Source organism: Gilliamella sp. ESL0441, assembly GCF_019469185.1.
Lineage (GTDB): Bacteria > Pseudomonadota > Gammaproteobacteria > Enterobacterales > Orbaceae > Gilliamella.
Window position 1 is genome coordinate 1,728,664 of record NZ_CP048264.1, and the last position, 57,671, is coordinate 1,786,334.

General features: G+C 35.2%; 43 protein-coding genes and 1 tRNA gene (2 of these 44 only partly in view). 8 read left to right on the top strand and 36 right to left on the bottom strand.

Annotated elements, in window-relative coordinates; genetic code table 11:
- Positions 1-2,069, bottom strand: partial view of a hypothetical protein gene (locus tag GYM75_RS07755; protein ID WP_220215406.1) — the 5' portion only. The gene continues 1,372 nt to the left of window position 1, outside the view; only the first 2,069 of its 3,441 coding nucleotides appear in the window; it begins with the start codon at positions 2,067-2,069; its stop codon lies beyond the left edge, outside the window.
- Between the two features lie 472 nt (positions 2,070-2,541).
- Between GYM75_RS07755 and GYM75_RS07760 the strand changes: the two genes are divergently transcribed.
- Positions 2,542-5,181, top strand: coding sequence for an autotransporter outer membrane beta-barrel domain-containing protein (locus GYM75_RS07760; protein WP_220215407.1), 2,640 nt, complete (start codon positions 2,542-2,544; stop codon positions 5,179-5,181).
- 445 nt (positions 5,182-5,626) lie between these two features.
- Here GYM75_RS07760 and tssE read toward each other — a convergent pair whose 3' ends face one another.
- The 15 genes from tssE to tssB form a co-directional block, all read right to left on the bottom strand.
- Positions 5,627-6,055, bottom strand: coding sequence for a type VI secretion system baseplate subunit TssE (gene tssE, locus GYM75_RS07765; RefSeq protein ID WP_220215408.1), 429 nt, complete (start codon positions 6,053-6,055; stop codon positions 5,627-5,629).
- 2 nt (positions 6,056-6,057) lie between these two features.
- Positions 6,058-6,573 carry a type VI secretion system lipoprotein TssJ gene (tssJ, locus tag GYM75_RS07770; protein WP_220215409.1) on the bottom strand — a complete coding sequence of 172 codons (516 nt, stop codon included), beginning with the start codon at positions 6,571-6,573 and terminating at the stop codon, positions 6,058-6,060.
- 8 nt (positions 6,574-6,581) lie between these two features.
- Positions 6,582-7,637 carry a type VI secretion system baseplate subunit TssG gene (gene tssG, locus GYM75_RS07775; RefSeq protein ID WP_220215410.1) on the bottom strand — a complete coding sequence of 352 codons (1,056 nt, stop codon included), beginning with the start codon at positions 7,635-7,637 and terminating at the stop codon, positions 6,582-6,584.
- A complete protein-coding gene (gene tssF / locus GYM75_RS07780) occupies positions 7,601-9,364 on the bottom strand; it encodes a type VI secretion system baseplate subunit TssF (protein ID WP_220215411.1) in 1,764 nt (587 codons plus the stop codon). The genes tssG and tssF overlap by 37 nt, the downstream gene beginning before the upstream one ends.
- 49 nt (positions 9,365-9,413) lie before the next feature.
- Positions 9,414-11,030 (bottom strand): type VI secretion system protein TssA, encoded by a 1,617-nt coding sequence (gene tssA / locus GYM75_RS07785; protein ID WP_220215412.1) that lies wholly within the window; start codon positions 11,028-11,030, stop codon positions 9,414-9,416.
- Between the two features lie 36 nt (positions 11,031-11,066).
- A complete protein-coding gene (locus GYM75_RS07790; protein WP_220215413.1) occupies positions 11,067-14,402 on the bottom strand; it encodes an ImcF-related family protein in 3,336 nt (1,111 codons plus the stop codon).
- Positions 14,403-14,417: 15 nt separating this feature from the next.
- Positions 14,418-15,539 carry a hypothetical protein gene (locus GYM75_RS07795; RefSeq protein WP_220215414.1) on the bottom strand — a complete coding sequence of 374 codons (1,122 nt, stop codon included), beginning with the start codon at positions 15,537-15,539 and terminating at the stop codon, positions 14,418-14,420.
- Between the two features lie 4 nt (positions 15,540-15,543).
- Positions 15,544-15,810, bottom strand: coding sequence for a PAAR domain-containing protein (locus tag GYM75_RS07800; RefSeq protein ID WP_220215415.1), 267 nt, complete (start codon positions 15,808-15,810; stop codon positions 15,544-15,546).
- Between the two features lie 77 nt (positions 15,811-15,887).
- Positions 15,888-18,674 carry a type VI secretion system ATPase TssH gene (gene tssH / locus GYM75_RS07805; protein WP_220215416.1) on the bottom strand — a complete coding sequence of 929 codons (2,787 nt, stop codon included), beginning with the start codon at positions 18,672-18,674 and terminating at the stop codon, positions 15,888-15,890.
- A gap of 72 nt (positions 18,675-18,746) precedes the next feature.
- On the bottom strand, positions 18,747-19,235 hold the full coding sequence (gene tssD, locus GYM75_RS07810; protein WP_220215417.1) for a type VI secretion system tube protein TssD: 489 nt from the start codon (positions 19,233-19,235) through the stop codon (positions 18,747-18,749).
- 48 nt (positions 19,236-19,283) lie between these two features.
- The gene (locus GYM75_RS07815; protein WP_220215418.1) at positions 19,284-21,029 is read right to left on the bottom strand and encodes an OmpA family protein; all 1,746 of its coding nucleotides are present in this window, start codon (positions 21,027-21,029) and stop codon (positions 19,284-19,286) included.
- 12 nt (positions 21,030-21,041) lie between these two features.
- Positions 21,042-21,707 (bottom strand): type VI secretion system protein TssL, short form, encoded by a 666-nt coding sequence (gene tssL / locus GYM75_RS07820; RefSeq protein ID WP_220215419.1) that lies wholly within the window; start codon positions 21,705-21,707, stop codon positions 21,042-21,044.
- 8 nt (positions 21,708-21,715) lie between these two features.
- A complete protein-coding gene (gene tssK, locus GYM75_RS07825) occupies positions 21,716-23,068 on the bottom strand; it encodes a type VI secretion system baseplate subunit TssK (protein ID WP_220215420.1) in 1,353 nt (450 codons plus the stop codon).
- A gap of 48 nt (positions 23,069-23,116) precedes the next feature.
- Entirely contained in the window at positions 23,117-24,646 is a 1,530-nt protein-coding gene (gene tssC / locus GYM75_RS07830) for a type VI secretion system contractile sheath large subunit (RefSeq protein WP_220215421.1), read from the bottom strand.
- Positions 24,647-24,710: 64 nt separating this feature from the next.
- Complete coding sequence (gene tssB / locus GYM75_RS07835) at positions 24,711-25,211, bottom strand: type VI secretion system contractile sheath small subunit (RefSeq protein ID WP_220215422.1); 501 nt, start codon at positions 25,209-25,211, stop codon at positions 24,711-24,713.
- Positions 25,212-25,793: 582 nt separating this feature from the next.
- Between tssB and GYM75_RS07840 the strand changes: the two genes are divergently transcribed.
- From GYM75_RS07840 to GYM75_RS07855, 4 genes are read left to right on the top strand one after another with little or no spacing between them, the layout of a single operon-like run.
- Positions 25,794-26,717 carry a metal ABC transporter substrate-binding protein gene (locus GYM75_RS07840; RefSeq protein WP_220215423.1) on the top strand — a complete coding sequence of 308 codons (924 nt, stop codon included), beginning with the start codon at positions 25,794-25,796 and terminating at the stop codon, positions 26,715-26,717.
- Positions 26,714-27,625, top strand: coding sequence for a manganese/iron ABC transporter ATP-binding protein (locus tag GYM75_RS07845; RefSeq protein WP_220215424.1), 912 nt, complete (start codon positions 26,714-26,716; stop codon positions 27,623-27,625). The genes GYM75_RS07840 and GYM75_RS07845 overlap by 4 nt, the downstream gene beginning before the upstream one ends.
- On the top strand, positions 27,606-28,475 hold the full coding sequence (locus GYM75_RS07850) for a metal ABC transporter permease (RefSeq protein ID WP_370632170.1): 870 nt from the start codon (positions 27,606-27,608) through the stop codon (positions 28,473-28,475). Before GYM75_RS07845 ends, GYM75_RS07850 begins: the two co-directional genes overlap by 20 nt.
- Positions 28,472-29,323, top strand: coding sequence for a metal ABC transporter permease (locus tag GYM75_RS07855; RefSeq protein WP_220215426.1), 852 nt, complete (start codon positions 28,472-28,474; stop codon positions 29,321-29,323). Before GYM75_RS07850 ends, GYM75_RS07855 begins: the two co-directional genes overlap by 4 nt.
- Positions 29,324-29,378: 55 nt before the next feature.
- Here GYM75_RS07855 and dnaB read toward each other — a convergent pair whose 3' ends face one another.
- Genes dnaB through GYM75_RS07870 form a run of 3 tightly spaced genes read right to left on the bottom strand, consistent with a single transcriptional unit; the run spans position 29,379 to position 32,630 of the window.
- Positions 29,379-30,788, bottom strand: coding sequence for a replicative DNA helicase (dnaB, locus tag GYM75_RS07860; protein ID WP_370632171.1), 1,410 nt, complete (start codon positions 30,786-30,788; stop codon positions 29,379-29,381).
- Positions 30,789-30,847: 59 nt separating this feature from the next.
- Positions 30,848-31,639, bottom strand: a complete 792-nt coding sequence (gene truA / locus GYM75_RS07865) for a tRNA pseudouridine(38-40) synthase TruA (RefSeq protein ID WP_220215428.1) — start codon at positions 31,637-31,639, stop codon at positions 30,848-30,850.
- Positions 31,626-32,630: an aspartate-semialdehyde dehydrogenase gene (locus tag GYM75_RS07870; protein ID WP_220215429.1), complete on the bottom strand. Its 1,005-nt coding sequence runs from the start codon at positions 32,628-32,630 to the stop codon at positions 31,626-31,628. Before GYM75_RS07870 ends, truA begins: the two co-directional genes overlap by 14 nt.
- A 176-nt stretch (positions 32,631-32,806) precedes the next feature.
- Here GYM75_RS07870 and GYM75_RS07875 point away from each other — a divergent pair, with 176 nt between their 5' ends.
- On the top strand, positions 32,807-33,856 hold the full coding sequence (locus tag GYM75_RS07875) for a LacI family DNA-binding transcriptional regulator (protein WP_220215430.1): 1,050 nt from the start codon (positions 32,807-32,809) through the stop codon (positions 33,854-33,856).
- 69 nt (positions 33,857-33,925) lie between these two features.
- On the opposite strand, the gene truB is transcribed toward GYM75_RS07875, so the two are convergent.
- From truB to GYM75_RS07930, 11 genes are all read right to left on the bottom strand, one after another.
- Entirely contained in the window at positions 33,926-34,843 is a 918-nt protein-coding gene (gene truB, locus GYM75_RS07880) for a tRNA pseudouridine(55) synthase TruB (protein WP_370632172.1), read from the bottom strand.
- Between the two features lie 71 nt (positions 34,844-34,914).
- A complete protein-coding gene (gene rbfA / locus GYM75_RS07885) occupies positions 34,915-35,292 on the bottom strand; it encodes a 30S ribosome-binding factor RbfA (protein WP_220215432.1) in 378 nt (125 codons plus the stop codon).
- Between the two features lie 69 nt (positions 35,293-35,361).
- Positions 35,362-38,067: a translation initiation factor IF-2 gene (gene infB, locus GYM75_RS07890; protein ID WP_220215433.1), complete on the bottom strand. Its 2,706-nt coding sequence runs from the start codon at positions 38,065-38,067 to the stop codon at positions 35,362-35,364.
- A 17-nt stretch (positions 38,068-38,084) separates the two neighbouring features.
- Entirely contained in the window at positions 38,085-39,560 is a 1,476-nt protein-coding gene (nusA, locus tag GYM75_RS07895; RefSeq protein WP_220215434.1) for a transcription termination factor NusA, read from the bottom strand.
- 16 nt (positions 39,561-39,576) lie between these two features.
- Complete coding sequence (gene rimP / locus GYM75_RS07900; RefSeq protein ID WP_220215435.1) at positions 39,577-40,038, bottom strand: ribosome maturation factor RimP; 462 nt, start codon at positions 40,036-40,038, stop codon at positions 39,577-39,579.
- A 192-nt stretch (positions 40,039-40,230) separates the two neighbouring features.
- Positions 40,231-40,307 (bottom strand) — tRNA-Met (locus GYM75_RS07905).
- 242 nt (positions 40,308-40,549) lie between these two features.
- Positions 40,550-41,359 (bottom strand): tryptophan synthase subunit alpha, encoded by an 810-nt coding sequence (trpA, locus tag GYM75_RS07910; RefSeq protein ID WP_220215436.1) that lies wholly within the window; start codon positions 41,357-41,359, stop codon positions 40,550-40,552.
- A complete protein-coding gene (gene trpB / locus GYM75_RS07915) occupies positions 41,356-42,549 on the bottom strand; it encodes a tryptophan synthase subunit beta (protein ID WP_255556761.1) in 1,194 nt (397 codons plus the stop codon). The genes trpA and trpB overlap by 4 nt, the downstream gene beginning before the upstream one ends.
- Positions 42,550-42,571: 22 nt before the next feature.
- Positions 42,572-43,954 (bottom strand): bifunctional indole-3-glycerol-phosphate synthase TrpC/phosphoribosylanthranilate isomerase TrpF, encoded by a 1,383-nt coding sequence (trpCF, locus tag GYM75_RS07920; protein ID WP_220215438.1) that lies wholly within the window; start codon positions 43,952-43,954, stop codon positions 42,572-42,574.
- Positions 43,955-43,968: 14 nt separating this feature from the next.
- Positions 43,969-45,600 carry a bifunctional anthranilate synthase glutamate amidotransferase component TrpG/anthranilate phosphoribosyltransferase TrpD gene (gene trpD, locus GYM75_RS07925; RefSeq protein WP_220215439.1) on the bottom strand — a complete coding sequence of 544 codons (1,632 nt, stop codon included), beginning with the start codon at positions 45,598-45,600 and terminating at the stop codon, positions 43,969-43,971.
- Positions 45,600-47,162: an anthranilate synthase component 1 gene (locus GYM75_RS07930; protein WP_220215440.1), complete on the bottom strand. Its 1,563-nt coding sequence runs from the start codon at positions 47,160-47,162 to the stop codon at positions 45,600-45,602. Before GYM75_RS07930 ends, trpD begins: the two co-directional genes overlap by 1 nt.
- Before the next feature lie 379 nt (positions 47,163-47,541).
- Here GYM75_RS07930 and GYM75_RS07935 point away from each other — a divergent pair, with 379 nt between their 5' ends.
- On the top strand, positions 47,542-48,462 hold the full coding sequence (locus tag GYM75_RS07935) for an SPFH domain-containing protein (RefSeq protein WP_220215441.1): 921 nt from the start codon (positions 47,542-47,544) through the stop codon (positions 48,460-48,462).
- Positions 48,463-48,555: 93 nt separating this feature from the next.
- Positions 48,556-49,020 (top strand): NfeD family protein, encoded by a 465-nt coding sequence (locus GYM75_RS07940; protein ID WP_220215442.1) that lies wholly within the window; start codon positions 48,556-48,558, stop codon positions 49,018-49,020.
- A gap of 449 nt (positions 49,021-49,469) precedes the next feature.
- Here the strand turns inward: GYM75_RS07940 and GYM75_RS07945 are convergent, their stop codons facing one another.
- The 6 genes from GYM75_RS07945 to dapD form a co-directional block, all read right to left on the bottom strand.
- Entirely contained in the window at positions 49,470-51,620 is a 2,151-nt protein-coding gene (locus GYM75_RS07945) for a carbon starvation CstA family protein (RefSeq protein WP_370632101.1), read from the bottom strand.
- Between the two features lie 337 nt (positions 51,621-51,957).
- Positions 51,958-52,668, bottom strand: coding sequence for a two-component system response regulator BtsR (btsR, locus tag GYM75_RS07950; RefSeq protein WP_220215443.1), 711 nt, complete (start codon positions 52,666-52,668; stop codon positions 51,958-51,960).
- On the bottom strand, positions 52,662-54,362 hold the full coding sequence (locus GYM75_RS07955) for a sensor histidine kinase (RefSeq protein WP_220215444.1): 1,701 nt from the start codon (positions 54,360-54,362) through the stop codon (positions 52,662-52,664). Before GYM75_RS07955 ends, btsR begins: the two co-directional genes overlap by 7 nt.
- A gap of 58 nt (positions 54,363-54,420) precedes the next feature.
- Entirely contained in the window at positions 54,421-56,691 is a 2,271-nt protein-coding gene (bglX, locus tag GYM75_RS07960) for a beta-glucosidase BglX (protein ID WP_220215445.1), read from the bottom strand.
- 221 nt (positions 56,692-56,912) lie between these two features.
- Positions 56,913-57,404 (bottom strand): YajQ family cyclic di-GMP-binding protein, encoded by a 492-nt coding sequence (locus GYM75_RS07965; protein ID WP_220215446.1) that lies wholly within the window; start codon positions 57,402-57,404, stop codon positions 56,913-56,915.
- Between the two features lie 90 nt (positions 57,405-57,494).
- Positions 57,495-57,671: the final stretch of a 2,3,4,5-tetrahydropyridine-2,6-dicarboxylate N-succinyltransferase gene (gene dapD / locus GYM75_RS07970; protein WP_220215447.1), read on the bottom strand. 648 nt of this gene lie beyond the right edge of the window; the window shows 177 of its 825 coding nt (coding positions 649-825); the start codon falls outside the window, past its right edge; the stop codon is at positions 57,495-57,497.

The following is a 57,671-nucleotide window of genomic DNA, read 5'->3' on the forward strand; positions in this document are numbered from 1 at the left end:
TTTTCTTCTACGGTGTTGAATCCTGACCAATGCCATGGGGTAACAAGTTTTATATGTTCTTGTACACCATTTTTCGTATTCACCCATCCTTGTATCGGTATGCCTTCTTTGTTCCCTGCCTGAATATATCGCCAAATTGTATCCGGGTCGTCATCATTTACCGCAATAAAACTTTCATCCGATTGGGAGTTAAGCGAGATTGTTCGCTCAAAATAAACCGTGTTATATTGTTTTGGTTCGGGTAACCCATCCAAGGATAATGGAAAATCATTCCAATAATTTATTGTGCTATTTAATTGCCCATCTAGACCTTTAAGGTGAAAAACATCTTTTGATGCTATCCAGTAATACACGTTTTCAGGACTAAAACGTATTGTAATAGATGTCTTCATATCTTTATTAAGGACTGTACTCGATGCAATAATATCGTTGACAATTTCCACTTCATCAGGAATATCGCTTTTGATTAATTGGGGATATTTTTGTTTGTAACTTTCTAACAGATTCTTTTTATCTTCCTGCGTTAAATAGTACTTTTTACCATCACCTTTTATAATCTCTCCAGTTTTAGTGTCCAGAGAGGGGGTAATTGATAAATTTAACGTATATACTGGTTTGATTTTTACGTAATAACTATTGGTAAGACTAATAAATTCTACTCCCAATCCTTTATGTAAAAAACCGGTGGGTTGGGTAGCTTGAATTAATTGGGCATCTTTTTCGACTAAAATAATCGTTTTTTCATATTCTGGTAAATTGTTCGCTAACGCTTTAGTTTTTTCGATAAAAGCCGGCAAATCATCACAGGTGAATAATTCAATATGCGCTAATTTTAGTAATTTTTCATCTGACGGGCGTTTCATTGTTGCTAATGCGGCAACTTTAGGTTCATCAAAACTCTGGCTTTGGCTTACATTATGTCCAAGATAACCAATAAAATCGCCTTTTTTTATTGCAATGGGCTGTTTTAATACAATAACTTCATTAAACTTTTCAGGTTTTAGCACTGTTGAAGTCAGTGATTCTATCTTAACATAGCCTTTATGAGGTGCGTCCGCACCTCCATTTTCAGCGACTAAGGCAGGTGGAATCGGACACCCCTCAATTTTCCGAATTTTAGCATAGCCATTTTCTTGACCGTCAAATTCGAATGTCGCTGTAATTGGCAAATAAGTCAATTTTTGTGTATCATTGGCAGCTTCATAAACGGCAATCCCTTTCACTTCTTTTTCAGGAGCATCGACCTTGTAATTATCTTCCAGACAAATTTCATAATCTTTATCAGCTTCCGCTTTATTGCCAGTTGGCCGGTCTGTATCGCTCGTTCCTATATCCCCTTTCCATACATACCCTGAAGTCGATCCTAATTCATTTTTATATTCATTTTTCGTAACCAATATACCCTGTGTTATTGACGTGATTTTATACCATCCAGACTTCCCTTTTTTTTGTTCACCTAAACGCACTTTACTACCTTTCAGTAATAATCCAACGACCTTCGAATCCTTACCGTTTTCTCGGATCACACTACCATAAATAGCTCCTGCTTTTTCTTCATTGACTTTGCCTGACTGAACTTGCCAGTAATGCGGATACTTAATTTTATCATCGACAGTTTTCTTTTTCTTTTGCTCATAACCATACCAATCAAGCTGATGCATGTATAAACTGTAAATGGTTATCGCTGGTGGGGTTTCGGTTGAAGCACTAATCTCTGGCATTTTTAAATAGTGGCGAACTAAGGTAAATCCTGTTGAAAAATAGGCAACTTTTTGAAATTCTTCAACTGGTGCTTCTACCTCGTTATTGTCCTCATAGATAATTTTGGGATAAACATCATTTACACGATATGCAATAACTTCACCATTTGCCATACACCGCAGTAAATCATCATTACCGATTTTATTTAATACGTTTTTATCGATATGAATACCACCATGCCATAAACTATTTTCACCAAATGGATAAAAGCCACTGCCTGCTTCGGATAAAGCTTTATAGTAAGCATCTTGACTAAGTGTTTTGCTACCTGTGGGAAAAACAAAATTGGATATTTTCTTTATTGTCATTTTTATTTCCTTAACTAATTAATCCGAAAAACTTTTTGAATTAAAAGTCATGTGTTTTCGAAGTAATAGTTCGAGTTCTTTGTTACTATTAGTCAATTTAGCCGATAAGCAGCCATCTCTAATAAATCCTGAGCATGCCCATAAACCCGATCTTTATTTACATCAACCATTAAAACTTCTTCACAAATACCACGATTAACTCAGGTATAAGCCACAGTGGAACCCACATTCCCTACTCCAATAATCATGAATTCACGTCGTTTCTCAATAAACGCCAGTTTTTTGAAAAATAAATTTAGGAGAATTATTAGATAACTCATTAATTATATTTCTATATTTTAAGAAACAGTTCAAATATAAAACAGAAATTTTACATTGTAAAGATAAATTGTTTAATGTTATTGATTGTATTTTTTGTGATCAAACGATCTATTTGATAAAATATTTACGATTTTTTTACAAGGAGATAACAATGAAAACTAAAATAATATTAGGATTAAGTTTGATTGTACCGTTACCTGGTACAGCATTAAATTTAGAAGGAAATAAAACATATGATAATGAGGTAAACATTAATTTTGATGAAAATGGAATAAATATAGAAAGAAATAGTGAAACCACATTTAATAAAGATGTGACGATTAATTCAAAAAAAGAAAAAAATCCCTCATTAATTCAAAATATTGGATTATTATCAAATATTGGTAATCAAGGAAATTCTGCAACCACGCAATTCAATGGTAATCTCACGATCAATATGGATTTTGATGATACCCGCAATCAGGCAATTGGCATTTTTGGTGGCGATACTGTAACCGTTAACGGAACAACAACATTATCAACCACAGAAAATATATTTGGCCCCTCTATAGCAATTCAGGTCAGTCAAGAAGGTAAGCTACTTCTAAATGGTTCATCCACTATAAAAGGCGTGATAGGTAGTCACTCAAAAGGCCTTTTCGAGACAAAAAAACATACGGACATCATAGGTAGTATTCTGGCATTCGATTCTGGAGCGATAAAATTACATGAATCTTCAGATATTACCGGTGAGGTTTACGCATCTGAATCTGGAGTCATCGAATTACATGGTTCATCAAAAATAAAAGGAGAACTCATCTCAGATGATTTTGGCATTATAAAAACGTTTGATTATTTCAGCATTAATGGGGATATTACTGCGTCTAATTCAGGTCAAATTGATTTAAATAGCAATTCAAACATAAACGGGAATATTATGATTAGTGAATTAGGCAAGATAAATATTCAAAAGGAAACGAACTTTAAAGGTAACATCCTTATTAATGATTCTGGTGAATTAAATATTCGAGATAAAATCAGCATCGAGGGTGATATTTCCGTCGCTAAACACGCTAACTTAACTATGGAAAAAGATTCAACAATTAGAGGCAATATTATTAATTCTGAATCTGGAATTATTAACATTAGAGGGGATTCTAACGTTACAGGTAATATTTTTAATTCTTATTCTGGAACTATTGATATTAAAGGTAATTCTAACATTACAGGTAATATTTTAAATTCCAATTCTGGAACTATTGATATTAAAGGTGATTCTAACATTACAGGTAATATCAATGTTGATCAAAAAGCAAAATTAAACATCAGTGGAAAGTCTTTAATCAATGGAGACATTTTTGCACAAGGTAATGGTCAAGTTAACTTAGATTTAAGTTCTGGTTCAAAACTCCTAGGTACAGTTAAATCATCTAGACAAGATGACAGTCATATAGCAATCAATTTGGCTGACAATGCGTCTTGGGAAATTACACAAGCACAATCTTATGTAAACACTTTATCTGGTTCTGGAAATATAAAGTTTACCAATGATCTTAGCAACAATTCCTATGGTAACCTAATGATTGATAATTTATCCGGTAATCATAATTTTGTACTACGTATGAATAATTTGGTTCGGTTAGATAGATTGAGCTCAATAACAGCAGCGCAACAAAACGATAAAATCATCATTTTAAAATCTGCTGAAGGAAATCATAAGTTAAATATCAATAATGATGGTTCAACCCAAACCGCAGGAAATGAGAAAATAACTTTAATTGAAATGAAAGACAATGCCAAGAATACAGCAAAATTCACTCTCGAAAAACCGATTGAATTAGGAGGTTATATTTTTAAAGATTTAAATCAGCAGGGAAATAATTGGGTATTAACAAGTTCACCTAAATCTAACATTAGTACGACGGCTAATGCAAGTGTAGGCTTTTTTAATAGTAATTATCTAATGAGCTACATTGAAAATCAGACTTTATTGAAACGTTTAGGTGATATGCGTAATAGTGGTAATGTTGGTGATGTTTGGTTACGTGGTTTTACAGGTAAACTAGACTCATTTTCAGGTAAAAAACTCAGTAAATTTGATATGAACTATCATGGCTTTCAATTTGGTATTGATAAACAATTATCAGAAAGTTCACCTTTTGTTATTGGTGCGTTTGTAGGACAAACTTATGGAAATCCGGATTATAACAAGGGTGACGGTTCTTTAAAATCGTTCAATACTGGTTTATATGCTACTTATTTAAACAATAGTGGCTGGTATATTGACAGTGTTGCTAAATATGCACGAGTCAAAAATCAATTTAAAGTAAAAGATACTGCTAATGACCGTGTTCACGGAAATAGTCATACTAATGGGTTAAGTTTATCTCTTGAAACGGGTAAAAAATTAAATTTCAATAATTATTACTTTGAACCTCAATTACAACTATCTTATAGTCGTCAAAATGGTACCACTTTTAATGCCACAAATGGACTCAAAGTCAATCTAGGTGATTATAATTCATTACTAGGTCGCACCTCTGCATTAGTTGGTTATCAAATCAATTCTGAAAATAGCGCAATAAATATCTATGCTAAAACGGGATTTGTACGAGAGTTTAGTGGTGATACTTTCTACAAACTTAATAATAATAAAGAAAGTCATTCATTCAAAGGTAATTGGTGGAACAATGGCCTAGGTATAAATACACAAATCAATAAAACACATAATTTTTATCTTGATTTAGAAAGTTCAACCGGTAATCGTTTTGACTTAATACAAGCAAATGGTGGGTATCGTTACTCATTCTAATGTCTAAAAAGATGAATATAATTTAAACGGCATTATAAAATCACATTTCCTAAGGTAATGTGATTTTTACCTTTTAAGTCAATAATATTAGCAGATTATTACTGGAAGAGCTTCGAAAATAAATCCTTTCACTGACAAGTTTTTTATATCATTATCCTAGTTTAATTTTTCGCAAAATTTCAAAAAAACGACTCAAATGTGTACTTAATCAGTTTTTCGTTATACATTGAAGCTCTCATTTACTTGTTTGGACAAGCTGAGACTTTATTTTAAGAATAATAAATAATCTAAACTTAAATTCACTCTCAATGCTTATCTAATTTCGGTGAGAATCTCCTGATTTTGCTTTTTTTTAATTTCATTTTTATCTTTATACACTTCTTAATAACAAGTATAGAATTGCAGATAATTAATCCATTAATTATTTAATATAACATTAAATAGATTAGTAACGATTAGAAGATTTTCTTGCATATTTTAAGCGAGCTTTCCCATTAGGCATAAAATAGGTACCATATTTAACTAATCCGCCTTCTTTTAAATAACAAGTTAATTCATAACCAAATACCATTGAATCATTAATTTTCTCATCAATTTTGATGTTAATCGATGAAAGTCTAGGTTCATAAGTAAGTAATGTTTTCTCAATTGCTCTCATTAGAATATACGCTGAAGAGGGTAAAGTTCGAAATACGGTTGACATATCAGGTAAACCGAAATCAGACAAATGATTAACCGCTCCAGCTCGACTATTCAAAATTCGCTCAATATTGTCCATTACACTAATGATCGTTTGCTCATTTTCAGCAACTTCCTCAATTGGTATACCCGATTCAAAATAGCCGTATATTGTCTCATATAAAGATGCACTCATTTTTATTTTTCGTCCTGCATTTTTAAAGAGTATTTACTTGCTACAACTTCTCGAGGTTTCGAAATATTAAGATCTTTTCGTGCTAAAGTTATTTTCCAACTACCATTTTTCAGATTAGGCTCTTTAAACAGTCCAATAACACCAACCGCAGTCGCTTTTTTATCTAAAGGTGCATCTATAGAAATTGATGTGTCTGGTCTTAATATGATTTCTTTAGTCTCAATCAAGGTATCTTTTAAAACATCACTATCTTGATCAACCAATTCTGTATAGCTAGCAGAGTTAAATTTCTCGGCATTAGTTAACTGATAAACTCTTAGAACAACTGGTGATGAACGACCTTCATCATCTAAATTTAATTCAGATCTTGCTTTAATATCTAAATAAAGTGTTTTTATCGACCAATTGAATACAGATTGTCCTAATCCTGTCGCGGTATCAGATACACTTTGAGCGATACCACATCCTGTTAACCAGGAAATTGATAAAATAACAATTAGTTTTTTGATTATTCTCATTTTCATCCTCACTTTTTATGGTTTTGATAATCTATTCCTGAATAATGTCCTAAATTTATGGCAACGGTTTCTTGGAGAGTATTATTGTCACTATTATTTTTAGCAAACGACGCTGTTAATCCCAATCGACAATTGCCAGATTTAAGCTGACAACTAGGTAAAAAACTTCGTTTAATATTCAGCATAATTTTAGCATCAACCTTGAAACCTAAATAAACCCGTAATAAGGCCATAATATCTTGAAATAACTGACCGTCGGGCAATAACTCATTAATTTGCGATTCATATTGTGGTGTGATTGCAATAAGAATAGTTTGATTACATTCTTTAAAACGCGATCCTAAAGGCCCATCGCCATTTAAGCCTATTCGTTGTTGACCACTACCACCAAGTTGTGCTCGATTATCAATATTTTGCCATACAGGATAAAATTCTTGAACATTTACTTTGGCATCATTGACCATTATACGAATTAATCCTACAATTCCTTCTACAGTTCTTGTTTTTTGAGACATTAATCCTAATAAAGCAAAAAATCGTGATAACGGCGTATCAATTTGTTCACTTGCCCCTTTGATTCCTAAGCCAATCAGACCAAATAAACATTGAGATACTTCATCGCGTCCACCGCTCAAGAAACTCGCTGGATAATGATATTTTAACCATATTCTATAAAACAGCGTAATAATTCGATGATTAAACATGTCTAAAAAATCGGTCATCGCATGATAGTTTTCTTCACGCCGCATAATTTTATCTGTCAAAGCTGGCGGTAACGCTCCATCAACACCATATAATCCTAAAAATCGTGTTCTTACCGTAGCTGGACGATTAAGGTAAGGCAGTTTTTCAATGTATTTTAATTCGCTTGCAGGAAACGACATATCGACTGACGGAGCAAATCGTATCGGGTCATCAGCAGGTGACTCATTCCGACCTAAAATTGGCTCTTGTGCATAAAGTTGTTCAAGTAACTGGCAAAAACGGAAAAAATTGATTTTTGGCAGTTCTTTTTCCAACTTCTGCATTAAAGGACTGCTTTCGATGCTTTGCTCGGATTCCATACAACTCTTTTTCCTGTTGGTAAAATAACAATAACTAGTTGAGTAAATAAGTTTATATCAGCATACAATGCGAAAAATTGATGTAATAACTCACCAAATAAAATTACATCACCTTCACCTGTAAACTGATAACTATCTAAGGTTACTTCAATTTCCACGCCTCGTTGTAACATTCCCTGTTCTATACGTTTAATCATTCGATGAGAAACGTCAATAATGCCATCTAAACGTCTACGATTAAGTTCGTTTTCAGTCCAATCGTATAAAGCAAGCGTACCACGTAAAACCTCAGCATTCATTAAAGACAAATAATTTGGCGATAAATGCGATAACAATCGCCAAAAAAACCGATCTTCTGTTGGTGGATAACATGGCATAGTCGGGGAACAAAGATTTTGTACTTTGGAAATATTTCCATTTGAATTACTCAGTTCTCGAATACGTGCATTACGTAATGCTTTACGTGGCAACATACCATTAGTACCCGTTACTCTTAAAGACAACGTTTCAGCTTCAAGTTGCTCATTTTTGTTCCATATTTTTCCACCTAAAATTAACCAGGTATCATGCAATCCTGAAGCATTTTTACGTACACGAGTGTGAAAATACCGTTCAGGTGCATCGTGTCGTAACATTCCACCACGGTGTTTGAAGCTGGTAAATGGAACATAGGTATAGCGCCCTTCACGGGTTATGCCTTCTACATGTTCAACTGAGTAAACTTCGATATGACCATCCTGTTTTAATAAAGGACGAAGAAGATATTCACTTTCTAACTGATTGACAACAATCGGATCCGCTTCCATGTCAAATAAATTGATAACAGGAACACAATGCAAACGAATATTATCATGGTTAAATGGCATATCATTAGGCCAAGTTTGATTAAGTGTTAATTCAACATCAATATATGAACAATCCGCAGGCACTTGTTTAATATCAAGTCCTTGTAAATCAACAAACATAAATTTTTCGCGAAATGCAAAATATTCAAGTAGTAATTGATATCCGGCAAATGCATTATCAGGTTTTAACCATAAACGATCTTCATCAGAAAAACCAACTGGGGTTATTTTACCGTTGAAATTAACTCTTTTCTCAGGATCAGTAGAGTAACGTAAATGCATGGTAGCCACTTGTTTTATTAACATATAATAGAGTGTAGATGCTATTGGACCATCAGCATTTAAGTAAAGTCGTAAACAAGACAAATCAATTTGCCCAAAATCAGCCAGTTCTGTGAATTTAAGACGTATAGAAATCATACTACGTCCATCGTGACTAAATTCCAGTCTTGCTCGATTGATTTCTATCGGCTGTAATGTAACTTTTTGTGTCGTTCTGAATAAACATTTTGTTCCAGCAGGCCCTAACGGTTCTGTTTTAATTTGCACCCCTTTTTGAAGAACTTCTTGCCGAGATAAAATAGAATAGTCAGGCGTTAGTTCAACAATAGATAATGAAGGAATTAAACGTAAATAGTGTGGCCAAAGCAGTGAAACTAAACTTTCAGTTAATTCAGGTAAATCGTCATCAATTTTTTGACGTAAGCGTCCGGTTAAAAAAGCAAACCCTTCAAATAATCGTTCTACGTAAGGATCACGGTCACCTACCCGATCGAGATTTAATAAGCTTGCTCTATCCGGATGTATTTTGGCAAACTCTTTTCCGGCTTCTCGCAAATAACGCATTTCGGATTCATAATAGCGAAGAATTAGATCATCCATTGTTATTCTCTATATAGTAATATTATTTAAATAGTTTTTATTAAGATAGTTAGAGCAAATTTATCGCTTTTGCAGGATCGAGTTGCATCAATTCATGTTGTAATTGCTCTATCTGCTCAGGTAAATTTACTTTTATACCATCTTTTGATTGATTTTTTTGTTTCATCAAACGCAAAAGACACCGTTTTACATCAAATATTAATTCTGGTTCCCAGTGGATGAGAGTTAAAGAATCTTGTTGATTATTTAAACCAATTAACAATTTTAGTGCAACATTTTGTTTTCCAAGCTGTTCAGCAACTTTAGCTTGAGTGTATTGGAGCAAGTATCGTTGTTTTGGTGAATGCACTGAGGGCAAACTTTGTAACCATTGAAATGCCTTTTCTATATTTTCACTACGTGCTAAAGCAACTGCTTGCGTTTCAATTTCACCCCAATCATTTTCTTCAGACACAGAAACCGATGGTATACTCTCACCTTCATCCAGATTATGTATACGTGCATTGGCAGCAATCCACATTAAAGTTTCTTCATCAGCAAATGGCGTACCATCCGAGAAACATAGCCCTTCTAATCCATTTAATCGTTCTAAAAACAGACCTAAATCAGCAAGAAAAATATCTGCCCAAGAATCATAAGGATGCCCCATTTTTTGAAGCGACATGATAGTTGCCCGCTGTAGATCTAACCAGAAATGGTTTGCTACTTCAATAAAAGCTGATTCAGCTTGTTCCAGAAGCTCTGACCATTGTTTTTTAGCAATCAATCGGTTGATATTATTTTTTAGTTCACTCCGTGGTGCTGGTAATCGCGTATACCCTTTTTGATCAGCTGGAGGTAACTCAGATATGGTATCCCACTTTATAACTCTTAATAAACGACCAGCAGCTAAAAATCCCTCTTCAGGATTTTCACGTAAAAACTCGGCCATTATACGTGCTTGTTCGAGCACTTCTCGTGTTGAAGAAATAGTATTATTTACAACAATAGTCGAAGATGCTTGAGGCGTTATGGTAGCTTCAGATACAGTAGGTTCTTCTTTTTCAGACGTCTGACTTTGCGGCTGTTGTTTTAGACAATTATTGAAGAAATGATATAGAGCAGATAAATCAGGAGGATCATTAGATTGATTTTGATTTTCACCATTAAATAGCGTCTTACAGGAAAGATCGATTTGATCTAAAGCAACAATAATACGAGACAAACTATTTTCATCTATAGGTTGCAATTGTGTAAGTTGATCGATAAATCTTTGATTAGCTAGCCATTCAATCGAGTTTTTTCGAATATTTTGACGAGATGGATAAAGCATTTCGCCAAATTTATTAAGTAAAACAGCTAAAAGTTCAAGCCCATCAGCATAGCCTTCAGCTCCATCTTGGAATAAACGTGCAAGACAATAGTAAGTAACGACTCGAACATCTTTACTATTTTGTTTTAAAATAATATCACTTTCATTAACAATAAGTTGATAATCAATTCCAGAGAGTTTAGTAATCTCTTCTTTTATATCCTGAAAAGAATCATAATAAGTTAAATCTTCACCGGCAGGTGAATCTGAACTGATTGGCAATAACCAATCAGCCCATTTTTGATTTAACTCTTCTATCTTGGACTCACTTGATTCTTGCGAGCCTAATATACGATTTAACAATTGGCTAAACATTAAATTTTTCCATTATCCGATTTTATTTTTCATTATTTATAATTCAAATACCGTCTGTGGTAAGCTAAAATTGCGTAATTTCAACAATGTTAACGGTCCACCACCTAATTGCGTCCGTAATATAAATCTTAGTTTGCTCCCATCGGTAGTACTCCAAATTACTTCATAGCGAGATGAATCTAATGGTTTAACCGACGCTGATTCAAAAAGTCTTACCATAGCCCAATCTCCATTAAAATATTTGTAGAGCTTCAAGCCTGTTTCATCACTGCTCCAACTAAGCTGAGAATAGGGAGAATAGCCGTCACCAGGCCAAATAAATCGTTTCCACGTTGGCGCTTGATTATAATATTCTAGTTTTTGCCTGTTAATGACCAATTCTGTACGAACAATTTTATTACCACTTCTAGGCATAATATCAAAAGATAAAGACATATCACCTGAAGCAATCACTTCAGAACTTACATCACTAAACAAATTTAATGCTTCAAGAAAATTTGGCGAAAATTTCAAGCCTTGGGCATTGACAGTATTGACGACCCATCTTCCCCCTTTTTTCTCTAAAACACCATTTAACTCACTCAATATAAATTTATCTATAATGCCTGTATCACTTCGTAAAAAACGAGCTAACTCAGCTAAAGATGCTTCATTATCACTATTTTTAAAAGGATAACGACCAGCAAAAGATTTTTCCCATTGATTGACAATATAATTTTGCCAAACTTCATTAAAGCTATCTGTCGCAGGTGCTAAAACAACTTGCCAAGACTGTTCCAACGGTTTTTTAAATAAACTTCGACCAAACCCAGCTAATTCATTACCTAAATTAGCGGCTATTAAATTCCCATAATCTCGTGTTTCAGTTAAATCTACAGAAGTCCCTTTAAATACACTTTTAGCTAAAACTTGCATCATAGATTGTGGATTTGCACTATTTGTGATGTTTTGTAATTTTAAACGAACTTGAGTAACTTTCGCTAAATAAGCCTGTAATGAAAGCCCATTAATATTGTCGTTTTTAAGCAAGCTCACAATTGGTGAAAATGTGGCACTCAATGGCCCTGTAGCTTCACCTTTCTTAGTAGTAGGCACATTAGGCTTTTTATTACCCATCAATTCTTGGGCAGTACGGAATAAATTATCAGAAATACCATCTTTACTATATTCAATTTCAGTTTCATACTTAATAACATTAATCAAGGAAACCAGCGGTGAAAATCGATTATCAGCAAGTAGTGTTAATTGCTCAACCACATCTGAAATGTTATCGGACTGCTGCCATTGAATATTATTTAAAAAATAAACCCATGCAGCACTATACTCATTGAAATACCGGTCTGTAAGTTGTTTAGCCAATATTTCAGGTGATATTGAAGCTGTAAGATTATTTTTGCTACCGTTACCCAATACCCAGTCAATTTGATCTTTACGCGATTTAGCCGCAGCGACAATCTCGTCTCGGATACTGCCTTCCCAAGCTTTACGTGTAAAAATCCCTGGCACTTCAACGTCATTATAGAAAAGAAAATGATTATCGGCACCATCAAGTAATTGGCTTAAACTTTGATTTGTATATTGTTGACTCGCTCGCTGTATTATTTCTTGATATAGCGTGTTTAAAGCATTTTGGATACCTATCTTGTTGATTAAAACTTTTCGAGCACTTTTAACTAAAAGCTTATCCTCATTCAAAGCCCAATCATGATGTGTATTAAGCATTTGCCCCCAAAAACGCACTAAATCAGGCATTAATCTTTGCCAATCACCTTCACTAATACCTTCTGGTGTCCGCCATTTTTTTGCTGCGAACTCACTCAGATATAATCCATCACTTTTATCTGGTTCACTAATCATCAAATATGCTTTTAGTACATCATAAGCAGAATCAACTAATTTAACTCGTTCTGGTGAATCATTTGGTAATTCAGTTAATAAAGTTAAATAATCTGTCATAAGATTATGAAATGGTGTGGCAATATTACGCGAATTAGTCGTTCTATAACTTAGCAATAATTTATTTAATAATGACTCATTATGATTTAAGCCAAATCGATAAAGTATCGGTGTTCCATGTTCTGTTCGATATAAAAGTTGCGCTATACGTTGTTGTAGCTCAGATTGAATTTCTAATCTTTCCGTATAACTTAATCTAATTGAATTATCTGCCTTTTTTGCCAACTCAATACTTTCGTTTATCAGTGATGCGTTATTGAAATAGGAGGTTACTAATCCAACACCCATCATAGCTATTAAACCTATACTGGCTATACCTGATATTAATCCCCATTGAACGCCTATACTTCGACCAGATTGTTGGTTAGCATCGTCACTAATCGAAATCCATGTTGGCGTCATTACAAGGTAGTTATTAAAAAACTCTTGTTCATCACTTGATGACTGCTGTGGAATAAAAAAAAGCCCTCGTACTTGAGGTGAATAAGGAAGTGCAATCAATGTGCTGATATAACGAACAATATCATCAATATTTCCATTGATTAAGTTTTGACTTAACTGAAGCAAAAAGTTATATAGGGAATTATTTTTTACTTGCTGAACACCACGTATACAGCACTCCTGAGAAAGTTGTTTGAGTGATAAAGCAACGGAATCCATTGATTGATTTTTCAATTCAGAAAAAAACACTCCCACACTTTGCTCTGTACGCCCTGTTTGAGACCATTCACTTTGTTGCGGAGCAACTAAATAAAGTGGTGCTGACCACTTTAATAATCTATCTCGTGATTTAAATTGTATTACAGCTTTATCAATAATCAATTGTTGTTGACGTGTGTTAGCCAAGTAATTTTCATTTACAACCCAGATAACAGCATCGAGCGGTTTTTGGGAAAAAGGGATAAACCGTGAAAATTGTTTTTTCAACATCAATAACCAGGAAGTATCGAGCTCTTCTTCAACATCTCCACCATAAATCATTAATGTTTTATCGTTTAATTGCCATTTTTCTTCTTGCAAACGTGGAAAAACTGATTCCACATCAGAGCGCGAACCTAAAACCAGACATTTTCGAATTTTATAACGCCAAAAAGTATTGAAACGATTTTTACAATGTCTCTCAATATCAGAAAACTCACTAAAAACTTGTGGTGTTTTAGGTTTGTCTGATTCTTTAGGATTAAATGACTCTCGTTTAATGACATCTCTTATGGAACCTATCCGACTACTTCGAATAAGAGCAGGTGCTAATATTATACCGACAAGAATTAGCATTCCATAAAGCCATATTTCAAATTTTCTACCAGGGGTTTTGTAACCTAATCCTTCTCCAAAAAGGAATAAACCGATACCTAAGAATATGGCTCCAAATAATATAATGAAAATTAATCCTATCCGTTTCCATTTATTTGTCATTAAAACACCTTTTGCTTAAACTGCCGTTACTACAGAAAATAACCACTGATTTTGTTTTTTGGTAGCAATTAAGTTATTTTGGTTAGTTGTTTTAATCATTTCACAACCTATCGCCAATGCAAGCCAATATGAGAGATCAGCTTGATTCCCTGCAAATTTCTCTAATTTATATTGTTTTTCTGACGTGACATGTTGATTCACCAATTGCTTTGTTATCTCTGCTTCTTGTTCTACTTCTAAATTAACAAACCAAAGTTGATTAACCTGCTTTATCGCCGTTTGCATTTCGCTCATCTGTTTAATACCTACTGACAAATCCTCATCAATCATAGGCCTTAAAATTTTTGCTTCAGCATTTTTCATATCAATATTTTCAGATTCTGGGTGATTTAATAATAAAAATCCAGCTAAAAATGCTGTAGCTTTCGATTGAGTATTATTAATGATGATTAATTCTACCACAGATTCAGAATTATCTATCAAATCAGATATTAACTCTATATTAGACTTGTTTTCAGTAAAATGTGTTAATTTATAAGCATGAGAAATCCCAGAGTTTCGATAAGCTTTATCTAATACTTCATCGATATATTCATAGGATTCAAATGACGAATAAATAGTTATATTGATAGTAGTTTTACTTGATAATTTTGAAATTATCTCGCTCATGGATTTGAATATATCTTCGAGGTTATGGATTAATTCAAAATCACCATCAAATACTAAAGACTTATTTATTTGAGCCTCAAGATTTGATTCATTATTTAAAATCTCATGCGTTGTTATTTTATTGGGTAAAATATAAAAACTATTCATAACAACAGCGGATCGCATTGCCCAATTCTGCCAATTTTGCTCTACATTTTTATGTTCATGTTGCCAAATATCATATTTTTCTTGAGCTAGTCCATATAAATACAATCGAACACTTAATGCCCCACCACCTATTAAGGTAGGAAAAAATCCTACACCTAACCAATAGGTCCATTGAGTTGCATAATTATCATTTGGCCAAATTTTAGCAAGAAAAAAAGCAGTCACAATTGTGAATACTCCAAAAAAAATACTCCATCTTCCACGATTTAATTTTACTGGTGGATTTACAATATTGGTAATATTAGGTTTAGGCCAAGACATGATTTTATTCTATCTCCGCAGTTGTAATTGTCGCTATGACTTTACAGCCGCAAGCGCATAAACATTGATCCATAGCCATTAATCTTCCATCAGAAATACATTTTGATGCCGAGCCAATTATAGGATTTATGCCATGATACGGTACTGGACAACTAACCAAATCACCGACTAAAGCTACCGGTTTACCTTCTATAATTGTTGTAGATGACGCGGTTATAACCATACCACCATGTGTTGTTGGATCGCCTAGCCTTACCACATTTTTACCCATGATCTATTCCCCATTCCCTACTTATTATTATCGATTATTAAATGTAGGGTTAATTCATGATTAACCCTATTTTCGATTTACTCTTTGGATTTTTTAGATTCTTTTTTCTTGCTATTTTTTTCACTACCTTCCGGCTTACTTTTGGCTGTTTTCGCCTTTGATAATTTATTTTTGTTTTCTTCTGTTGCCCATTCCAACACAATACCCTCTGATTCGTCGAAATCAAGAATTAATGTTGGTATTTCACCATTGCTGACAGGATTTCTTTGCAATAACAGATTTGATACCACAGGTAAAATTTGTTGATTTAAAATACTGTCAATATTGCGGGCCCCGGTATCAGGTAATAAACAAGCTGAAACCAACGTATCATAAAGTTTTTCGCCCACATTAAACACAATTTTATAATGTTTTTGTAACCGTTTTGCAACTTTATTAAGCTTAATTTCAACAATTTTGCGTAATGCCTCACCACCAAGTGGTGTGTAAATGATAGTTTGAAAACGCGCAAGTAATGCAGGTTGAAAATGCTCACGAATAATAGGACGCAATAACTCTTGTTGAGTTGCTACATCAGCATCTGGCATTTCTTCAAAAAGCGCCATCAATTCATCACTACCTAAATTAGAGGTCATTAAAATCAAGGTGTTACGGAAATCAATTTCACGACCTTCACCATCACGCATAAAACCACGGTCAAATACCTGATAAAATAGATTGATAACATCACGATGTGCTTTTTCAACTTCATCTAATAATACAACACTATATGGTCGTTTACGTACAGCTTCGGTTAATACCCCGCCTTGACCATAGCCAACATAACCCGGTGGAGATCCTTTTAACTGTGAAACGGTATGAGCTTCTTGATATTCTGACATGTTAATCGTCACAAGAGATTGCTCACCACCAAATAATGTATCCGCTAAAGCTAATGCGGTTTCTGTTTTACCCACACCTGATGTTCCGACTAGTAAAAATACAGCCATTGGTGCATCTTCTGAAGTCAATCCTGTTTTAGCTGCACGAATGCGTTTTGCAATTTCATGCAGGGCATTATCTTGACCAACGACTCGCTGACGTAGATCATCTTCTAAAGAAAGTAAATGACTTTGTTCATCTTTTAATAGACTTTCTAAAGGTACGCCTGTCCAGTCCGAAATAACAGAGGATACCGTGCGACTATCTACATCAAGTGAAAGTAATGGTGTATTACCTTGTAAATCTTTTAACTGTTGCTGAGTTTCATCCAATTCTTTAAGTAGTTTAGCATCAGCAGGTTCATCTACCTGTTTTTGGCGTAATTCAATCAAAGTTTGAATTAATGCTTTCTCTTTTTCAAACTGTGATTGTTTAATCGTTAATTGATTTTGTAATTGATTTAACTTTTCATCAATTTCTTTAATTCGATCGGTCGATAAATGCTTATCCAATACTAAATCTTCATCGATAGCTTTCTGCTCTATTTTCAATGCAGCTATGCTTGCTTCAAGTAAGGTTATCGATTCCGGAATTGTATCAAGTCCCATGCGCACGCGTGCCGATGCAGTATCCAATAAATCAACTGCTTTATCGGGTAATTGTCGACCACTAATATAGCGCCTTGACAACGCAACAGCTGTTTTGACAGCTTCATCTAAAATATGAACACCATGATGTTTTGAATAGCGAGATTTTAATCCTCGTAACATTAAACATGCTTTTTCATCATCGGGTTCATCAACTTTCACGATTTGAAAACGACGCTCTAAAGCGGCATCTTTTTCAAAATATTGTTTGTATTCTGACCATGTCGTTGCAGCAATTGTTCGTAATTCTCCTCTGGCTAATGCTGGTTTTAATAAATTCGCCGCATCTGCGCCTCCAGCAGAATTTCCTGCACCAATAATAGTATGTGCTTCATCAATAAAGAGTAGAATAGGTGTTGGTGATTGTTGGATGCCATCGATAACATTTTTTAAACGTTGTTCGAACTCTCCTTTTACACCTGCCCCAGCTTGAAGCAAGCCAAGATCCAATGATAATATACAAACATTTTCTAGGCTTTTTGGGACATTTCCTTCTGCGATACGAAGTGCTAATCCTTCAACCAAAGCTGTTTTTCCGACACCTGGTTCACCGACTAAGATTGGATTATTTTTTCTACGGCGAGATAAAATATCAATCATCTGTCTAATTTCAATATCACGACCAAAAACAGGATCTATTTTTCCAGCTTTAGCTTTTTCAGTAACGTTTTCTGTAAAACGATCCAATGCTGCCTGTAGGTGTTTTTGCGAAATTTTATTTTTATCAATCTTATTTTGTGAATCAGACTCGGATTCAGAACTGATATCTAAATGTTCGGATGCTCCCTCAGAATATTCCGAATTATAATTTGATTGGTTAGCAGGACTTTCATCTGATATTTCATCTAATTTTGCTCTCATTTTTTGTAATGAAATAGGAGAGACACTTAATAATTGCCAAGCATCCTGTGCTTTTAAACAATGCGGCATATCTTGTAATGCTTGCATAATATGTACGGAGCGTATCACATCTTCGTGATCTTCTAAGGACGCTTTTAACCAGGCTGATTGTAATACAGCAATCAACGCTGGCGATAAACTTGGTTTTGTATTCACAGTATGAGGCAATGCATCAAGATATTTAAGTAAACCAGTCCAGACTTTATCCATATCAAACTGATAATGTCTTGCAATAATAGTCATATCACCTGAACCTTGTTCTAGTAATTTTAATAACCAATGTTCAAGTGTAATCTCGGTATGTGCACGCGTTTGACATAACCCGGCAGCTGCCTCTAAGGATTTAGCACAAAACGAATTCAGTCTTCTTAATAAAACAGAGGGATCAGTAACCATCACTATTTCCTTTTATAAATTCCATCATAAATAAACACAACCCAAATTAATTGGGCTGTGTTTGCTTTCAAATTAACCTCTTGATTCTTCCCAACTATCAGTATGGGTATGGTTGCCATCAAGATAAGTCCAAGTAATTTTTTCGTAAGCAAGTTCAACACGTTCTAAATGATTGAATACTTCTTTTGAAGGATCTTTAATATTGTACATTTCACCTTGAACAGAAATAACTTTTACACCGAACAATTCAGTCTTAAAGTATGGTACTTCTTTACCATCATTACCAATTTTATACCAATCGATTTTGACAGTATTCAAAAGTTGACCTGAAGTAACGGCTCTATAAAGATAAGGTGATGAAACATCAACTTCTTTAACGATTTCTAGTGCATGGTGATTACGTGTACCTTTTAATTTACCTGTGTTACTGTCAGCAGGTATATGAATTTTATGATTAAATTCAAGCACTTCAATACTATCTTCACGCCCTTTAATGCTTACAGAACCCTTGATAGGTTTACCTTGCTCGTCGGTTAAATACAAATACGCTGGAATAGCCATTGTTTATCTCCTTTTTAGTTTAGTTTTGTTTTGTTTTGATTTGTTTTATTAATTTTCATTCACCAAAATACAATTTGATGTTTGAGGAACTAAATTTATTTCAACTCTCCGATTTTTTGCACGATTTTCGGGAGTACTGTTATCTACCAGAGGTTCTTTTGCCCCATGACCTTGTATAGCAAAACAAGCTTCAGGTATATCACTATTCTTCAAAATCCAGTCACGAACAGACATTGCACGATTAAACGATAAATGTAAATTTTTAGTATCGTCACCAACTGAATCAGTATGACCAGTTATAATAATTAGCCAGCCGGTTTGAGGGTTAGCCTTTATCTGTTTTCTAATTTCAATTAATGCATTAATTAACGTTTTTTCAGAACCCGCTTTCAGACTTGATTGTCCACTTTCAAATAATGCCATACTATCTAACCGAATTGGTGGAAGTGGTTTTGGTACAACAACTATAGGTTGTGGAGTAACAATTGGTTTAGAAACATAGTCTCGCATTGCATTATTTAATGGCTCGACTAGCTGTAAACCACGGTAAAGTCCCATACCAAGACGAATAGGCTCACCTTTAGTATAGTATTGGTTAAGCATTGTTTTATCATTTTGCAATATGTCTAACGCTATTTTTTTATTATCATAGTTATCCATTGGAATAGAATGATAATCATTAATATCATTCTGTATTTGCTCAATAAATTTAACATTATTCCAATAAGATGCACCCATTCCCCCCATTACAAATAGCGATGTAATTATGATTAAACCCAATATCATCGTGATAATTGGAGAAAAAGGATAAGCAATCGGCATGAATTTAACTAGAGGATCAGGTGGCGTGATCCCTTCTTGTATATTATGTGTTTTTGGTAAAGATAAACTTGTCGCATCTTCCCATAGCTTTTGCACCAAATTGCCGTTTACCATAGTTTTATTAATAGGATAGATGGCAATGCCTGTTGGAATACATTTAGCAATTGGTTGCTTATTATCAGACAACGTTTTTAATATTACATCTTCAATCCACTCTTGGGTCTCTTGAAGGAAAGGACGAAGTCGTAATCTACGTTCTCTTTCATGATGAGGAATTTTGATATCATTGACCCAATTGTCTATAGGTGATAAAGAATGATCTAAAACATACAATTTGTTTTTTTCTGATTGAAACCAATGGACAGGCAATGGATTATTTTCATCATAAATTAGATCATTAAGTCCAACATGCGTTGAAACATAAACTGGCATTTGATATTTAGCTATTCGACAAGTATCTACCCAAGACTGGCGAAATGCTTGTAATTTAGCTATAAATAAACCTTTCTTTTCTTCAACTTCTGGATTTAAAGCAAGAAAAATCCCAACTCGTCCTAACATGTCCGGCCATTTTGCAACCAGTGAGTCATATACAATCGGCAAATGCGAAAACTCATCGACATATATCCATACTGCTTCAGAAGAAATAAGTATATTAGAGTCAGCAAGAGATAAATTTTCAGGGAAAAAATCTTTTGCAGCATTACCTGTGACTAACAAAATAGGCAAGCGATAACGTTGTCTTGCAGGTAATAACTCAAGTTTTTCGTCTAGAAATTGGACGTTTTTTGTTGATTTAACAACGACTTTTCTATAGCGTTGCATTTTCCACAGCAAACCAGTAGCTATAACTGTAGCTAATACTGCTCCTATTATTTTCCAACCTATTGTAATTTGTAAAAATACAAACAATAACAATAAGCTTAAAATGAGAGCATAAATAATTTGAATACGCTTAGGATAATCGCTCATGCTGAACCTTTTTTAACCAACAAGTTGTGTAACCAATTTATCGAGTTGATTATCTAAAACAAAATAAAGAATAAATATCGAAATAATTGATACTAAAGTACAAATTAACAAAATCGCCTTTCTGCCCCTAAAACGATTACTTTTTGTCTGTTGAATAATAGGGTAAGACTGTTCAGGTTCATATTCACGAAGGGCTTCACGTAATGCTAAAATAAGTTCTTCCCTCTCTTTTTGAGGCTTATCTAGATAATAACCTTGAAAACCTAATCCTAAAACTCTATCAAAACAGGCTAAAACAATTCCTTCTTTTCTATCAGCCTTTAAACGCGCCCGAATTTTTTCAAATAAATCGTATCCTGCATTGTGAGTATTAAAAAAGATAACTTGCAATGGTGAACCTAGCCATTCGTCATAATCCTGATTTTTGGGATTATCACGATGACATAGCAATACAGCTTCATCCAACAAAGCACATAAAGCATAGCTAATATCATCAATAATGTCTTGACTATACTGAGCGTTTAATAATTGTTCTCGTACATTTGAGACATGTTGTTTGCAAAGCTCATACAGTTTATGCCCAGAAGGTATATCTGCTTTTGCTTTTAATTGCACGACAACTAGAATTGGATCTCGTAATAATTCATCGATAATAATATTTTTCGATTCTAAACTCATAACTCGCCCTATGAACGCAATACAGCAAATAATTCTAATGTAATATCAGGCATTGCACGTGGTACATAGAATTCACAACACCGAGCAAGCAACATATTTTTTGCTGCACTATGAGAAAGATCGAGAGCAAAATATTGATTATCTAATCGCACAGGAACCGCTGCAGGCACATGACTTAATGCTTTAATCGGTATACCTGATAATGCTGAATGAATAATTTGTCTCACATCGTCAGGTGCACCAGCTTTACATAAGATTGGGAATCGTGATTGTAATTGATGACCAGGCATACTTGATTGTACCGAAAGATAAAAATCAGCATCTTCGGTAAGACGTGAATCATTCAATCGTCCTGTCCATAATGTATCTTTATCATGTACAAGATCTATTTTGATTACTCTTGATGGTAAGCTTTCTTCTAATAAATTACGAACTAATCCAAAAAGAGGAGGAAAAACATCATTGAGTTTTGTATGATCGTACGCAGGGATACCATCTACATCGTTGGTTAACGAAAACGTCAATAAAGCACCGGTTAAAGATGTTAGTGTTTCATAAAGTCTTTCGGGATGAATTGAAGGATTATCACGAAGAAATTTAAGTTGCGGTTCAAATGTATTCAACGCATTTAAAAGCCAGAATAGAGAGACATCTGCGGTAGCAAATTCGGCTATTTGCTGATTACGTTCATGACGCATTCCAGTCAAATGCTGACGTTTAGCTTTCATTTGAAGGCATAGAAGCTCTAACTCTTTTACAAGGGTTCCACTTTGGGTAAATAAATTTACCATCGGTGGCAGATAATCAGGATCCAATACAAATCGCCCATTTAAATCGCGTTTCAAACGTGCAATAGGACAGGTTAAATAATCGCTATGATTCTCAAAATCAAATAAAAAAGTTAAAGCATAATATTCAACGGCCATTGTTTCAACATTTTTACCCAATAAATCAGGAACTTCTACCCATTCTTTTCGAAAACGTAATGGTCGTTCAATTGATTGATTGTCTTGTAAACAGTTTCCACCATTAGCTTGTAATAATGGTAAACCAACAAAGACCGTAACTTCATCAAGGTCCATAGGAATTTCATTATTGAGTATCCGTGCTTCAGGTAATCTATCTGCGACATTGGTATTAATTAAAACACCATCAGAAAACCGCATACTGATTGAATCGGCTTGTAGCCGATCAACCGTAAGAGCTTGAGTATCAATAACTAAGCTTTCAATTCCCCACGGATTAGCTATCGAAAAGGCAGCTAATTTTTGAGAAGAAAATTGATCCCATAACGCTTGTTGTTGAAACTGTTGAGGTGCCAAAAATACACCTTCGCTCCACAATGGACGAAAAATTTTCATCTGTTTAAACACTCCTATTTTTAGATATTAATCAACTAAAATTTAAGCTTATTCTTTAGCTTTAGGCATTTGTGATACCATTGATAAATTAATATCCATTCCCTCGATTTGGAAATGAGGAACTAAGAATGTTTTAACACGGAAAAAGCCTGGATTATCTTCAATATCTTCAACAATAATTTTCGCTTGTCTTAATGGATGAGACGCCTGAACCTGATCACTTGGATTCGTCATTTCAGTAACCAAATTTTTAACCCATTTATTAAGTTCAAGTTCTAACATTCGTCTATCTTTTGTTGCACCGATATTTTCGCGTTGAATCACTTTTAGATAATGAGCTATACGTGATAATAAGAAAATATAAGGTAAACGTGCATTAATACGGCTATTTGAAGTCGCCTCTTTAGTATCATAAAGAGCCGGTTTTTGTGCAGAATTTGCTGAGAAGAAGCAAGCATAATCCCGATTTTTATAGAACGAAAGAGGAATAAATCCTAAATTTGCAAATTCAAATTCACGTGTTTCCGGAATAAGGACTTCTGTTGGGATTTTCATTTGGTTACCGGTTCCTAAATCATAAAGATGAATAGGAAGGTCTTCAACAAGTCCTCCAGATTGAGGTCCACGAATTTGAACACACCAACCATTACGAACAAAACTTTGCGCCATATTAGCTGCAAAAGCATAAGAAGCATTAGCCCATAAATAATTGTTATGGTCTAATCCCTTCACATCTTCAATATAGTTGAAGCTGCGAACTGGGATTGTGTCAGGGCCATAAGGTAAACGAGCAAGAACTCTAGGTAAAGTTAATCCGATATAACGAGAATCCTCAGTTTCACGGAAGCTATTCCATTTAGTGAATTCAGCACGGTCAAAATAGTTGGCAATATCTTTAATTGCAGCCACTTCTTCCATTGTTTCTTTACCAAAGAATTTAGGGCCCACTGACGTAATGAAAGGCATATGAGCAGATGCAGCAACTTTAGATACATTTCTTAATAATGCAATATCTTGTGGGCTACGATCGAACTCGTAATTTGAAATAGTCACCCCAATTGGTTCACCACCCGGAGTATCATATTCTTGAATATAAGTATGACGATAAAAACCAGTTTGATTAATTTCTGGCGCATCTTCAAAATCTTGGCGAAGCTCTTCTTTTGAAACGTCTAAAAGATCAATCTTCACGTTACGACGAAAATCAGTACGATCTACAAGGAATTTTAATCCACGCCAAGTTGATTCTATCTCTTGGAACGTTTCATTGTGCATAATGGCATCAAGTTGACGGCTTATTTTTTGGTCAATTTGACTAATATGGTAATCTAATAAATGTTTATCTAATTTTTCGATTTTTTGTGATGAACCTTGAATCAATTGAAGTAAAATATTGATTGCCATGGTGACACGTTCATCTTGAGATGATTCAAATAGAACTTCATTGTCTTGGTATTTTTCAATTTCACTAGCTGTTTTGATAGGATTTAAATTTATTTTATCAAATAGCGATTCATAAACACTATTATTTTGTTCCAATACAGTTTTATTTTCATTGTTTTGTGATTGTACGTTCATTACTTTTTCTCTAAATTATTTTAATAACCTTATATCCATTTATAACGATATGATCTATTTGTTATTATTTATTGCTTTCAGAAACGATTGACTCTAATTCAGCGCGAAGTTCATCGGATAATTGCTCATCCTTCACAATTTTTTCAAGCTCACGGCGAAAAGTCGCATTATCTAACAAGTTCGATTTTAGATCTTTTAAAAGATTACGCATTGCAAGTAAAGAACGAAGTTCAGGTACTTTTTTTGCTACTTGCTCTGGTGTAAAATCGTTCATTGACTGAAAAGATAAATCTACACAAATTTCACTTCCATCGTCAGCTAATTTGTTTGGCACTGTAATTTTTGCTTCTGGATTAAAGTTATTCAATACAGCATCAAAATTATTCTTATCAACCGATACTTTTTGCTTATCTGAAAGTGAACGCTTGTCTTTTCCTCGACCATAATCACCTACAGATAAAATTTTGAGTGGTAATTCAACCTTTTTACTAGCCCCGTTAGTGTGCAAATCTAAGCTAATATTTACACGAGCAGCAGGAACTTCTTTTTGATAACTGTTTGACATATTTTCTCCTATATTTCCTTTCAAGATTGAAATTCACTCAATCTTAAGTTGCTAATAAAGTACACGAATCAAGGATAAATTACAATCTTAAGTATTAAATTTATTTATTCAATTTTAATAATTTAGTTGAATAACCCAAATAGCAGAAAGTTTTTGACCGACTTTTGTAAATAATCACATGAGCATTTATTGAACAGCAATAATGGACTGTTATGTTATGCTTGAATAAATAAGAAAAAATTGAATGCTAAAATGACCTACATAACAGCATCATCTATCGCTTAAATAGTTGTAAATTTATATAAATTAAATTGTTTTTTGATAAAATTTGTAAGCAAACTTAAGCAATAATCAGTATAAAATAGATATAAAAAAATTGACATCCTACTATTAAATGATAATAATTCTCATTAGCGTTAAAGTTTTACTCAACATTGTCTGATTGTTTTATCGCAGCACACTATATTTGAACTAAGTTATAAAGATTTATGATGGAAAATTATCTAATAAAAGCAAATATCATAAAACCAATTTTCTTAATCAGATAGATACTGGTTATGCATTACACAAAAGGAGTCGTCAATGAAATTAAATGTTTTAAATAACCGCAAATCATTATTAAATTTAATATTAACATCTTTAATCATTTTTATTGGCATCACTGACTCGGCTATAGCATCAGAAAAAAAATTTAAAGTTGTGACAACATTTACTGTAATTCAAGATATTGCACAAAATGTAGCTGGAGATGCAGCAATTGTTGAATCAATAACTAAAGTGGGGGCGGAAATTCATGAGTACGATCCCACACCTAAAGATATTACTAGAGCACTTTCAGCTGATTTGATCTTATGGAATGGATTAAATTTAGAATTGTGGTTTAAAAGATTTTTTGAAGATATCAAAAATGTACCTGCGGTTGTGGTAACTGAGGGTATCGAACCGATGCCAATTCAAGAAGGAAGTTATAAAGGTAATCCGAACCCACACGCTTGGATGTCCCCAACACTTGCCTTGACTTATATTGAAAATATTCGTGCTGCTTTTGTCAAATATGATCCTAAAAATGCGGATATATATAATAAAAATGCAGCAAGCTATATAGCAAAAATTAAAGCCCTAGATGCTCCACTACGAGAACGTTTAGCTAAAATTCCAGAATCACAACGTTGGTTAGTCACCAGTGAAGGGGCTTTTAGTTATTTGGCAAGAGATTATAATCTTAAAGAAGCGTATTTGTGGCCAATTAATGCTGAGCAACAAGGCACACCTAAACAAGTTAAAAATCTGATTGATACTGTGCGTAAAAATAACATTCCGGTTGTTTTTAGTGAAAGTACTATTTCGGATAAACCAGCTAAACAAGTAAGTAAAGAGACGGGCGCTAAGTATGGCGGTGTGTTATATGTGGACTCATTGTCAACTAAAGATGGCCCTGTTCCAAGCTATATCGATTTATTAAAAGTTACCGTTGAAACAATCGTTGAGGGGTTTGAAAAACCATGAGTCAAATTTGTTTAGACATTAATGATATAACCGTAACTTATAATAACGGTCATACAGCCATACATAATGCAAGCTTTATTTTAGGTGGTGGAACAATATGTGCGCTTGTTGGAGTCAACGGTAGTGGTAAATCTACCTTATTCAAAAGCATTATGGGAATGGTAAAACCTACCAAAGGTAAGGTTTTATTCAATAATATGCCTATCAAACAAGCATTGAAGAAAAATATTATTGCTTATGTACCACAAACAGAAGAAGTTGATTGGGATTTTCCTGTGTTAGTCTCTGATGTGGTGATGATGGGACGTTATGGACATATGTCTTTTTTACGTATCCCAAGTAAAGAAGATAAAAAACAAGTTGATATTGCGCTACAGCGTGTCGATATGCTTGAGTACAAAAATCGACAAATCGGTGAGCTTTCTGGAGGTCAAAAAAAGCGAGTATTTTTAGCCCGAGCTTTAGCACAACAAGGAAAAGTCCTTCTATTAGATGAACCTTTTACTGGAGTCGATGTAAAAACAGAAAATGCAATTATTGATCTTCTTAAATCACTTCGTGAAGATGGGCATCTTATCTTGGTTTCAACACATAACTTAGGAAGTGTACCTGATTTTTGTGATCAAGTGGTGCTTATCAACCAAACTGTTTTAGCTTTTGGTCCTACAGAAACTACTTTTACGCCACAAAATCTAATGAAGACTTTTGGCGGAGCACTTCGATACTTGAGCTTATCGGGTGAACAACTGCATGAAGACGAGGACCCACGCAAAGTATCCATTTTAACCGATGATGAAAGAGCAGCTATTTTTTATGGTGAGAGTGGTGATGATGCCCTTCATCAAAATTTACTGGTTGATCATCATACCTGTAACCAAAAGGACAGCAATAATGGAAATCTTACTTGAGCCCTTCGCTTACAACTTTATGTTTAAAGCTATTTGGGTTAGTAGCATTGTTGGTGCTGCATGTGCTTTTTTATCTGCTTTTTTGATGTTAAAAGGTTGGTCATTAATGGGGGATGCGCTATCACATTCTGTTGTACCTGGAGTGGCAGGTGCTTATGCGCTTGGGCTTCCCTACTCTATCGGCGCTTTTTTTACCGGTTTACTTGCTGCACTATCAATTACTTTAGTTCGTGCCATTACTCGATTAAAAGAAGATGCAATAATTGGTTTTATTTTTTCCACATTTTTTGCTATTGGATTATTAATCATTTCATTAAATCCAACATCAGTTAATGCTCAAACAATTATATTTGGTAATATACTGGGAATTGATGATAGTGATATGTGGCAAGTTCAAATAATTATATTAGTTTCTTTTACTTTACTCTTTCTTTTCTGGAAAGATTTATTGGTTGTTTTTTTTGATGAAACCCATGCCAGATCAATTGGCTTAAAACCACTTCAATTAAAAATCCTATTTTTTACTATTTTAAGCGCGTGTACTGTTGCTGCATTACAAACAGTAGGAGCCATTTTAGTTATTGCGATGGTTGTTACTCCGGGTGCAACCGCCTATTTATTAACAAATCGATTTTCTCATTTACTTATTATTGCTGTAATAATTGGTACATTAACTAGTGCTATTGGCGCTTGGTTTAGTTACTTTCTTAATGGCGAAACAGGTGGTGTGATAGTCACTTTGCAAACTTTAATTTTTATTATGGTTTTTCTTTTTGCTCCTCAGCAAGGCTTAGTTGCTAATCGTCTTAGAGTCAGAAAAAATCGATTAATAGGGAGAACACAATCATGATGGCTTTATGGGATTATATTTGCTACCCATTTACGTTACCTCATATGCAAAGAGCTATAATAGCTGCGCTGGCTACCGGTATTGTCTGTGCATTACTTTCTTGCTTTTTAGTATTAAAAGGTTGGTCATTAATGGGGGATGCGATTTCACATGCAGTTTTACCGGGTATTGTAATAGCTTTTTTGATGGGAATTCCTATTATCATTGGTGCATTCGTTTCGGGATTGCTTTGTTCAATTACAACAGGCTATATCAAAGAGAATAGTCGCATTAAAGAAGATACCGTAATGGGTATTGTATTTTCAGGAATGTTTGCTTTCGGTTTAGTTCTATTTTCCAAAGTTGATACATCACAACATTTAAATCATATATTATTCGGTAGTGTATTAGGTACCAGCTATAATGAATTAAAACAAATTTTATTAATCGCTATCATTGTTTCATTAATTATAATAATTAAACGGCGGGATCTGATGTTATATTGTTTTGATCCTATACAAGCAAAAGTGGTAGGATTACCAGTCAAACTTTTACATTACGGATTGTTAAGTATTCTAGCATTAACTATCGTTGGCTCACTTAAAGCTGCTGGTGTTATTTTAGTTATCGCTATGTTAATTGCACCGGGTATTACTGCTTTTTTATTATGCAAACGCTTTGAATGGATGTTAGTTATTGCTGTTATTGTTTCCGCTTTTTCTACGGTTTTAGGAACATTTATTAGTTATTATCTTGATGCTTCCACCAGTGCCTGCATCGTCATTTTACAAGCCATTATTTTTATATTAGCTCAAATTTATCGATTCACAGAAAACAGAATCGCAATGAAAGTGAAATTATCGCAATAGTGTAATTGTCAAATTGAAACAATTACACTATGACTTTTTAAAATTAATAAACAGATTATTCATCATCCATATATTTACTGGAATCAGCATAATTATCGAAGCGTGAAAATTGACCTTGGAATTTTAATCTAACTTTACCTATTGGGCCATTACGCTGTTTACCTAAAATAATTTCAGCAATGCCTTTATGTTCAGACGCTTCGTTATATACTTCATCACGATATATAAACATAATTACGTCGGCATCTTGTTCAATGGAGCCAGATTCACGTAAATCCGAGTTAACCGGTCGTTTATCAGCTCGCTGTTCTAGACTACGATTAAGCTGTGATAGCGCAACAACGGGGATTTGTAATTCTTTAGCTAACGCCTTCAATGAACGTGAAATTTCAGCAATTTCTAAGGTTCTGTTTTCAGACATATTAGGGACACGCATCAACTGTAAATAATCGACCATAATCATGCTCAAACCTTTATGTTCACGATATATGCGTCGCGCTCTTGATCGCAACTCCATTGGCGTTAAGCCTGATGAATCATCAATATATATATTTTTCTTTTCAAGTAGTAACCCCATCGTACTTGAAATACGAGCCCAATCATCATCTTTTAATTGCCCTGTTCTAATCCGTGTTTGATCTACACGAGACAAAGAGGCAAGCATCCGCATCATAATTTGCTCTGAAGGCATCTCTAAGCTAAATATCAATACTGGCTTTTCTTGCATCATTGCAGCATTTTCACACAGGTTCATAGCGAAAGTTGTTTTTCCCATAGATGGACGTGCAGCAATAATGATAAGATCGGAGCGTTGTAATCCAGCCGTTTTTTTATCTAAATCAAGAAAACCGGTAGAAACACCTGTCACGCCATCATGTGGACGCTGGAAAAGCTCCTCAATTTTTGCAACGGTTGCTTCTAATACTTCTGTTATGCTTTTAGGACCTTCTCCTTGTTTAGTTCGACTCTCCGCTATCTGAAATATTTTACTCTCAGCTAAATCTAAAATTTCAGTACTATCTCGCCCTTCTGTAGAATAACAGTTATCCGCAATTTCATTTGATGCGCTAATTAGTTCACGTAAAATCGCTTGCTGACGAATGATATCACTATATGCCACGACATTAATCGCACTTGGGGTGTTTTTGGATAATTCAGCTAAATAAGCAAATCCCCCTACGTCGGCAAGCAGATCTTTACTTTCTAAACTTTCTGAAAGTGTTATTAAATCTATAGGTGTTCCTTTACCGACTAAAATATGCATCTCAGCAAAAATGAGCTGATGATGGCGTGAATAAAAATCACGCTCAGTTATCATTTCAGCAACAACATCCCAACGCTGATTATCAAGCATTAAACTACCGAGCACCGCTTGCTCAGCCTCTATTGAATGGGGTGGCAACTTCAAACTATGTAGTTTGGAGTTTTTCGCATTTTGATTATTACCTTCTTTATTGGTAATGATTTCATCAGTATTCATTAGATTCATCTTTGTTAATTTAATTCGTATTTAAACCTTTTTATTTAGCCTAAAAATAAGGGACCTAATCTAAGATTTGGTATTTGATATTCTACTGGATAATCCACTTGAACTAAATATAAACCATCAGGTTTTGCTGTTGCTGCCGCTTGCGTTCTATCTTTCATATGCAAAAGCTCATCAATCCATTCAGGTTTTTTATTACCACAACCAACTTCAATTAAACTTCCAACAATATTACGTACCATATGATGGACAAAAGCATTAGCTTTAATATCGACAATCACATATTCGCCTTGTCTGGTCACATTAATATGATGAATGTTTCGCCAAGGGGTTAATGATTGGCACTGTGCAGCCCGAAATGATGAAAAATCATTTTCACCTAATAAATATTGAGCTGCCTGATGCATTAAAGCTTCATCCAAGGGTAAATAATAATGTGATACCCCATTGGCTAAAATAGCAGGTCGATAACGATGATTATAAATAATATAACGATAACGTCGAGCCGTTGCACTAAATCTTGCATGAAAGCTTTCTGAAACAGATTGAGACCATCTTACTGCTATATTTGCAGGTAAATGAGAGTTAACGCCCATTGTCCAAGCACTCTGAGATCGCTCAACTTTAGTTTCGAAATGAATAACTTGCCCGGTTGCATGAACGCCGGCATCTGTTCGACCGGCACAGAAAATAGCTATCGGCTCATCTGCGATGATTGATAAGGCGTTCTCTAACCTTTCTTGGATCGAATCAACCGATGATTGACGTTGCCAGCCAAAATAGCCACTTCCATCATATTCAATTCCTAAAGCAACTTTAGAGATAGTCATTGATGAGGATCTCTAGTGTCTCTACTAACATTAATCCACCTAAATATCGGATATTATCAGCAACAGACCAGAATTGAATTTGTTCATAATGACCATAACTGTGTCTTAAATTAGATAGTTTAATTGTCAAATTAGTCTCTGATTCTGTATTAACTTCGGTAACTGGAGTGGGTAGATCATCTTCTTGAACTTCTACGCCAAACTCACTAAAACGCCCTACATCTAGTTCAATAGGTAAACTGCTAGACACATTCACAGATTGAGCTAAGCCATAAAATACTGGAACAATTATCGATTCTGTAGAGATAGGTAATTGATAATTGTTTATAACCTTACGAATTTGATTTATCTGTGATTTTTCACCAAATGTCACATCATCAAGTTCATGCGATATGGGCAACAAATTAAACGCAAGTTGTTTATCGAATAATGCATTTTCAACAGGCATTCCATTTAATAAGCGTGCACTCTGACCGGCTAATTCATCCACTCCAGGCTTCCCATACAGAGAAGAAGGAATAAAACTCGTCATATGTAAATTAGTCAGTAACGCAATGTCTGTCAATGAAGCTACACAACGCAATAACTGTGCAACTGGGGCAGTTGCAACTGCAATAATATTCTCATTACGATATTCAGTTAATACATTATTATTTACTTGTGGAACGATGAGTGGAATATGATCCTGATCGGCAAAATAACCACTAGCATCAATCACTATACAACCAGACTGTGCAGCAAGTTGTGCATATTTTTCGCTAATTTTTGCACCTGCTACAAAAAAAGCAAAATGGCATTGACTCCAATCCATTTTTGAAGATTCAATTACAGTTAAATTTTTACCGGCAAAACGAACTATTTCACCTTCACTATTATCACTACCTACCAGATAAAGATGTTCAATTTCAATCGTTCGATGTTGCAATAAATCAACTAGTGCAGAACCAACCTGCCCAGTTGCACCCACAATGGCAATATTCCATGCTGACATATATAAACCCAATCAGATAAAAGTTAATGATGATTATATCACTTTATTAATAAAAGTAGCCGAAAAAGAGAGTGATTATTTTTGGAAGATAGATCGATAAATCTATTTTTGTTGAGTTACAAAATCATTGATAAGCATTAGAGTAATTCATAGATAACTTTTTTGACACTATTAACATGAAGAAAATAACATTAACGACCATTGCAAAACAAGCTAATGTATCAATTGCTACGGTTTCCAGAGTCTTAAATACACCAAATTTAACTTCTCCTGAAACTCAATCTCGTGTTTATCAAACTATTGAAAAATTGAACATTGATACTTCTACATATCTTAAACCCATTCATACCATCCCCGAAAATAAAAAAATATTAATTATCGATAATCAGTTTTTCTCTAGGAGTTTAATTAATTTAGGGGTAGAAAACAGGTTAAAACAAAATGGTTATAAATTTTTCTATTTACGTTTCCCTTATGATGATAAAAATGATATTCATCATTTAATCAGATATGTTACACAAAACCTTTTCGATGGCATTATTATCATCAATGATGCCGCTTATTTAAGTAATCTTGTGCAGTATAAAACGACATTACCGCCAATGATATTAGTTAACCATTTTTCACTTGATTTTACATGTTTCTATTTCGATCATTTAACAATAGCCTTTAATATTACTCAATATTTAGTTCATCAGTCACATAAAAAAATCGCAGTTATTTTAAATGATAGCAATAAAATCAGTTCGTCACTCTTTTTACAAGGTTACCAGCAAGCTCTGCTAAGAGCTAATATTGAATTTGATCCTAATTATCTTATTCATCATTGCTTTAGTTACGAACAGGGTCGTTCAGCAATTAAAAAATTAATTGAAAGCAATAAACCACCTACCGCTATAATTTGTACTGATAATATTCATTTAAATTATACGGATGAACAATTTTATGAACTGAAAGATTTTCAACAACCTTTTGCTCCGGTTATGGGGATATTAGATCAAGTGAATGAAAGTAAAAAACAATTAACTACTCCTTTCACTATCACTTATATTAATCATTCCAAAGATCGTCTATATAATGAGTTGGATAAACTTAGTCGAATTTATAAACCTTTATATAAGATGGGACAGGAAGCAGCCAGTTTACTTTGTGATATTCTTAAACATAATAGTCCTTCATCGTTGCAATATCATCTTGTAGAAACCGAATCCATTTTTATTAATTAATGCTAGTTGAAATATAATATTGAATAACATTGATAATATTACAGCACCAATTTTTATGCCCGCTTAATTTTATAATGATATCAGACGTTTAGGAGATAACTTATTGTTTGTTTGAATGCCAGCTCCGATAAATCGTTGATCTTGATAAATTCTCACCAAATTTTCTTTAGTTGAAACATTAACCTCATTAATGGTTGAATCTATTTCAATCGTCCGACCTAACAAAATATTTTTGCCTTGTTGCTCAGAAAGTATTACTTTTGGATATTCATTCATTGGGCTATCAACTGGCATTAGTAACTCATCTTTATCGGCTAGGTTTTGTAAAGCATCTAATGTGACCATTTTTTTGATTGGATAATTAGAAACCTGCAATCGTCTTAAATATATGACATGTGCACCACACCCCAGTAGTTCACCTAAATCATCAATAATCGTTCGAATATAAGTTCCTTTAGAGCAATGTATTTCCAATGTTAATTCATGATTAGTAACATCGAACTGAATGAATTGATTTTCATAAACGGTAATGGGTCTCGCTTCTCGTTCAATGACAATGCCTTGACGGGCATATTCATATAGTGGTTTACCTTGGTGCTTTAATGCCGAAAACATGGTTGGCACTTGTAAAATATCCCCACGAAAATGCGTTAATGCTTCATCAATTTGTGATTGAGTAATATTGACTGGTTTAGAACAGATGATTTGACCATCTGCATCTGAAGTATCTGTTCGCTCACCTAGCTTAGCAATGACTTGATAACGTTTATCTGAATCTAACAAATATTGAGAAAACTTGGTCGCTTCACCAAAACAAATAGGTAACATGCCGGTGGCTAAAGGATCAAGAGCGCCTGTGTGCCCCGCTTTTTTCGCATTAAAAAGCCATTTAACTTTTTGTAATGCATCATTGGATGTCATGCCTTGTGGCTTATCTAACAATAAAACGCCGTGAAGATCACGGCGAGTTTTTTTTATATTCATGATGTCAACTTTGTACTAACGTGTAATGTAATTGTAACCAACTTCTTTTTTTGAAGTTTTATTGCCCAATAAAATTAATCTTTATGACGTTCGTTATCCTGTTTGATAACATCAGAGACCAAACTAGACATTTGCATTCCTTTAACCAATGATTCATCATAAAAGAACTTGATTTCTGGAATAATGCGTAATCGCATAGCTTTGCCAATTAAAGTACGAATGTATCCTTTCGCATCATTGAGTACGGTTAGACCCTGCTCAATAACTTGTGGATCATCGTCGTTTAAAAATGTCACAAATACTTTAGCGTAAGATAGATCACGTGAAATATCTACCCCCGAAACAGTAACCATGCCTAGACGTGGATCTTTGATTTCTCGTTGTAATATGACTGCAATTTCTTTTTGCAATTCATGTCCAACTCGAGATGAGCGATTAAATGCTTTTGCCATATCTATTTTCCTTAAAATATGAATAAGCAAGGTATAAACCTTGCTTATAACATGGTTGTATTATCAATCTTAGATTGTACGCTTGATTTCGATAGTTTCAAAGACTTCGATAGAATCGCCAACACGCACATCATTGTAGTTACGTACACCAATACCACATTCCATGCCGTTACGAACTTCATTAACATCATCTTTAAAGCGACGTAATGATTCAAGTTCGCCTTCATAGATAACAACGTTATCACGTAAAACACGGATTGGATTATGACGTTTAACCACACCTTCTGTGACCATACAACCAGCGATTGCACCAAATTTAGGCGATTTAAAGACATCGCGAACTTCCGCAAGACCAATAATTTCTTGCTTATATTCTGGTGCTAACATACCACTCATGGCTTGTTTCACTTCATCTATTAGATCATAAATAACTGAGTAATAGCGAAGGTCTAAATTTTCTGATTCAATCACTTTTCGTGCAGAGGCATCGGCACGTACGTTGAAGCCTAAAATAATAGCATTCGATGCTGCCGCAAGGGATGCATCCGTTTCGGTAATTCCGCCGACACCCGAACCAATAATTTTGACTTTAACTTCATCGGTTGAAAGTTTAAGTAATGAGTCAGAAATCGCTTCAACCGAACCTTGAACGTCGGCTTTTAGCACGATATTAAGTTCAGATACATCACCTTCAGTCATGTTAGTAAACATGTTTTCAAGTTTCGCTTTTTGCTGACGAGCAAGTTTAACATCACGGAATTTGCCTTGACGATATAATGCCACTTCACGTGCTTTCTTTTCATCACGTACAACAGTTGCTTCATCACCAGCAGAAGGTACGCCCGATAGACCAAGTATTTCAACAGGAATTGATGGCCCCGCTTCGGTCACTTCTTTACCTAATTCGTTGCGCATTGCACGAATACGACCATATTCAAATCCACATAAAACGATATCACCTTTACGTAAGGTACCTGATTGAACAAGTACTGTTGCAACCGATCCACGACCTTTATCAAGGAATGATTCGATAACCACACCACTTGCCATACCAGTTTCATATGCGGTGAGTTCAAGCACTTCAGCTTGTAACAAAATGGCTTCAAGTAGTTGATCTATACCTGTTCCTGCTTTAGCTGACACATGAACAAATTGAGTGTCTCCGCCCCAATCTTCTGACATGACACCATATTGAGCAAGTTCACCTTTTACACGTTCTGGATCGGCTTCAGGTTTATCGATTTTGTTTACTGCAACAACCATGGGTACATTTGCAGCTTTAGCATGCTGGATTGCTTCGATAGTTTGAGGCATGACGCCATCATCTGCTGCCACGACAAGAACAACAATATCGGTCGCTCTTGCACCACGAGCACGCATTGAAGTAAATGCTGCATGTCCCGGTGTATCTAAGAAAGTGATCTCACCATTAGCCGTTTTAACATGATATGCACCGATATGCTGAGTAATACCACCAGCTTCGCCAGAAGCAACTTTTGCTTTACGAATATAGTCAAGCAATGAAGTTTTACCATGGTCTACATGTCCCATGATGGTCACAACTGGAGCACGTGATACTTTTTCAGCACCCGTATCGCGATCACTCATTAATGACTCTTCTAGTTCATTTTCACGGCGTAGAACAACTTTATGTCCCATCTCTTCAGCAACTAATTGTGCTGTTTCTTGGTCAATCACTTGGTTAATGGTTGCCATAGCACCCATTTTCATCATCGTTTTGATAACCTCTGAACCTTTGACTGCCATTTTGTTAGCAAGTTCAGCAACGGTAATGGTTTCACCGATAACGACATCTCGGTTAACGGCTTGAACAGGTTTATTAAAACTTTGTTGTAAGGTACTTTTACCTTTCTTTTTATGGCTACTGCGCGTTACTGCTCGTGCTTCTTCGCGTTCTGCTTTACCTTCAGATAATTTACTGCTTTTTTTCTGCTTGGTTTGTTTAGCATTACGTCCGCGTCCTCGCCCACCTTCAACTTCACGATCAGTATCATCTTCAGCAGCTCTTGCATATTTAGATGTCGTAACATGATAATCTTCATCATCAGAGTTATCAGTGTCATCGACATCATTATATTGTTCAGCTAATTTTCGAGCTTCTTCCGCCATACGCTTAGCTTCGGCTTCCAGTTTTCGACGATTTTCTTCTTCAGCTTTTCGTTTTATTTCATTAGCTTCAGCTTCTAAACGTGCTTTTTCTTCTTGGGCTTTTTTCACTTTAGGATCTACAGTTGGCTCTTGCACCGCTTTGGTAACTGGTTTATTTTGTTCATCTTGTTTAGATTTTTCTTCTTGGGCGCGTTTTTTAGCTTCAGCTTCTGCAAGTTTCTTAGATTCTTGCTCTGCTCTCAATCTCTCTTTTTCTTGCGCTTCTTTTTGAGCTTTCAGTTCAGCTTCCTTCTGTGCTTTCTGCTCAGCTTCTTGTTTTGCCTTTAATTCAGCCTCAAGTCGCGCTTTCTCTAATTCAGCAGGATCTTGTTTAACAATAGTGCGTTTTTTTCGCACTTCTACTTTAATTTCTTTGCTTTTGCCACCACCACTCGATACATTCAAAGTAGAATGAGTTTTACGTTGTAATGTTAATTTTGTTGGCCCTTGCTGAGGATTCAAGTGAGCAAGCAAAGCTTCTTTTTCCTTTTGGGTCACAGTATCAGATGCACTTTTTTTAATTCCTGCATCGGCAAACTGTTGCAAAAGTGTTTGCACTGGAGTTTTGATCTCTTGAGCCAGTGTTTCGATTGATACTTTGGTCATGTGTTACTTTCCCTCAATTATTCATTTGCAAACCAACAAATATTACGTGCAGCCATAATAAAATCGCCAGCTTGATTACTTGTTAACCCTTCTATTCCCACAAGATCATCAGTACCTTGTTCAGCAAGATCTTCTAACGTTATTACGTCATGCTGAGCTAATTGATAGGCTAACTCTTGTGTCATACCTGGCAAATCTAAGAGATCTTGAGCAGGTCTTTTATCACCACTATTCGCTAATGCTATCGTGGTTAATGCATCTTTAGCTCGGTTTCTTAATGCTTCGACGAGTTCCTCATCAAGTTCTTCGATTTCTAGCAATTCATCAACCGGTACATAAGCAAGTTCTTCTAAAGAAGTAAAACCTTCTTCAACTAAAAGTTTTGCCAATTCTTCATCAATATCCAAATGTTTAATCAAATTATTGATTGCCGCAAATGATTCTGCATGATGTTTTTCTTGCAAATCTTCGGTACTCATCACATTTAACGTCCAGCCTGTAAGTTGTGATGCTAAACGAATATTTTGACCGTTACGACCAATAGCCTGTGGTAAGGTATCTGCATTGACAGCAACATCCATTGTATGTTTATCTTCATCAACGACAATGGAAACAACATCAGCAGGCGCCATGGCATTAATCACATATTGCGCAGGATTATCATCCCATAAAACGATATCGATACGTTCACCACCAAATTCATTGGATACAGCCTGAACACGAGCACCACGCATACCCACACAAGCACCAACTGGGTCTATACGCCGGTCATTGCTACTAACCGCTATTTTAGCTCGAGAACCTGGATCACGTGCAACCCCTTTGATATCAATCATTTCTTCACCGATTTCCGGTACCTCAATACGGAATAGCTCTTCCATCATTTGTGGATTTGAACGACTAATACAAAGTTGAGCTGGTTTATTATCTTGTTCAACTAGATACAAGATACCACGAACACGATCACCTATGCGGAAGTTTTCACGCGGTAGCATGTCATGACGTGTCATCATCGCATCAGCATTATTACCTAAATCAAGAATCACGCTTTCACGAGTTGTTTTTTTAACAATACCAGTAACAATATCACCAATTCGATTTCTGAACATGTCTATAATCATGGCACGTTCAGCTTCACGAACTTTTTGTACAATAACTTGTTTCGCGGTTTGTGTGGTAATACGATCGAAAGCAACCGATTCAATCTGTTCTTGAACATAGTCACCAACTTTTACAGAAGGATCTTCGTATTGTGCAGCTTCTAAAGTCATTTCTTTCGTTGGCTGAGTGACTTCGTTCACAACAAGCCAACGGCGGAAGGTGTCATAATCACCTGTTTTGTGATCAATTTTTACAACAACATCAATATCAACTGTATGCTTCTTTTTAGTTGCTGTCGCTAATGCGGTCTCTAAAGCTTCAAAAATTTTGTCTCGCGTTAATGCTTTTTCGTTTGATACTGCTTCAACCACAGCTAAAATTTCTTTATTCATCCTTTACACCCGTACTCTATTTAAGGTTAAAATTAGGTACAATGTTTGCTTTTTGTATATTACTAAAAGCAAATACCTCATCATTATTATCGACTGTTAATGTAATCATCTCATTATTGATGGATTTTATATGTCCTTTCCATTTACGACGATTAGCAACAGGAATGCGTAAACTCATCGTGATTTCTTCACCAATAAAACGTTGATAATGTTCAAGCGTGAATAAAGGTCTGTCCATACCTGGTGATGAAACTTCAAGATTATAAGCATCTTTGATAGGATCTTCGACATCAAGTACTGCACTAATTTGTCGACTAACATCAGCACAATCATCAACAGTAATACCCTTTTCACTATCAATATAAACTCGTAACACTGGATACCGACCACGAATATATTCAATACCGACTAATTCAAAACCAAGCGCATTCACTGGCTCTTGAATAATTTCAGTCAATTGCTGTTCAATATTAGCCAAACAAACCTCCACTGCAGAAAATAAAAAAGGGCATAAAGCCCAACATTCCTTTTAAACTTACGCTTAAATTAATACACGAAAAAAAACCTCGACATGCGAGGCTACATTTAAAACTAACTATAATGAAGCCACTTGATTCGAACTTTCATGCAATAATAACAGGATAAATTGATTTATGAATGAAAATTTAAGTGGTTGCGGGGGCTGGATTTGAACCAACGACCTTCGGGTTATGAGCCCGACGAGCTACCAAGCTGCTCCACCCCGCGATAGATGGTTGATGAGTATACTTGATTTTGAATAAAATGCAACTGAAAATAATGCTTTTTTGACACTTTTACTTGAAGTTATTGAAATAACTCAGTTAGTCATTTTATCTTAGCTAATAATAATTTTTTCATTATTATATCGAAAAAAACATTATTTTATTTTCTGATGAAATCCAAAGGAATTCCGCTGAATTCTCAGCGGAAAAACTGTTTTTGTCATTTAATTTAACTCACTATTTTTATTAACTATGTTGAGTTGCATTTTTCATGTTTTTGACAAAAGTACTTAATTCACTCAACATGTTATTGGGATTATCTAGATTTTTCTCAATTATTTTTACTGTTGCTGATCCAGCAATAGCACCTGCTGCACCGAATTTAATAACTTCATTAACTTGACAAGGTTCAGAAATACCAAATCCTTGAATAGCAGGAGGCGCACCAAATTCAATAAGCTTTTTCAATAAATGGGTAAGGGGTTTATTGGCACGATTTTCCGTCCCTGTCACACCAGAGCGAGATACTAAATAAGTATACGCTTTACCATATTTAGCAATATTTTTAATTACTTCATCATCGGCATTTGGTGGACAAATAAATATTGGAGCAATGCCGTGTTTTTCCGCTGAGACTATAAACTCTTGTGCATACTCAACAGGTAAATCTGCAATCAACACTGAATCTACGCCTGCTTTAGCGCACTTGGCATAGAAGTTATCAATACCATTTTTAAATACTAAGTTAGCATAGATGAGTAATCCAATAGGGATATTGGCATTATGATTTCTGATGTTGGTTAAAATATCGAAGCATTTATCTACGGTGATACCACCTTGAAATGCCCGAATATTGGCGTTTTGAATAGTTGGACCATCCGCCATGGGATCCGAAAATGGAATGCCTAGTTCCAATGCATCAGCACCCGCATCAATTAATGTTTGAATTATTTGTAATGAGAGCTCTGGATTGGGATCACCAACGGGAACAAAAGGAACAAATGCACCTCGTTTTTCTTGCTTTAACTTATCAAACAGTTTTTGATAACGGCTCATTCGACTTCTCCTTTTGCTTTTAAAATATCATAAACAGTAAAGATATCTTTATCCCCACGACCTGATAAATTGACGATTAATAACTGTTCTTTATTTGGGTTTTCCTTGATCATCTTGATAGCATAAGCTAAGGCATGCGATGACTCTAATGCTGGGATAATGCCTTCACTACGTGATAGAGCCTTAAAGGCGGCTAATGCTTCGTCATCAGTAATCGACACATAATCAGCCCGTCCGATACTGTCTAAATAAGCGTGTTGAGGCCCCACCGACGGAAAATCCAAACCCGCAGATATCGAGTAAGATTCTTCAATTTGTCCTTCATCGGTTTGCATCATTGGCGATTTCATCCCAAAATAAATGCCCAGTTTACCATGTTTTAATGATGCGCCATGCTCGCCACTTTCAATACCATGACCACCCGGTTCAACACCAATTAATCTAACCGATTTATCTTCAATAAAATTGGCAAACATCCCGATAGCATTTGACCCACCACCAACACAAGCAATGACAGCATCAGGCAAACGCCCTTCTTTTTCTAAAATTTGCTGTTTTGCTTCACGGCTGATCATTTGTTGAAACTCTCGGACAATGGTTGGAAAAGGATGCGGTCCAGCAGCAGTACCTAACATATAATGTGCTTTTTCATAACTACCAGACCAGTCTCGTAATGCTTCATTACAAGCATCTTTTAATGTTGCAGAGCCTGTTTCAACAGGAATAACTGTTGCACCCATTAAACGCATTCTAAAGACATTAGGTGCTTGGCGCTTAACATCTTTTGCCCCCATATAAATACGACATTTTAAGCCTAAAAGTGCACATGCTAAAGCCGATGCAACGCCATGCTGCCCTGCACCTGTTTCGGCAATGATTTCCGTTTTGCCCATTCTTTTGGCTAATAAAGCTTGCCCTAATACCTGATTTGTTTTGTGTGCCCCACCATGCACAAGATCTTCTCGTTTTAAATAGAGTTTAGTTTTCGTACCCGCCGTTAAATTTTTACATAATGTGAGTGCTGTAGGTCGACCTGCATAGTTGACTAACAAATCGTTAAACTCTTTTTGGAAACTGGGATCGTTGATCGCAGAGATGAAAGCATCCTCAAGTTGCTCAAGTACAGGCATTAATATTTGAGGGACATATTGCCCGCCAAATTCACCAAAATAAGGATTTAATTTAGACATAACCATTCCTTTTTAAAATTAATTAAATTTGTTCAAATACGGCTTTAATTTTCTGTTTATCTTTAATACCTGCAGACATTTCCACGCCAGAATTAATATCTACGCCGATAACCTCAGTGGCTAATGCTGATTTGATATTTTGTGGATTAATACCACCCGCTAAAATCACATTATTTAAATTTTGCCCTTTTAATAATGACCAATCAAAATGTTGTCCAGTTCCCCCAGCTCCATGATCAAAGATATAGCGACTGATTAGCGGATGGTGATGTTCTGGGATGACATCGCTAATACTTAGCGCTTTCCAGATTTGACAGGATTGAGGCAGCTGTTGACGTAAGGTGTGTAAATAGTCTTCATCTTCATCGCCATGTAATTGAACGGCATAAAGTGATAATTGCTTGGCAATTTGACTCACTTGTTCGATATTTTCATTTTTAAAAACACCGACCCAATTAAGTGGAGCTACAGCAATAAGAGACCGCGCTTTTATTGGTGAAATATAGCGTGGTGATTGGGGAACAAAAATTAATCCCCCATAAACAGCGCCAGCTTGGTAAGCTGCAACAGCATCTTCTGTTCGCGTCAAACCACATACTTTATTTTCACCTAGCATAACTTTTCGAATCGCTAACGCTAAGTTAGATTCAGACATTAATGCACTTCCAATTAAAAAACCATTGGCAAATTGACTGAGGTCTTTCACCTGATTATGAGTGTATATACCTGATTCACTGATTATGATGCGATCAGTCGGAATTGTTTTAGACAAATTCTTGACCCGATTTAAATCGACACTCAAATCACGTAAATTACGATTATTAATACCGATGACTTTAGCACCAAGTTCAATGGCTCGTTCGACTTCTTTTTCAGTACTCGCTTCAGTTAGTACACCCATATTAAGTTGATGAGCAATCTGACTTAAATGACGATATTCATCATCGGTGACAACAGATAGCATTAATAAAATAGCATCTGCTTGATAATAACGCGCTAAATAGATTTGGTATTCGTCAATAATAAAATCTTTACAAAGAACGGGTTGTGTCACCTCGTTGCGAACAATTGGCAAAAATTCAAAACGACCTTGAAAGTATTTTTCATCAGTCAGTACAGAAATAGCCGAAGCATAATCTTTATAGACTTTAGCAATACTCGCTGGATCAAAATCGTTACGGATTAAGCCTTTTGAAGGCGATGCTTTTTTACACTCTAAAATAAACACCGTTTTAGGCTGATTTAAGGCCTGATAAAAATCACGATCACTTGGTTTAATTTCTGATTTAAATGTGTCTAGTGGTTTTTGTTTTTTTTGTTCGATTAGCCATTGCTTTTTATCATCAATGATCTGTTTTAAAACAGTCGCCATTTCAACATTTTCGGTTAATGTATTTATAACCATGTTACTCTCCATTTTTACCTTGCTGCTAATTGTTGTAACAACGTATATGCTTTGCCACTATGCATCATATCAATTGCTTGCTGCGCATTTTGTTTTAAATCTGACTGACCAAACAGGCTCATTAACATGGCGACATTAGCTGCAATGGCTGCTTCATGCGCCGGTTTACCATGCCCTTGTAAAATGGCAATTAACATATCACGATTCATCTCAGGTGTACCACCTTCAATATCTTTTAAGGTATACTGTTTTAACCCAAAATCTTGTGGCATCAAAGTAAAATAGCGAATTTCGCCATTTCGAACTTCAGCCACTTGGGTTTCACCATGAATAGCGACTTCATCCATTCCTGAGCCATGAACAACATAAGCATGAGTATAACCGAGCATTTTTAGCGTTTCAGCAATCGGTTTAATTAAATCGGGATGATAAACCCCTAATAAAATACGTTTAGGTCTGGACGGGTTTATCAACGGCCCAAGCACATTGAAAATAGTCCTTGTTTTTAACTGCTGACGTACGGGCGCAGCATGACGAAAACCTGAATGATATTGTTGCGCAAATAAAAAACATACCCCCAGTTCATCTAATGCTTTACGAGATGCTTCCGCAGGCATATTTAATTTTATTCCTAGTGCCGATAATACATCGGACGATCCCGATTTACTTGATACACCACGATTACCATGCTTAGCCACTTTATAGCCTAGTGCTGCTGCAACAAAAGCACTTGCTGTGGAGATATTAATACTATTGGTACCATCGCCACCTGTTCCCACGATATCGGTAAATTCATAATCGGGAATATCAAAACTATCCGCATTTTCAAGCAAGGCTTGAGCAGCACCGGCAATTTCATCGGGTCTTTCACCCCTTACTTTCATGCTAATCACCGCAGTTGCTAAAACGGTTGGTTCAATTTTGCCTTGAATAATAAGATTAAATAGAATTTTACTCTCATCTTGGGTTAATGTTTGTCCTAAATACAATTTATTGATAATGGGTTGAATGTTGTATTCTTGTTTATCAATAATGGCCTCAGGTTTTGATTGTGACTTTGGTTGTGGTGGATTGAGTGCCCACTCAATCGTTTGTTCTAACAATTTTACACCTTGAGTAGTTAAAATCGATTCGGGATGAAATTGAAAGCCATAAACCCGATCATGATCATTGCGCACTGCCATCACAATATTATTACAAAGAGCATTAATGGTGAGTGTATTTGGAATATTTTCGCCTTTTAATGAATGGTATCGAGCAACAGGTAGTGGGTTGGGTAATCCTCTAAACATAGCTTGTTCATCGTGTTCAATAAGCGATGCTTTACCATGTAAAATATCACCTGCTGGTACAATGCTTCCCCCATAGGACTCGACAATTGCTTGATGACCAAGACAGATACCGATAATTGGCAATTGACCTTTCAAACGTTTAAGTAGTTCTGGCATGCATCCTGCTTCACTTGGCGTACCGGGGCCCGGTGATAACATTAAAATAGGGTTTTGCATTTGAGATAATTTTTCAATAATGACGTCGGCAGGAATCGTATTACGATAAACAGTGACACAATGTTTGCTATTGCGTAGCTGATCAACTAAGTTATAAGTAAATGAATCAACATTATCAATAAATAAAATATTAGCCATTAAAATACACCTTCTACATTATGTGCTGCCATAATCGCACGAACAACGGCACGAGCTTTATTACGTGACTCATCAGACTCAAATTGTGGTTCTGAATCTAACACTACACCCCCACCTGCTTGAACGGTTGCAATTCCTTCTTCCACATAGGCACTACGAATGACTATGCAAGTATCCAAATCACCATTGGCGGTAAAATACCCCACTGCTCCACCGTAGCTACCTCGTTTTACTTTTTCTGATTCGGCGATTAATTGCATGGCTCGAACTTTTGGAGCGCCCGTTAACGTTCCCATATTCATTGTTGCTTGATAAGCATGTAAGGCATCCAAATCATGTCGTAATTGCCCTACCACTCTCGAAACCAAATGCATAACAAAAGAGTAACGATCAACCTTTAATAATTCTTTAGTATAGCGAGTACCAGGTTGACATATACGCGCTAAATCATTACGGGCTAAGTCAACTAACATTAGATGTTCTGCTAACTCTTTCTTATCGGTGCGCATCTCAAGTTCTAATCGGCTGTCTAAATCATGATCAATTTCACCATTCGCCGTTAATCCTCGAGGGCGAGTACCAGCAATCGGGTAGATTTCAACTTGATTTGTCGCTTTAATATATTTAAGCGCACTTTCAGGCGATGCTCCAAACAAGACAAAATCACGATCTTGCATATAAAACATGTATGGACTTGGATTATTATTTTTTAGCACTTGATAAGCCGATAATGGGGCTGGACAAGGTAACGTAAAACGTCTGGAAGGCACTGCCTGAAAAATTTCGCCTTGTTGGATAGCATCTTGCATTTTTTTAACAACCGTGTTGAAATCGTCATCACTTTTATTACACGTAACATCAATGCTTGCCAGTGATTGGGTTTGAATTGGTTTTATCGGCTTGCTTAATGTCGCTTCTAATTCAGCTAAACGATGAGTTAAGCGAGATATTTCAATCTGATCTGATGTAAAAGCGGTCGCCTTCAAAATTGACACATGAGCTTGATGATTGATTTCTAATAGCGTTTCCGCTAAATAGAAACAAAAATCTTGGCAACGTTGTTCTGTTGGTAAAATAGGTAAGTTCTCAAATCCTGCCACCAAGTCATAACAAAATAACCCACCAACAAATATGACATCCGAACTACTTTTTTCAGGAATATTTACTATCTTAAGTAATGTTCTTAACGCATCAAAAATCGATAGCGACTTTAAGCGAGAATCCTCATCTTGCAGGCTATCAATCGTTGGAAAACTCAAGGTTAATTTTTGGGAATGATTGAATGTCTTAATTACATCTTCATTAAAAGCATCGTGTAATAACGGTAACAACTTTTCACCATTAGTAGTTAAGGCTTCAAAAGTCACTTGAGAATTTATTGCCGAGATACGTAATGCACTATCAACAATCATGACACTTTTAATACCTTGCTTATTATCGATTTCAGCCGATTCGAGCAATAACGTTGCGGGACGATTTTCGCATAATTGATTAAAAACCAGAGTCGGATCACGATGATAACTAATCGTCTTGATTATCTGGGTTAAGGTTGGCTTATTCATTGTTGACTCTCTATTTTTTAAATTTTTATTATGGATTTATTATTTCATCTATCAGAAACTAAAAAACCCGCATCTGGCGGGTTTATGAAAGAACAAAAATATCCTCATATTACCCGCAAAAAGTCATACGCCACCAATTGAAGTTAGTGAGCGAACGAGTAATTTTGCGTAAATATTGTTCTTTCATCATTTATCAAATTTAAGTAGATTTTGTACTATTAAACTAGTTCAATGATGTATTGTCAATAGATTAATTTTAATTCAATACTGATAACTTTTTCAAAGTTGATTTGTTCATAATAATTACTAGTCAAACTAAGAAATTAACTTTAAAATAGACCAGAAATTTAATCATTTTATTTATAAGGAATTTTTGGATATGCCTATTTTTTACATCGTTATTGGTGTTATTGTGTTACTTGCTTTAGTCACGGTATTAAAAGCGATAACTATTGTTCCGCAAGGTTTTCAATATACTATTGAGCGTTTTGGTAAATATACCCATACTCTTGAACCAGGATTAAATATTATTATTCCGTTTATGGATGGTGTAGGCCGAAAAATTAATATGATGGAACAAGTTCTTGATATTCCTTCACAAGAAGTTATTTCAAAAGATAATGCGAATGTGCAAATTGATGCAGTTTGTTTTATCCAAGTACAAGATGCAGCAAGAGCCGCTTATCAAGTCAATCAATTAGAACGTGCGGTGATTAACTTAATGATGACCAATATCCGTACTGTACTTGGTAGTATGGAACTTGATGAAATGTTATCACAACGTGATCATATTAACTCTAAATTATTAAGTATTGTTGATGATGCAACCAATCCTTGGGGAATTAAAATTACCCGTATTGAAATTCGAGATGTTCGTCCACCAGCAGAATTAATTGCAGCGATGAATGCCCAAATGAAAGCTGAACGTAATAAACGTGCTGAAATTCTTGAAGCAGAAGGTATTCGTCAAGCAGCAATTTTACGTTCAGAAGGTGAAAAACAATCTGAAATTCTTAAAGCTGAAGGTGAAAGACAAGCCGCATTCTTACAAGCTGAAGCACGTGAACGTGCAGCTGAAGCCGAAGCAAGAGCAACTCAAATGGTTTCTGAAGCTATTGCCGCCGGTAATATCAATGCAATTAATTATTTTGTTGCGCAAAAATATACCGAAGCGCTTCAAGAAATTGGTTCTGCTAAAAATAGCAAAGTGATTATGATGCCGTTAGATGCTTCAAATCTAATGGGTAGTATTGGCGGTATTGCTGAATTAATCAAAGAATCAAAAACTAACTCAAAATAATTTGTTTAATATTAATGCCTCTATTTTAGCTATAATGATTAATGCTAATTTAGAGGCATTGTTCTAATATTTATTTAGATGGAAGGAAAAACGATGGCTGATAATTTTACAGTTATTTATTACTATCCTCATTGGATCTTTATCGCACTCGGCGGTATTTTGCTTATAGCTGAGTTACTCGGTACTGGAGGATATTTGCTTTGGAGTGGAATTGCAGCCATTTCTGTAGGACTCATTGCTTGGTTCATACCTTTTTTGTCCTGGCCAATTTTATGGATATTATTTTCAATTTTAACGCTGGTCTCTGCTTACCTTTGGTATGTATGGCTTAAAAGCAAAGGAAAACATCTTTCAAAAAAAGGCGAGCTCAATCAACCCCAACACGATCTTATTGGTATCAAAACAGTCGTCACAGATGCAATTGTTAATGGTTCTGGTCGAGTTAAAATAAAGGATGGTACATGGTCAGCAAGATGTAACAAAGATTTGTCTGTAGGTCAATCGGTTGTTGTTACTTCTGTCGATGGAATAATTTTAAATGTTGAACCTGTTATTTAATAATATTTAGTGTAAGAAAATAGAATTCTTCAATGGAATGTGACAATAAAATGCACCAAAATTTATGTAATCTTTATTGTGTAACAAAGCAGTATCATTGATTCGATACTATTAATCTTAAGATTTATTTATCCTATTAGCCAATAATGATTATTGGCTAATTTTTTAGTTAATAAACCTTTATTATTTGTCATAACAATCAAGATAAATTGTTCACCTTCGTTTTACTTATTAATGTGGCTTGCTTTTAAATTGAAAATTACATATAGAGAGTTATGCCGACAACGCTAAATTTCTTAATTTAACACGTTTTATTTAGGATATTGGAAACATTTTTTTCATTGCAAAAATAGAAAAGCTCAACAATGTCAGATTGTTGAGCTTTAACTAAAATAATTGGAGTTTACTGTCGGGAGGCAATATCACTATGACATCCCGATTCAGACCAATTAATGTGACATTGATGTTTTAACACCACCTTCTGGTATAGGAACATAAGCTGTTTCTTTATCTGTTCTTTGTTTATTGTTGCGAACTTTAAGCGCAGTTTTAATACCAAAGAAGATAATCGTGTATACCACAAGTAAGAATAATATACTTAATCCTGCATTCGTATAATTATTAATAATAATATGATGCATATTGTCAACTTGTTGAGCCGTTAACGTATTACCACCTTCAGCAATTTGACGTTTATATTCTTTAGCTAAATAGAAGAAACCTTCTAATTGCGGATTATCGCTAAATAATTTCAAACCTAATGCCCAAGTTGTACAGATTAGTAACCAAATAGCTGGAATGATCGTGACCCAAATGTATTGTGCTCGTTTCATTTTAATCAATACCACGGTTGCTAAAATTAGCGCGACAGCAGCTAGCATTTGATTGGATATTCCGAATAATGGCCATAAGCTCTTCACACCGCCTAATGGGTCAACAACGCCTTGATAGAGCAGATATCCCCATAATCCCACACATCCCAGCGTACCAATGAAGCCAGCAACAAGTGAGTCCGTTTTTTTCAAGAACGGTACAAAATTACCTAATAAATCTTGTAACATAAATCGACCTGAGCGAGTTCCTGCATCAAGCGCCGTTAAAATAAATAAAGCTTCAAACAAAATACCAAAGTGATACCAAAAGCCCATATTCTCACCCGGTAAGATTTGGTTAAAGACATAAGCAATACCTACGGCTAATGTTGGTGCTCCACCGGCACGATTCAAGACAGACGGTTCACCAATATCTTTTGCTGTTTGTAAAATTTGTTCTGGCGAAATCACAAAGCCCCAAGAACTAACCGTTGCAGCCGCATGAATCGTCACATCTTTTAACTGTGCCATTATCATTGGTGCATCATCAGTCCCCAATTTGTGCAAATCAGGCATTGTAATCCCTAATCCTGCAGGTGGAGTATTCATAGCAAAATAGAGACCAGGTTCGATAATTGAAGCTGCGACTAATGCCATTATGGCAACAAACGATTCCATCAACATTGCACCATATCCAATGAAGCGTGCATCATTTTCATTAGCCAGTAATTTTGGCGTAGTACCAGATGAAATGAGCGCATGGAATCCAGAAACCGCACCACAAGCTATTGTAATGAATAAAAATGGAAATAATGAACCTTTCCAAACTGGGCCGGTACCATCAACATATTGAGTTACATCAGGCATTTTTAAGTCAGGATTTAAAATGACTATCCCAATTGCTAAACCAACAATAACCCCAATTTTTAAGAAAGTTGCTAGATAATCTCGTGGTGCCAAAATTAGCCATACGGGTAACATCGCAGAAATTAAAGCATAGCCAACCAGCACATAGGTAATAGTTGTTGCTTTGAAGGTCAACGCAGGTCCCCAATAAGGATCGTGAGCAATAACGCCCCCAAACCAAATAGATAATATGAGCAATACAATACCGATGACTGATATTTCAAGAACTCGTCCAGGTCTTAAAAATCGCATATAGATTCCCATAAATAAAGCTATTGGCACAGTTGAACAAACCGTGAAAACACCCCAAGGACTTTCTGCTAAAGCTTTAACAACAATTAAAGCTAATACCGCTAAAATAATTAGCATGATCAAGAAACAACCAAACAAGGCAATAGCACCAGGAATTGGCCCCATCTCGCTTTTAATCATTTCACCTAAAGAAGAACCATTACGGCGAGATGATAAGAAAAGCACCATAAAATCCTGTACTGCACCGGCAAAGACAACACCAGCAAGTAACCAAAGTGTTCCTGGTAAATAACCGACTTGAGCAGCCAAAACAGGCCCCACTAATGGACCCGCACCAGCAATTGCAGCAAAATGGTGACCAAACAAAACATATTTATTGGTTGGAACATAATTCAAACCATCATTGTTTATCACTGCCGGAGTTGCTCGAGTCGGGTCTAATTTCATCACTTTGTTGGCGATATAAAGACTATAATATCGATAAGCAACCAAATAAACCGATACCGCAGCAGCAATAATCCATAACGCACTGATATGTTCACCTCGTCGTAGTGCAATAACAGCTAAACAACATGCACCAACAAAAGCGAGAATGACCCAAGGAATATGCTTTAATATTTTATTATTCATAATGATTCTCTTTATGGGTTTTAAGATTAAAGAATATTATACTTAAGACCTTTACAGTCCAGTTTTGCTTGCTATTTCGATAAATACAAATAATATAAACTTGTTAATAAATTAAACTTTTAAAAACAAGTATTCACCATCATTTTCAGCTATTCCTGATATCTTGTTATGGTTTTAAGTATAAGTTTCGACACTTTACTTTTACTTTCGAGGCTATGATAAATTTTTACTAAAACGAATAATACAACCAATTGAGTTATAGGTTCAATGGCAATAATGAGTGGTCTAAAACCGTCGTTAAACGGTCATTTATTTTTACAAAAAATACAATTGGCACTTATAGCCCTAATAATTCTTTGAGAGATTTAAGATAACGGCGACTTACAGGAACAGAGACATCATTTATTAATATAATATTTACACCCGTTGACTCATTAAACCGAATCTCTTTCAATTTTTTTAAATTTACCAGATACTGTCTGTGACAACGAATTAGTGGTGTTTTATCTTCTAAAGTTTTTAATGTTAATTCCGTAAAATATTCCACATTATTCTGATTAAATACATAAATTCCGCTTACTTTCGAAGAGACATAAAATACATCATTCAAATTAAGTAGATAAATGCGATTATGACCAATACAGGGAATATATTTTAAATTCTGTTCAATTTGATTAATTGGATTCGATAAGCAGCGATGATGTAAACGACTAAGCGTTTTACTTAGTCTCTGTTTATCTACTGGTTTTAATAAATAATCAAAAGCTTGTTCTTCAAAAGCTTTGACGGCAAATTCGCTATAGGCTGTTAAAAAAACAATACTTGGCATGGTATCAGGATCAAGCATAGATAACATCTCAAACCCATTAATCTTAGGCATTTGAATATCCAAAAAAACCACATCGGGTTCTAAGCGATGAATTTCGCGGATTGCTTCCATTGCATTACTACACTCTGCAACGACATTTATTTCAGAATCATTTTCAAGTAAGCAACGTAGATTTTCACGCGCAAGAAGTTCATCATCAACGATAATTACATTTAACATTCAATATTTGCATCCTCTTGCAATGGCAATGACAAAGTAACTTTTGTATATTCATCTGGTTGGCACTGAATCTTTATACCATACTTTTCACCATAACGAATATGAATTCTTTTATCGACCAAATTTAGCCCTAACCCTTTGACATCTTTTTTGTCTTCACAATAATTACCAGCATTATCGATAACGACTAAAATTAGCGAAAAGTTATGTGTATAAGCCGTTATCGTTACTTTTCCACTACTGATTAATTGTGATGTTCCATGTTTAATAGCATTTTCAACAATTGGTTGTAATGTAAAGGCAGGTAATTGTGCATGTTCTAAATCAGGTGGAATATTAATTTCAATAGAGAGTTGATCCATAAAACGCATTTTTTCAATTTGTAAGTAAGCGTTGACATGCTCAATCTCATCTTTAAGGGTAACGATTTCATTTGTTCTTTTAAGATTTTTTCGAAAGAATGTAGATAAATTTTGTACCAGTTGAGAAGCTTGATCTTTATCTCGTCGAATAACCGCTAGAAGCGTGTTTAATGCATTAAACAAAAAGTGAGGATTTACTTGAGCATGTAATAGCTTAATTTCTGTTTTGGATAATAATTGTTTGTAATGCTCATTTTGACCAGCCAATATTTGCGCTGACAATAAACTGGCTATTCCTTCACCAAGTGTTCGATTGATTGAACTAAATAAGGTATTTTTTGCTTCGTACAATTTAATTGTACCCACTACCGTATTATTTTCTCCACGTAGTGGTATAACAAGGGTAGATCCTAAACGACAAGATTTATTGATTGAACATTGATAAGGTAAATGAGCACCATCAAGGTATTGAACCTCATTTTTTTCAATTGCTTCTAATGTATTATGGGAAGTGATAGGAGTACCTGGTAAATGATGATCATCACCAATACCAATAAAAGCTAATATCTTTTCACGATCGGTGATAGAAACCGCACCTATATCCAATTCTTTGTAAATAATTTCGGCAACCTTGGTACTATTTTCTTGATTGAAACCGTCTCGCAATAAACCTTCTGTACTGACAGCAATTTGTAAAGCTTTAGCGGAAAAAGCTGAAGTATAGCGTTCAAAAATCGCTCGTCTATCCAACAGAATTCGCATAAACATCGCCGAACCGATGCTATTTGCCACAATCATAGGGGCAGCTATACTTTGAACAGCATGTAAAACTGTTTCGAAAGGTCGTGAAATTAACAACACTAAAATCATTTCAAGAGACTCAACTAATAGTCCTAAAACACCAACTAAAAGAGGATTATAAATGAGATCTACACGACCTTTTTTCATTAATACATAATGAAGAAATCCACTAATTAAACCAATTAAAATGGTGGATAACATACAACTTTCAGCAGTTATTCCACCTAATGTATAGCGATGAATCCCTCCAGTCACCCCGACTAAAAATCCGACCATAGGGCCACCAAGAAGCCCTCCTAAAATCGCACCAATAGCACGGGTATTTGCTATAGTATCTTCAATATGAAGTCCAAAATAGCTACCCATAATACAAAACAGAGAGAAGATAAAATAACACACTAATTTATGCGGCAAATGTACAGTGACTTGCATAAGAGGAATAACAATAGGCGTTTTACTTAGTAAATATGCAATCACTAAATAAACACACATTTGTTGTAAAAGTTGTAGAATCAAATCAAATTCAAGCATAAATCAAATCGCTAAAACAATTCACACATAATAAAGGGCGATGGATTGATAAAGTAGTTTAATTGTCAAGTAATGTAAAAGTTTGGACATTTTTTGTCGTTGAATCAAAACCAACAAACACGTTAAACTTACCTGGTTCAGCGACAAATTGCATTTTATCATTCCAAAACTTCAACATTTCAGGCGTTATGACAAATTTCACTTCTGCTTTTTCACGTGATTTTAACGTTACTTTTTCAAAACCCTTTAATTCTTTTACTGGTCTACTTACCGAAGCGGTAATATCTTGTAGATATAGTTGCACAATTTGTGTTCCTTCTCTATCTCCCGTATTCTCAACAATAGCAGTGACAGTTAAGTTACCATCTTGTTTCATTTCATTTGTCGATAACACAAAATTTATCGAAAAATCAGTATAATTTAAGCCATAACCGAAAGGAAATAATGGCTCATTTGGGCTATCAAAATAGGAGGTGGTATATTTACCCATGTTTATCGTTCCTCTCGGACGCCCTGTATTTAAATGGCTATAATAAACTGGTATTTGACCAACATTTCTTGGAAATGACATAGGTAGTTTTCCTGATGGGTTGTAATCACCGAATAAAACATCAGCTATTGCATTTCCACCTTCGGTTCCTAAAAACCACGTTTCAAGCATTGCATCTGCCTGTTGGAATTCATCAACTAATGTTAAAGGACGTCCATTCATTAATGCAATAACAAGCGGTTTACCCGTTGCTTTTAGTGCAGTAAGCAACCTTTTTTGGCTAGCAGCGAGCGATAAATCTGTTCGACTTGAAGATTCATGTGCCATTCCTTGAGCTTCACCAACAAATGCGACAATAACATCTGCATTTTTAGCTGATTCAATTGCTTCATCAAGCATCACATTAACCGGTCTTGAATCAAATTTTGTTGCAACATCATACAGATTTAAAAAATTAAACAATTCAGGGTCATCAGAAAGATTTGCCCCAAATGCATAACTGATGGCTTTTGGATCGTTGACGGCAAGTTTAATTCCTTCTAAAGGAGTCACCGCTAAATTGGCTCGACCAGCCGCCGACCAACTACCCAAGATATCCCGTTTTGAATCTGCAAGAGGCCCAATTACAGCTATTTTTTGATTTTTAGATAAAGGTAAAAGATTGTGCTCATTTTTTAATAGAACGATACTACGACGAGCAACATCTCTCGCATCTTCTCGATGCAAACGATTGTCAGCAAACATGGTTTCAATATCTAAATTTGGATCTAAATTACGATGAGCGTTTTTAAACAATCCCATATCATATTTGAGTTCCAAAACATGACGACAAGCATTGTTAATTTCATCTTCACTCAGCAAGCCTTGTTCGACAAGTTCAGGAATGAACTGGAGAAAAAACTCGTCATTCATACTCACATCAATACCAGCTTTGATTGCGACTCGAACAGCATCTTTGGCATCGCTGGCAACACCATGATTAATGAGTTCCCGAATTGCACCATGGTCGCTAATAACAACCCCATTAAAATGCCATTGATTACGCAAAACATCAGTCAAAAGCCAATGATTAGCTGTTGCAGGAATACCATTAACACTAGCCAGAGAAACCATAATTACTCGGCTTCCTGCGTCTATGGCGCTTTTATAAGGAACTAAATATTCTTGAAACATTTTGCGCTCACTCATATCGGTACTGTTGTATTCTCGACCGCCTTCTACTGCACCATAAAGCGCAAAATGTTTGACCGTTGTTACCAATGATTTTGTGTCTGTTAAGGACTGTTTTTGCATCTGTTCAACGAATATGCGTCCAGCTTCTGAAGTCAGATAAGGATCTTCACCAAATCCTTCTGACACTCTACCCCATCTAGGATCTCGACTAAGATCAACCATTGGAGCCCAAGTAATATTCAAGCCATCCGATGTAGCCTCATCAGCTGAGACTTGTGCCACTTTAGCGATCGCCTCTCGATCCCAAGTTGATGCTATGCCTAAATTAATCGGAAAAATGGTGCGATGACCATGTATTATATCAAATCCTAATAATAAGGGGATTTTATGCGGCGATTTTAACGCACGATCCTGCATGTTTGATAAGTCAGGCTCGACAATGGTATTGAAAATTCCACCTATTTCGCCTGCCTCAATTTGGTCTAATACCTTATCTAAACTTAATTCGCCTCCAACACTAATTAAACGTAGTTGACCAACTTTCTGTTTAATCGTCATTTTTGATAATAATTCATCAATAAAAACTTTTTTAGACTCACTACTATTAATAGCAAGAATAAAATTAGAGAAAAGCGATAAAGTTAAAAATAAGATTATTTTTTTCATTGTTTTGTTATCAATTTTTTTCATTGTAAAGAATTTTATAAAGATAGAATAACGTAATAACAAAAAAAAATCTCAATCTTTACTAAATTTGTATTAGTGATATATTTTTTGACGTTTATAAGGAAGAATTAGATTAATGTATTGTAATGAATAATTTGAAATTAGCGATAACTTGAGTATTTAATTTAACTTGCCGACATTATCGGCAAGTTGACAGACCATTAATCCCTAAAATTGGTAAATTGAAAAGGTTGACCTAGTTCACCATTTTTAACCAAAGCCATCGTTGATTGTAAATCGTCTCGTGATTTTCCGGTAACACGAACTTGGTCACCCTGAACTTGAGCTTGAACTTTGATTTTACTGTCTTTGATAAGTTTCACAATTTTTTTGGCTAACTCTTTATCGATACCTTGTTTTAGCTTTACAGTGATACTATAAAGTTTGCCACTGTGCTCCATTTCTTCAGGAATGTCCAAAGCCCCTCCGTCTATTCCACGCTTAGTAAGCTTATCACGTAGAATATCCAGCAATTGCTGTACTTGAAATTCAGATTGACTGGTCGCTTTGATTGTTTCATTTTTTTCATCCAATTCGAATGAAGCTTCAACATTTTTAAAATCCCAACGAGTCGTTAATTCACGCGTTGCATTATCTACACCATTTTTTACTTCTGGCATTTGAATTTCTGACACAATATCAAAAGAAGGCATAAATTCTCCTCTTCAAATGTTTATAACTTAATTAGATTGATACGCTGCCACTAACAAAAGTTAGCGGCAGATTAGAAGTGATTAATTGAATTAATCTATAGTACGAAGTAATTCGTTGATACCTACTTTACCCAGCGTTTTAGCATCAACTTTTTTAACAATAACAGCACAATAAAGGCTATATTTACCATCTTTAGTCGGTAAGTTACCTGATACAACAACTGAACCAGCAGGCACTCGACCATAATAAACTTCGCCTGTAGCACG

Bases quoted from the DNA above. Each gene is read 5' to 3' on its own strand.
- tssL (WP_220215419.1), bottom strand. From the start codon at position 21,707: ATGAGTTTAGAATCGAAAAATATTATTATCGATGAATTATTACGAGAT.
- tssD (WP_220215417.1), bottom strand. From the start codon at position 19,235: ATGGCTATTCCAGCGTATTTGTATTTAACCGACGAGCAAGGTAAACCT.
- bglX (WP_220215445.1), bottom strand. From the start codon at position 56,691: ATGAAAAAAATAATCTTATTTTTAACTTTATCGCTTTTCTCTAATTTT.
- rbfA (WP_220215432.1), bottom strand. From the start codon at position 35,292: ATGGCAAAAGCATTTAATCGCTCATCTCGAGTTGGACATGAATTGCAA.
- GYM75_RS07760 (WP_220215407.1), top strand. From the start codon at position 2,542: ATGAAAACTAAAATAATATTAGGATTAAGTTTGATTGTACCGTTACCT.
- tssF (WP_220215411.1), bottom strand. From the start codon at position 9,364: ATGGATGATCTAATTCTTCGCTATTATGAATCCGAAATGCGTTATTTG.
- trpCF (WP_220215438.1), bottom strand. From the start codon at position 43,954: ATGGTTATAAATACATTAACCGAAAATGTTGAAATGGCGACTGTTTTA.
- tssA (WP_220215412.1), bottom strand. From the start codon at position 11,030: ATGTTTAGCCAATTGTTAAATCGTATATTAGGCTCGCAAGAATCAAGT.
- GYM75_RS07930 (WP_220215440.1), bottom strand. From the start codon at position 47,162: ATGAATAAGCCAACCTTAACCCAGATAATCAAGACGATTAGTTATCAT.
- tssH (WP_220215416.1), bottom strand. From the start codon at position 18,674: ATGGTTACTGATCCCTCTGTTTTATTAAGAAGACTGAATTCGTTTTGT.
- tssE (WP_220215408.1), bottom strand. From the start codon at position 6,055: ATGAGTGCATCTTTATATGAGACAATATACGGCTATTTTGAATCGGGT.
- trpB (WP_255556761.1), bottom strand. From the start codon at position 42,549: ATGTCTAAATTAAATCCTTATTTTGGTGAATTTGGCGGGCAATATGTC.
- GYM75_RS07940 (WP_220215442.1), top strand. From the start codon at position 48,556: ATGGCTGATAATTTTACAGTTATTTATTACTATCCTCATTGGATCTTT.
- GYM75_RS07845 (WP_220215424.1), top strand. From the start codon at position 26,714: ATGAGTCAAATTTGTTTAGACATTAATGATATAACCGTAACTTATAAT.
- GYM75_RS07945 (WP_370632101.1), bottom strand. From the start codon at position 51,620: ATGAATAATAAAATATTAAAGCATATTCCTTGGGTCATTCTCGCTTTT.
- GYM75_RS07875 (WP_220215430.1), top strand. From the start codon at position 32,807: ATGAAGAAAATAACATTAACGACCATTGCAAAACAAGCTAATGTATCA.
- GYM75_RS07965 (WP_220215446.1), bottom strand. From the start codon at position 57,404: ATGCCTTCTTTTGATATTGTGTCAGAAATTCAAATGCCAGAAGTAAAA.
- nusA (WP_220215434.1), bottom strand. From the start codon at position 39,560: ATGAATAAAGAAATTTTAGCTGTGGTTGAAGCAGTATCAAACGAAAAA.
- tssG (WP_220215410.1), bottom strand. From the start codon at position 7,637: ATGGAATCCGAGCAAAGCATCGAAAGCAGTCCTTTAATGCAGAAGTTG.
- btsR (WP_220215443.1), bottom strand. From the start codon at position 52,668: ATGTTAAATGTAATTATCGTTGATGATGAACTTCTTGCGCGTGAAAAT.
- GYM75_RS07935 (WP_220215441.1), top strand. From the start codon at position 47,542: ATGCCTATTTTTTACATCGTTATTGGTGTTATTGTGTTACTTGCTTTA.
- GYM75_RS07800 (WP_220215415.1), bottom strand. From the start codon at position 15,810: ATGGGTAAAAATGTGGTAAGGCTAGGCGATCCAACAACACATGGTGGT.
- GYM75_RS07840 (WP_220215423.1), top strand. From the start codon at position 25,794: ATGAAATTAAATGTTTTAAATAACCGCAAATCATTATTAAATTTAATA.
- tssJ (WP_220215409.1), bottom strand. From the start codon at position 6,573: ATGAGAATAATCAAAAAACTAATTGTTATTTTATCAATTTCCTGGTTA.
- GYM75_RS07795 (WP_220215414.1), bottom strand. From the start codon at position 15,539: ATGTCTTGGCCTAAACCTAATATTACCAATATTGTAAATCCACCAGTA.
- trpD (WP_220215439.1), bottom strand. From the start codon at position 45,600: ATGGCTAATATTTTATTTATTGATAATGTTGATTCATTTACTTATAAC.
- tssC (WP_220215421.1), bottom strand. From the start codon at position 24,646: ATGAACGTACAATCACAAAACAATGAAAATAAAACTGTATTGGAACAA.
- trpA (WP_220215436.1), bottom strand. From the start codon at position 41,359: ATGAGCCGTTATCAAAAACTGTTTGATAAGTTAAAGCAAGAAAAACGA.
- GYM75_RS07870 (WP_220215429.1), bottom strand. From the start codon at position 32,630: ATGTCAGCATGGAATATTGCCATTGTGGGTGCAACTGGGCAGGTTGGT.
- truA (WP_220215428.1), bottom strand. From the start codon at position 31,639: ATGACTATCTCTAAAGTTGCTTTAGGAATTGAATATGATGGAAGTGGC.
- tssK (WP_220215420.1), bottom strand. From the start codon at position 23,068: ATGAAAATTTTTCGTCCATTGTGGAGCGAAGGTGTATTTTTGGCACCT.
- infB (WP_220215433.1), bottom strand. From the start codon at position 38,067: ATGACCAAAGTATCAATCGAAACACTGGCTCAAGAGATCAAAACTCCA.
- GYM75_RS07955 (WP_220215444.1), bottom strand. From the start codon at position 54,362: ATGCTTGAATTTGATTTGATTCTACAACTTTTACAACAAATGTGTGTT.
- GYM75_RS07790 (WP_220215413.1), bottom strand. From the start codon at position 14,402: ATGACAAATAAATGGAAACGGATAGGATTAATTTTCATTATATTATTT.
- GYM75_RS07815 (WP_220215418.1), bottom strand. From the start codon at position 21,029: ATGAGCGATTATCCTAAGCGTATTCAAATTATTTATGCTCTCATTTTA.
- tssB (WP_220215422.1), bottom strand. From the start codon at position 25,211: ATGTCAAACAGTTATCAAAAAGAAGTTCCTGCTGCTCGTGTAAATATT.
- GYM75_RS07855 (WP_220215426.1), top strand. From the start codon at position 28,472: ATGATGGCTTTATGGGATTATATTTGCTACCCATTTACGTTACCTCAT.